Origin of the sequence: Schaalia naturae, assembly GCF_042665795.1 — a bacterium.
Classification (GTDB): domain Bacteria; phylum Actinomycetota; class Actinomycetes; order Actinomycetales; family Actinomycetaceae; genus Pauljensenia; species Pauljensenia naturae.
In genome coordinates this window covers 230,687-288,357 of record NZ_JBHTEF010000001.1, presented here as the reverse complement: position 1 = coordinate 288,357, position 57,671 = coordinate 230,687, and the positions used below count along the sequence as shown (strand labels likewise).

General features: G+C 70.4%; 41 protein-coding genes, 1 tRNA gene and 1 riboswitch (2 of these 43 running past the window's edge). Of the genes, 13 read left to right on the top strand and 29 right to left on the bottom strand.

What is annotated here, in order from left to right; all coding sequences use genetic code 11:
- The 9 genes from ACFQWG_RS01255 to ACFQWG_RS01215 all read right to left on the bottom strand — a co-directional run.
- Positions 1–1,908, bottom strand: the start of a protein-coding gene (locus tag ACFQWG_RS01255; protein WP_380971398.1) for a prevent-host-death family protein. Its footprint begins 2,283 nt before the window's first position; the window shows 1,908 of its 4,191 coding nt (coding positions 1–1,908); its start codon is at positions 1,906–1,908; its stop codon lies off the left edge, out of view.
- 89 nt (positions 1,909–1,997) lie between these two features.
- Complete coding sequence (locus ACFQWG_RS01250) at positions 1,998–3,815, bottom strand: ABC transporter ATP-binding protein (protein WP_380971396.1); 1,818 nt, start codon at positions 3,813–3,815, stop codon at positions 1,998–2,000.
- The gene (locus ACFQWG_RS01245) at positions 3,812–5,740 is read right to left on the bottom strand and encodes an ABC transporter ATP-binding protein (protein ID WP_380971395.1); all 1,929 of its coding nucleotides are present in this window, start codon (positions 5,738–5,740) and stop codon (positions 3,812–3,814) included. Before ACFQWG_RS01245 ends, ACFQWG_RS01250 begins: the two co-directional genes overlap by 4 nt.
- 2 nt (positions 5,741–5,742) lie before the next feature.
- Positions 5,743–7,353: an ABC transporter ATP-binding protein gene (locus ACFQWG_RS01240; protein WP_380971393.1), complete on the bottom strand. Its 1,611-nt coding sequence runs from the start codon at positions 7,351–7,353 to the stop codon at positions 5,743–5,745.
- The gene (locus tag ACFQWG_RS01235; protein WP_380971391.1) at positions 7,350–8,126 is read right to left on the bottom strand and encodes an energy-coupling factor transporter transmembrane component T; all 777 of its coding nucleotides are present in this window, start codon (positions 8,124–8,126) and stop codon (positions 7,350–7,352) included. Before ACFQWG_RS01235 ends, ACFQWG_RS01240 begins: the two co-directional genes overlap by 4 nt.
- Positions 8,123–8,743 carry an MptD family putative ECF transporter S component gene (locus tag ACFQWG_RS01230; RefSeq protein WP_380971390.1) on the bottom strand — a complete coding sequence of 207 codons (621 nt, stop codon included), beginning with the start codon at positions 8,741–8,743 and terminating at the stop codon, positions 8,123–8,125. Before ACFQWG_RS01230 ends, ACFQWG_RS01235 begins: the two co-directional genes overlap by 4 nt.
- A gap of 1,275 nt (positions 8,744–10,018) precedes the next feature.
- Positions 10,019–11,488, bottom strand: coding sequence for a helix-turn-helix transcriptional regulator (locus ACFQWG_RS01225; protein WP_380971388.1), 1,470 nt, complete (start codon positions 11,486–11,488; stop codon positions 10,019–10,021).
- Complete coding sequence (locus ACFQWG_RS01220; protein WP_380971386.1) at positions 11,488–12,837, bottom strand: helix-turn-helix transcriptional regulator; 1,350 nt, start codon at positions 12,835–12,837, stop codon at positions 11,488–11,490. The genes ACFQWG_RS01225 and ACFQWG_RS01220 overlap by 1 nt, the downstream gene beginning before the upstream one ends.
- Before the next feature lie 44 nt (positions 12,838–12,881).
- The gene (locus ACFQWG_RS01215; RefSeq protein WP_380971384.1) at positions 12,882–20,546 is read right to left on the bottom strand and encodes a DUF5979 domain-containing protein; all 7,665 of its coding nucleotides are present in this window, start codon (positions 20,544–20,546) and stop codon (positions 12,882–12,884) included.
- 1,341 nt (positions 20,547–21,887) lie between these two features.
- On the opposite strand from ACFQWG_RS01215, the gene ACFQWG_RS01210 reads away from it, so the two are divergent.
- The 3 genes from ACFQWG_RS01210 to ACFQWG_RS01200 are packed head-to-tail and all read left to right on the top strand — an operon-like array spanning position 21,888 to position 23,985.
- On the top strand, positions 21,888–22,148 hold the full coding sequence (locus ACFQWG_RS01210; RefSeq protein WP_380971382.1) for a hypothetical protein: 261 nt from the start codon (positions 21,888–21,890) through the stop codon (positions 22,146–22,148).
- Entirely contained in the window at positions 22,133–23,317 is a 1,185-nt protein-coding gene (locus tag ACFQWG_RS01205; protein WP_380971381.1) for a sensor histidine kinase, read from the top strand. Before ACFQWG_RS01210 ends, ACFQWG_RS01205 begins: the two co-directional genes overlap by 16 nt.
- Positions 23,317–23,985 carry a response regulator gene (locus ACFQWG_RS01200; RefSeq protein ID WP_380971379.1) on the top strand — a complete coding sequence of 223 codons (669 nt, stop codon included), beginning with the start codon at positions 23,317–23,319 and terminating at the stop codon, positions 23,983–23,985. Before ACFQWG_RS01205 ends, ACFQWG_RS01200 begins: the two co-directional genes overlap by 1 nt.
- A gap of 126 nt (positions 23,986–24,111) precedes the next feature.
- Here the strand turns inward: ACFQWG_RS01200 and ACFQWG_RS01195 are convergent, their stop codons facing one another.
- On the bottom strand, positions 24,112–24,318 hold the full coding sequence (locus tag ACFQWG_RS01195; RefSeq protein WP_380971377.1) for a PLDc N-terminal domain-containing protein: 207 nt from the start codon (positions 24,316–24,318) through the stop codon (positions 24,112–24,114).
- 51 nt (positions 24,319–24,369) lie between these two features.
- The gene (locus ACFQWG_RS01190; protein WP_380971375.1) at positions 24,370–25,080 is read right to left on the bottom strand and encodes a hypothetical protein; all 711 of its coding nucleotides are present in this window, start codon (positions 25,078–25,080) and stop codon (positions 24,370–24,372) included.
- 380 nt (positions 25,081–25,460) lie between these two features.
- On the opposite strand from ACFQWG_RS01190, the gene ACFQWG_RS01185 reads away from it, so the two are divergent.
- Both ACFQWG_RS01185 and ACFQWG_RS01180 read left to right on the top strand, forming a co-directional pair.
- Complete coding sequence (locus tag ACFQWG_RS01185) at positions 25,461–25,778, top strand: transposase (RefSeq protein WP_380971373.1); 318 nt, start codon at positions 25,461–25,463, stop codon at positions 25,776–25,778.
- An 87-nt stretch (positions 25,779–25,865) separates the two neighbouring features.
- A complete protein-coding gene (locus tag ACFQWG_RS01180; protein ID WP_380971371.1) occupies positions 25,866–27,062 on the top strand; it encodes an integrase core domain-containing protein in 1,197 nt (398 codons plus the stop codon).
- A 39-nt stretch (positions 27,063–27,101) separates the two neighbouring features.
- Here ACFQWG_RS01180 and ACFQWG_RS01175 read toward each other — a convergent pair.
- The 4 genes from ACFQWG_RS01175 to ACFQWG_RS01160 form a co-directional block, all read right to left on the bottom strand.
- A tRNA-Arg gene (locus ACFQWG_RS01175) sits at positions 27,102–27,174 on the bottom strand.
- A 103-nt stretch (positions 27,175–27,277) separates the two neighbouring features.
- A complete protein-coding gene (locus tag ACFQWG_RS01170; protein WP_291500613.1) occupies positions 27,278–28,207 on the bottom strand; it encodes a universal stress protein in 930 nt (309 codons plus the stop codon).
- Between the two features lie 159 nt (positions 28,208–28,366).
- On the bottom strand, positions 28,367–29,038 hold the full coding sequence (locus ACFQWG_RS01165) for a C40 family peptidase (protein ID WP_380971369.1): 672 nt from the start codon (positions 29,036–29,038) through the stop codon (positions 28,367–28,369).
- A gap of 94 nt (positions 29,039–29,132) precedes the next feature.
- Positions 29,133–29,276: riboswitch (cyclic di-AMP (ydaO/yuaA leader) on the bottom strand.
- A 125-nt stretch (positions 29,277–29,401) separates the two neighbouring features.
- Positions 29,402–30,088, bottom strand: coding sequence for a metal-dependent transcriptional regulator (locus ACFQWG_RS01160; protein WP_380971367.1), 687 nt, complete (start codon positions 30,086–30,088; stop codon positions 29,402–29,404).
- Positions 30,089–30,256: 168 nt separating this feature from the next.
- Between ACFQWG_RS01160 and serC the strand changes: the two genes are divergently transcribed.
- Positions 30,257–31,405: a phosphoserine transaminase gene (serC, locus tag ACFQWG_RS01155; protein WP_380971365.1), complete on the top strand. Its 1,149-nt coding sequence runs from the start codon at positions 30,257–30,259 to the stop codon at positions 31,403–31,405.
- 119 nt (positions 31,406–31,524) lie between these two features.
- On the opposite strand, the gene ACFQWG_RS01150 is transcribed toward serC, so the two are convergent.
- The 3 genes from ACFQWG_RS01150 to ACFQWG_RS01140 all read right to left on the bottom strand — a co-directional run bounded on the left by ACFQWG_RS01150 (position 31,525) and on the right by ACFQWG_RS01140 (position 34,349).
- The gene (locus ACFQWG_RS01150) at positions 31,525–32,976 is read right to left on the bottom strand and encodes an NCS2 family permease (RefSeq protein WP_291500609.1); all 1,452 of its coding nucleotides are present in this window, start codon (positions 32,974–32,976) and stop codon (positions 31,525–31,527) included.
- A 181-nt stretch (positions 32,977–33,157) separates the two neighbouring features.
- Positions 33,158–33,979, bottom strand: coding sequence for a DUF3027 domain-containing protein (locus ACFQWG_RS01145; protein ID WP_380971363.1), 822 nt, complete (start codon positions 33,977–33,979; stop codon positions 33,158–33,160).
- Positions 33,972–34,349: a cold-shock protein gene (locus tag ACFQWG_RS01140; RefSeq protein ID WP_380971361.1), complete on the bottom strand. Its 378-nt coding sequence runs from the start codon at positions 34,347–34,349 to the stop codon at positions 33,972–33,974. The genes ACFQWG_RS01145 and ACFQWG_RS01140 overlap by 8 nt, the downstream gene beginning before the upstream one ends.
- Before the next feature lie 133 nt (positions 34,350–34,482).
- On the opposite strand from ACFQWG_RS01140, the gene ACFQWG_RS01135 reads away from it, so the two are divergent.
- The gene (locus tag ACFQWG_RS01135) at positions 34,483–36,513 is read left to right on the top strand and encodes a TPM domain-containing protein (protein ID WP_380971359.1); all 2,031 of its coding nucleotides are present in this window, start codon (positions 34,483–34,485) and stop codon (positions 36,511–36,513) included.
- Between the two features lie 27 nt (positions 36,514–36,540).
- Here the strand turns inward: ACFQWG_RS01135 and ACFQWG_RS01130 are convergent, their stop codons facing one another.
- Positions 36,541–39,018, bottom strand: a complete 2,478-nt coding sequence (locus tag ACFQWG_RS01130; RefSeq protein ID WP_380971357.1) for a hypothetical protein — start codon at positions 39,016–39,018, stop codon at positions 36,541–36,543.
- 4 nt (positions 39,019–39,022) lie between these two features.
- Positions 39,023–41,803 (bottom strand): MMPL family transporter, encoded by a 2,781-nt coding sequence (locus ACFQWG_RS01125; protein ID WP_380971355.1) that lies wholly within the window; start codon positions 41,801–41,803, stop codon positions 39,023–39,025.
- Positions 41,804–41,953: 150 nt separating this feature from the next.
- Between ACFQWG_RS01125 and ACFQWG_RS01120 the strand changes: the two genes are divergently transcribed.
- From ACFQWG_RS01120 to ACFQWG_RS01110, 3 genes are all read left to right on the top strand, one after another.
- Positions 41,954–42,760, top strand: a complete 807-nt coding sequence (locus tag ACFQWG_RS01120) for a TetR/AcrR family transcriptional regulator (protein ID WP_380971353.1) — start codon at positions 41,954–41,956, stop codon at positions 42,758–42,760.
- Positions 42,753–43,469 (top strand): PspA/IM30 family protein, encoded by a 717-nt coding sequence (locus tag ACFQWG_RS01115; protein WP_380971351.1) that lies wholly within the window; start codon positions 42,753–42,755, stop codon positions 43,467–43,469. The genes ACFQWG_RS01120 and ACFQWG_RS01115 overlap by 8 nt, the downstream gene beginning before the upstream one ends.
- A gap of 71 nt (positions 43,470–43,540) precedes the next feature.
- Positions 43,541–44,101 (top strand): nuclease, encoded by a 561-nt coding sequence (locus ACFQWG_RS01110; RefSeq protein ID WP_380971349.1) that lies wholly within the window; start codon positions 43,541–43,543, stop codon positions 44,099–44,101.
- Between the two features lie 124 nt (positions 44,102–44,225).
- On the opposite strand, the gene glpK is transcribed toward ACFQWG_RS01110, so the two are convergent.
- The 3 genes from glpK to ACFQWG_RS01095 form a co-directional block, all read right to left on the bottom strand.
- A complete protein-coding gene (glpK, locus tag ACFQWG_RS01105) occupies positions 44,226–45,755 on the bottom strand; it encodes a glycerol kinase GlpK (protein WP_380971347.1) in 1,530 nt (509 codons plus the stop codon).
- 116 nt (positions 45,756–45,871) lie between these two features.
- Complete coding sequence (locus tag ACFQWG_RS01100; RefSeq protein WP_380971345.1) at positions 45,872–46,690, bottom strand: MIP/aquaporin family protein; 819 nt, start codon at positions 46,688–46,690, stop codon at positions 45,872–45,874.
- Between the two features lie 238 nt (positions 46,691–46,928).
- Positions 46,929–48,656, bottom strand: coding sequence for a glycerol-3-phosphate dehydrogenase/oxidase (locus ACFQWG_RS01095; RefSeq protein ID WP_380971343.1), 1,728 nt, complete (start codon positions 48,654–48,656; stop codon positions 46,929–46,931).
- A gap of 163 nt (positions 48,657–48,819) precedes the next feature.
- Here ACFQWG_RS01095 and ACFQWG_RS01090 point away from each other — a divergent pair, with 163 nt between their 5' ends.
- Genes ACFQWG_RS01090 through ACFQWG_RS01080 form a run of 3 tightly spaced genes read left to right on the top strand, consistent with a single transcriptional unit; the run spans position 48,820 to position 51,115 of the window.
- On the top strand, positions 48,820–49,803 hold the full coding sequence (locus tag ACFQWG_RS01090; RefSeq protein WP_291496304.1) for a sugar-binding transcriptional regulator: 984 nt from the start codon (positions 48,820–48,822) through the stop codon (positions 49,801–49,803).
- A complete protein-coding gene (locus ACFQWG_RS01085) occupies positions 49,800–50,306 on the top strand; it encodes an amino-acid N-acetyltransferase (RefSeq protein WP_380971341.1) in 507 nt (168 codons plus the stop codon). The genes ACFQWG_RS01090 and ACFQWG_RS01085 overlap by 4 nt, the downstream gene beginning before the upstream one ends.
- A 41-nt stretch (positions 50,307–50,347) precedes the next feature.
- Complete coding sequence (locus ACFQWG_RS01080; protein ID WP_380971339.1) at positions 50,348–51,115, top strand: ATP-binding protein; 768 nt, start codon at positions 50,348–50,350, stop codon at positions 51,113–51,115.
- A 116-nt stretch (positions 51,116–51,231) separates the two neighbouring features.
- Here the strand turns inward: ACFQWG_RS01080 and ACFQWG_RS01075 are convergent, their stop codons facing one another.
- The 6 genes from ACFQWG_RS01075 to ACFQWG_RS01050 all read right to left on the bottom strand — a co-directional run.
- Complete coding sequence (locus ACFQWG_RS01075; RefSeq protein ID WP_380971337.1) at positions 51,232–52,389, bottom strand: YibE/F family protein; 1,158 nt, start codon at positions 52,387–52,389, stop codon at positions 51,232–51,234.
- A 39-nt stretch (positions 52,390–52,428) separates the two neighbouring features.
- The gene (gene lysS / locus ACFQWG_RS01070; RefSeq protein ID WP_380971335.1) at positions 52,429–54,015 is read right to left on the bottom strand and encodes a lysine--tRNA ligase; all 1,587 of its coding nucleotides are present in this window, start codon (positions 54,013–54,015) and stop codon (positions 52,429–52,431) included.
- 98 nt (positions 54,016–54,113) lie between these two features.
- The gene (panD, locus tag ACFQWG_RS01065) at positions 54,114–54,533 is read right to left on the bottom strand and encodes an aspartate 1-decarboxylase (RefSeq protein ID WP_380976158.1); all 420 of its coding nucleotides are present in this window, start codon (positions 54,531–54,533) and stop codon (positions 54,114–54,116) included.
- Between the two features lie 8 nt (positions 54,534–54,541).
- Positions 54,542–55,429, bottom strand: a complete 888-nt coding sequence (gene panC / locus ACFQWG_RS01060) for a pantoate--beta-alanine ligase (RefSeq protein WP_380971333.1) — start codon at positions 55,427–55,429, stop codon at positions 54,542–54,544.
- Between the two features lie 126 nt (positions 55,430–55,555).
- Entirely contained in the window at positions 55,556–56,464 is a 909-nt protein-coding gene (locus ACFQWG_RS01055) for a Rossmann-like and DUF2520 domain-containing protein (protein WP_380971332.1), read from the bottom strand.
- Positions 56,464–57,671 carry the 3' portion of a PH domain-containing protein gene (locus ACFQWG_RS01050; protein WP_380971330.1) on the bottom strand. 433 nt of this gene lie beyond the right edge of the window, so the window shows 1,208 of its 1,641 coding nt (coding positions 434–1,641); the start codon falls outside the window, past its right edge; the stop codon is at positions 56,464–56,466. The genes ACFQWG_RS01055 and ACFQWG_RS01050 overlap by 1 nt, the downstream gene beginning before the upstream one ends.

The window sequence follows — 57,671 nt, the reverse complement described above, 5'->3', positions numbered from 1 at the left end:
GGCCGCCAGGGCCGTCGCCTCGTCGAGGTGCTCGGGGAGCGTCGGCCAGCCGTCGGAGTCGCAGTGGTGGCGCCAGACCTCGCGCCGCTCCTGGACCAGGAGGAGCTCCTGGTGGAGGTCCTCGACGTGCCGCCCGGGACGCACGAGGTCCCGCGCCTGGCGGACGAGGCGCATCCGCTGGGAATGGCTCATCGTGATGCCATGCTCGCGACGCCACTGGCGCGGCGCCGTCGCGATGACCATGTCGGCAGCGGAGCGCTCGAAGATCGAGGGATGGAAGACGTCCAGCACATCGCGGACGCCCTCGAGCATCTGGAGCTGTTCCTCCCACTGGGCGACCGTCGTGGCGGGGACGATGCCCGTCTCCCCGGCGACGGCGCTCATCTGGACGCGTATCCGCGGCAGGGACTCCTCCGCCAGCCGCATGATGCGCACCAGCACGTCGGTGACCTGCTCCGGGGCGTTGATCACGACGCCGTCCCAGGCGGCATGCGCGGAGGTGCGCGAGAAGACGCCGAGCGCGGAGGCGCGGTGGAGGAGGGTGCGGGTGCGCTCCCCCTGGTCGCGGGCCACCTCCACGAGGACGTCCTCGTGGAGGCGCACCCGCGTCCGGGGGCTCGGGTGGACGCTCGTGAGATCGGTGAGCACCTGGAGGGCGTCGAAGGCGGAGACGCCGAAGTGCTTGAACGGCCGATGCAGGTAGGTGGTGTAGGAGGACAGCGCCCCGCGCACCTCGCGCAGGCGCGTGCGCATGGCCTCGACCTCGGCGATGTCCATGACCGCGGACGTGTCGGACATGGCCTCGGTGAGCCGTTCGCGCAGCAGGTCGCCCGACTCCGGCGAGCCGTCCACGCGCAGGCACATCTCGTCCACTCCCAGCGCGCGCAGCCGGGTCTCCAGGCGCGCCGCCCGCGACGGTGCTCCCGCGATGTGCAGCGTCGAGCGCCCGCGCGCGCCGGAGTCGGCGACCAGGGAGGCGAGCACCGCCAGGTCGTCGGCGCCCTGCGGCGCGTCGATGACCAGCGACCGCCCCGCGGAGACGGCCTCGACGACGTCCTGCTGGCGGGGCGTGAGATCCCCAACGCCGATCTCCTCCCACGGATCTCGATCCGCGGGGTTCGGCGGGGGGAGGGCCTGGGTGGTCCGCTCGCGCGCGTCCGCGTCCCCACCCAGCGCGCGCACGAGGTCCGAGGCTAGCAACGGCCCGGTGCGGTCGTACTCGCGCAGCAGGATCGCCGCCGGGTGCTCGAAGACGCCCAGCGCCAGCTCGTCATGCAGCTCGAAACGGTCCAGGGAGGCTCCGGCGCCGCGCAGCGCCGCCAGCGCGCGCGAGGGCGAGAACCCGTGGACCGTGCGCGCGCCCGCCAGAACGGCCTCGACGTCGACGACGACCCGCTGGCGGGCCAGGGCCTGCGCGAGGCCCTCCCCGATCTGGGCCCCGGGCCTCAGCGTGATGAGGACGTCCCCCTCCGGGTCCTCCTGCAGCTCGGCGGGGCGCAGCATGGCCGGGGACGACACAGCCGAGACGCCGTCGACCCACTGCGCCCGCCCGATGGCGAGGTGGATGGGCCCCACGCCGTGCACGGCGGTGAGCTCCCGGGCACGCTGGAGGACCGCGCGGGCGCGTTCCAGGGCGCGCCCGTGCGCCGACGGCTCGCGCACGAGGCTGGACAGGCGCGTCGTGTGCTCGGCGTACAGCTGGGCGAGGCCCCCGGGGTGGGCCTGGGTGAGCACGAGCCGCGGCGGCGCCTGGTCCTCTCCGTCGAAGGAGGCCACGGCCGCCAGCTCGCGGCGCCACCGGCCGATGCGCTCCTCGACCGGCGCCGTCTCGGGCGCCGAGCGGCCGGCCGTCTGCTGCGGTCCGCGAGCCGACGCTGCAGACGAACGCGAGAAGAAACTGGCTGCCACGCTCCCACGCTAGTGGGAGACCGGCTCCGGCGCCGCGAACCCGGGCCGCCGTGGCGCGGATTCGCGGCGCCGGATGGGCGCGGGACGCGTCACGCGAGCTTCCATCCCGCCGCCGCCTCGCGTGCCCGACAGAAGTCCCGGTACCGGCCGGGCGCTCCGACGAGCTCCTCGTGCGTGCCGCGCTGCGCGATGTGACCGGTGTCGTCGAGGACGACGATCTGGTCCGCCGTGCGGATCGTCTCGAGCTTGTGGGCGATGACCAGCAGGGTCGAGGTCTCCCGCAGTCGCTCCATCGAGGCCAGGACGTTCGCCTCGTTCTCCGGGTCGAGGGCGCTGGTCGCCTCGTCGAGCAGGACGATCGGCGCGCGCTTGAGCAGGGCGCGGGCGATCGACACGCGCTGGCGCTCACCGCCTGAGAGCGCGTGCCCGCCCTCGCCCACGGGCGTCTCCCATCCCCGCGGCAGCCGCTCGACGATCTCGGTGACGCCGGCCAGGCGGGCGGCCTCGCGGACCTCGTCCCCGCTCGCGTTCGGATCGCCGACGCGGATGTTCGCCTCCAGTGTGTCGTCGAACAGGTAGACGTCCTGGAAGACCATGGAGAGCTGCGCCATGAGATCCTCCGTGCGCTGGTCGCGGACGTCGTCCCCGCCCACGCGCACGACCCCGCGGTCGACGTCGTAGAACCGCGCGACGAGCTTGGCGATCGTCGTTTTGCCGCATCCCGATGGCCCGACGAGGGCGCACATCGATCCGGAGGGGGCCTCGAGCGAGATGGAGTGGAGGACCTGGTGGCCGGGCTCGTAGGAGAAGTCGACGTCCTCAAGCTCGATGTGTCCGGGCCTGGCGACGGGGGAGGACTCCGACGGCTCGGGGAGGACCGGGCTGAGCAGGATCTCATCGACATGGTCGATCATCACCCGGCGTTCCTCGATCCCCATGACCTTCCCGCCGAGTTCCTCAAGTGTCTGCATGAACCGCAGGCTCAGCCCGATGAAGGCGATGGCCTCGACCGGGCCCAGGTCCCCGCCGAGGGCGAGCCGGGCGGCGACCGTGATCAGGGCGACGACGATCATCTGCCCGGCCATCCCGTGGAGGAGGTTCGCCAGCATGCCCCACCACAGGTCGCGGTGCTGGGTGGCGGAGGACTCCCGGCTGGCCTCGACGAGCGGGGTGAACTCTGTGGAGCGTCCGCACGAGCGCAGCGCGCCCTGGCAGCGGGCGAACTCGACGATCCGGTCGCTGAGCTCCTCCTCGGCGGGATCGCTGATCCGTTTGCCGCGGGTGATCGCCCGTTTCCCGGCCCACAGCGCGAGGGCGTAGACGGGGACGGAGATCGTCAGGACTACTCCCAGCCTCCAGTCCCAGATCCATGATCCGAGGATCATGACGGCGGCGGAGGCCGCGAGAGACGTCGCGGTCGCCACCATGTGGGCCAGCGCCTCCCCGAGGGAGAGCAGTTCCTTGGACACCAGCCGCGAGAGCCGGCCGGCCGCGGAGTCGCGGAACCACCCCAGCGGCAGGCGGGCGAGGCGGTCGCCGAGCCTGCGGTGGACGGTGCGGATGAGATCCAGGGCCACCGAGTATCCCACCATCGCCTGGACGTACTCGATGTTCGCCCCCGCCAGAGCCAGGACGAGGAGGACGCCCAGCCATCCCGGGAGTCGGAGTCCCCACGCCGCGCCGCCCGTGCTCAGGGCGACCGCGGCAGGCAGCAAGAGGACCAGGGAGATGCCGCGAACGGCGCCGGAGATCACGGACAGCGCCAGGGTCTTGTCCAGCGTGGGACGCGCGGAGGCTGAGATCAGCCGGGAGAAGGAAGCGATCAGGGAGCGCCCGGCCGGGAGCTCGACGTCCTCGGCGGGACCCGTTGTCCCGGCCTCGTCGCGGTACGGCTTCGTGGCGCTCATGCGTGGTCTCCTTCTCCGTCGCGTCCCTCTGCCCGGTCCGTCCCCTCATCCCCGGCCGGCCCCCGGGGCCGGGCGCCCGGCGAGGTCTGGTCCCACAGGGCCTCGTAGTGCGGTTCTCCCGCGAGCTCCGCGTGCGTCCCCGACGCCACGACGCGCCCGCGGTCGAGGACGACGATGCGGTCCGCGCCGATGACGGAGGCCGGCCGGTGGGCGATGACCAGCACGGTCCTCCCCTCGACGAGCCGGTCGAGCGCCCGCTGGATCTCGGCCTCGGACTCGGGGTCCGTGAAGGCCGTCGCCTCGTCGAGGAGCAGGATCGGGGCGTCGACCACCAGGGCGCGGGCGATCGCGATGCGCTGGGCCTGGCCGCCCGACAGGGACGTGTCGTCGCCCAGGACCGTGTCGTAGCCCTGCGGCAGCGTCATGATGAAGTCGTCGATCTGGGCCTCCCGGGCCGCCGCGCGGATGTCCTCCTCGCTCGCGTCGGGGCGTCCGAGGGCGATGTTGTCGCGCACGGAGATCCGCAGGAGCTGCGGGTCCTGCAGGACGAAGGCGACGGTCCGGTAGAGCTGGGCCGTGGGGAGGGATCTCAGATCGGCCCCTCCGATGCTCACGCTCCCCGCATCCGGGTCGTCGAAGCGGGCGACCAGGGTCGCCAGGGTCGACTTCCCCGACCCCGACGGCCCGATGAGGGCCGTGGTGGTCCCCTCCTTGAGGACCAGGGAGACGTCGTCGACGGCCAGCGTGTCCCCATAGGAGTAGCGGACGTGGTCGAAGCGGACGTCGTGGCGGGCGAGGTCGACCTCGCCGGCGGGAGCGGCCAGCACCGGGGTGCGCAGGATGTCCACGATGCGCAGGGCGGACGCGCCAGCCAGCTGGTAGGCCCAGCTGGAGGTGCCGATGACCTCGACGGAGGCGGGCAGGACGAGGGCGATGAGGGCCGTCGTCACGACGTCGGCCGGCCCCACCCAGCCTGCCCCGACCATCGCGGCGCCGCCGGCGAGGTTGACGAGCAGCAGCACCGAGGGCGCCACCACGGCCATCGACAGGGCCGAGCCGCGCATGAGGGGGCTCACCCAGGCGAGGTAGAAGTCGGCGAACTCGTCCGCGGCCCGCGAGTAGCTCCGATGGGCCTTCCCCACCTGTCCGAAGGCCTTGACCACGGTGATCCCGCTGACGAACTCGACCATCATGGCGGAGACCTTCGACAGGCGCGTGTCCATCTCCGCGGTCTTCGTGGCCATGTCCCTCATCGAGTACGCCTGGAGGATCGCGTACAGCGGGAAGGTCGCGACGGCCAGGAGCCCGAGCCTCCAGTCGACGTACATGGCGTAGGCGAAGAGGGCCAGCGGCATCACGGTGGCGGACGTCGTCTCCACCGGGGCGTGCGCGACGAGTGTGTGGAGGGTGCGCGTGTCGTCCTGGATGACCTTGCGCACCCGCCCGGAGTTCGTCGAGGAGAACCAAGACAGGGGGGCGTGGGCGAGCGTCGCGACGATGCGGTCCCTGAGGATCGTCCCGAGGCGCGCATCGGCGAAATGGGTGATGCCGAGGGCGAGGAAGTACAGGACGAGCCGCCCCAGGAAGGTGGCCAGCAGGATGTTGACGGTGAGCATGAGACGGGCCGAGTCGGGGGCCTCCCCCGCGTTCCACGCCGTCAGGAGCTGAGCCCCGAGGTCGACGAGGGCGACGTAGGGGGCGACCGCGAGGACCGCCGAGAGCCCGGAGAGGACGCGTCCGAGCATCAGGGTGCCCGAGACCGGCCGGAGGAGCTCGCGCATCGCGGCGCGTCCCGCGCGGTCCTTGGCGCGCGGATCGGCGTCGAGGGCGGCGAGATCGAACCTGTCCCCGTCCTCTGGCGCGTCTCCTCGTTCCCGGTCCTGCGGCACCGGCGCCCGCTCGGCGATGGCCTGTGGTGCTGACATGATCACGCGTCCTTTCGTCGGCCGGCCGCATCGGCGATGCGGCGGGTGGCAGTGGCGGCTGGGGGGCGGATGACCTCCGCCTGGGGGCTCGCCGCGCCGCCTGGGTCGAGGCGGCGCAGCTTGACGATGCGATCGGCGCAGGCCTCGATGAGCTCCGCGTCGTGGGTGATGACGATGACGATCGCCCCGCCACGGGCGAGGCTCCGCAGAGCGGCCGCGATCTCCTCGAGCCTGCGGTGGTCGACGCCGGACGTCGGCTCGTCGAGGATGTGGAGGCGGGCTCCCTTGGCGATCGCGGCGGCGATGGCGAGGCGCTGCTTCTGTCCTCCGGACAGCGAGAGCGGGTGGCGCTCGGACTCCGCCGCGAGATCGAAGCCCGCGAGGAGCGCGTCGACGTCGACCTCTCGGGCGCGTCCGGGATCCAGCCCGAGGACGACCTCGCTGCGCACCGAGGCGCTGAAGAGCTGCCGGTGGACGTCCTGCATGACGAGGGAGGAGGAGGCGAGCCTGGCCCGTGTGCCGGCCCGCCGACCGTCCAGGGCGATCCTTCCCCCGCGCTCCGGATCCGCGAGGCCGCACAGGATGCGCGCCAAGGTCGATTTTCCGGCGCCGTTGACGCCGACGAGGGCGGAGACGCACCCGGCGGGGAAACAGAGCCGATCGATGTCGAGGACGCGGCGGCGGCCGTAGGAGAACCTGACGTCCTCGAGGACGAGGCCTCGGGCGGAGGCTGGCGGTGTCTGAGCGTCGTCCCCGGCATGGGCGCGCAGGGGCACGGCATCGCAGGCCGGAGGCGTCTCGAGCGTTCTCAGCCCGAGGTCGCGCCGCTCCGCGTCTCCCAGCGCGAAGAACTCCTCCCCTGTCCAGCGTCTGGCGATGCGCCCCTCCCGGATGAGGACGACCTGGTCGGCGAGGCCCCGCAGGAAGTGGAGCCGGTGCTCGGCGACGACGATGGTGTGGCCGTCGGCCTTGAGGCGCGCGAGGATTCCCGTCATGTCCTGAACGGCCTGCGGTGAGAGGTTGGAGGTGGGCTCGTCGAGGAGGATGACGGGCGTCCCGGCGACCAGGGCCTGAGCGCACGCGACCCTTTGCAGTTCGCCTCCGGACAACTGGGACAGCCGGCGCCCCAGGAGGTGGGAGATCCCCAGCTGCCCGGCGGCGCGGCGGATGCGGCGCTCGATCTCCTCGGGGTCGACGCCGTAGTTCTCCCCTCGGAAGGCGAGTTCGCCGCGCACGTCGGAGGTGAAGAACTGGGTGCGCGGGTTCTGGAAGACGGTCGACGTCACTCGCCCGGAGTCCGCGAGGGCGGCGCGCGGCATGTCGACCCTGCCCACCTCGACGCGGCCGTGGAGGCTGCCCGAGTGGAAATGGGGGATGAGGCCGTTGATCAGGCGGAGGATGCTCGATTTCCCGGACCCTGAGGCGCCGCACAGCAGGGTGAGTGTTCCCGGAGCGATCTCGAGGTCGATCTGCCGCAGGACCGCCGTCGTCCCGGGAGCCGCCCGCCGGGCGGGGGCCGGACCGTAGGGGGAGGCTCCCGAGCCGTTGGTCGTGTAGGAGAAGGAGACGTCCTCCAGGGTCACGCTGCCGGCCTGGGATTCGGTCGCGTTCACAGGTGTGCTCCCCCTGCCCATGCCCTCAGGACGACGAGGCCGAGGATCGCCGCGAGCCCCGCCGCGTCCGTGGCCGTGAAGCCGAGCCGGACGGTGCTCGTGCGCGTCCCCTTCGAGTCGAGTCCCCGGATGAGCGCCGAGGCGCTGAGCTCGTCGGCCATGCGGGTCGTCGAGGCGAGGAGGGGCACCAGGACGTACTCGGCGGTGCGCACCGGATGGGACATGACGCCGCCCGCGGTGGGGAGGACCCCGCGCATCCTCATGGCGTCGGCGATCGCCCTGAACTCGGAGAGGACGAGCGGGATGAAACGCAGGACGACGGAGAATGGGACGACGACGAGTCGCGGGATCCCCAGGCGCGACATCCCCGCGGAGAGCTCGCCGGCTCCCGTCCCGGCGATGACGTATCCCGCCATGCCCAATGAGACGGAGAAGCGCACGAACCAGAAGGCGACGGCGACGACGAGGGCCGCCGCCGTTCCCCTCCAGAGCAGGGGCAGCAGGAGGAGGACGGCCAGCGAGCCCAGGAACACGCCCGTGTAGCACCACCAGGCTCGGCCCTGGACGACGTCGGCGAGCAGCACGGCGACGAGGACGCCCGCCGCCACCGTCAGCGGGGTCCCTCCCCCGCCGAGGACGAGGACGTTGACCGCGAGGAGGAGCGCGAGCTTGGTCCGCGGATCCAGGCAGATCCGGTGGGACCGCGCGGTGAGGGCGCCCAGGTCGACGGTCCCGGCCCTCGCCTCCGGGACGGCTGCGGGCGCAGCGCTCACAGGATGCCGGCCTTCGCGAAGTTCCTGTCGAGGATGCGCGTGCCGATCCACGCCGAGACCAGGGAGACGACGAAGACGACCGCCATGAAGACGACGATCAGCCACGGCGTGAAGAGCGCCTGCATCTCGTCGGCGTACTGCTGTCCCATGCTCGAGGCGACGTCGGCGAAGTAGGAGTCCGAGGCGTAGAAGATCGGCAGGAGCGGGCCCAGCATCCACAGTTCGAAGACCGCGTAGGCCAGGCAGTTGCGCGACCGCGACCGGTATCCGCCCGACCGGACGATGAGGTCGGCCGCCGCCCCGAGGACGGTGGTGAACAGGAGCGTCGCCCAGAAGTGCCCCGTGAGGAGCATGAGGAGTCCGACCACGGCTCCCAGGACGGTCATCGCCCCCATGACGGGCGTCTTCACCATGAACAGCATGAGGACGGTCCCGTTGATGAGCGCGCCCAGCAGGAATCCCACGAACTGCACCGCCGGGCCGATCAGTCCGAGCATCCCCGTCCCGAACATGACGACGAAGTAGATCGCGGTGAAGACCCCGATCGTGACGAGGGAGCGTGCTGACAGTCCCCTCGCCGCGGCCGGGGTTTCCTCCGAGCGGGTGGTCGAGCTCATGATGGCGTCCTCTCCGCGCATATGCGCGACTGATCACAGGTAGTTAGGTTAGCCTAAGCTCTATAACCCGGATGAGGACAGAGGCCATTGGTCCCCCTTCAAGCATTTCCCCTTGTCAGAGCCGGTCTCGCCCATCCGTAGTGAGAATCATTATCATTCAGCGTCTCACGATATGCAACTCCCCCACCCCGCGGGGCGGCTCGCCAGCGAGCCGAGACCCACCGTGAGGCGACGACGGACCCGCCGACAACGATCAGCGCCGACTCCGCGCGGCAGGTGCGCGCGGCCACGTGGCAGACCACCGACCGACGCGGCGCGAGGAGGCCCCGGATCCCCTCGAGCAACGGCGCCATCCACGGGTTCACGGCGATGACCGGAGCGACCAGCGTGAATCCCCCACTCACCTGCGCCGCCCTCGCGAACCCGGGGACCGGCGCAGCAGCTCGACCTCGGGAACACGGGCGAACCGGCCGCCTCCTCCCGTCCCGCCAGGCGCAGCACGGCGACCGCGAGCGCGCACGCCCCGCCTCACCTGAGGACGGCCTCGCCGTGACCCCCACGCCGGGTCCGCCTCCAGGCCGTACTTCGGGGAACGACCCCGCAGGAGGCGTCCGGCTTCTGGATCGAACCGCCTTTCGGCCGCTGCGACGGATCGAGGATCCGCATCGGCTGGGGAACCTCCATCAACATGAACGGCATGTTCGTCGACAACGCCCGCGTCACGCTCGGGGGCCGGGTGATGATGGGCCCGGCGGTCTGCCTGGCGACCACCAGCATCCCATCAATCCCGCAATGCGCGAGTACATGGACTGCGACCCGATCTCGATGGGCGAGACTGCCGGATCGGCATGGGGGCGACCATCTGCCCGGTCGGCCCTTCGATCCGGAGGACTTGGAGGAGGAACGCCGGCTCCGCGGACGCTGACCACCGGTCCGGAGGGGCCACGGCCTCTCCGCGGCGCCCGCGAGCAGGCCGGGTTCAGGCGTTCTTCTTGGCCGCGGCCTTGGCCTTCTTCTCGGCCCGCTTCTCCTTGAGCGTCTTCGCCGCCGGCGTCTTCCCGCCGGACTTCTTCGGAGATTTGTCCCCCATCGGATCCTTCCCCCTTCGGACTCGTGCTTCGGACTGAGACAGTCCCTCTCGCTTTTCGACCCTACGCTCCTCCGCCGCATCGGGCCGGGTGAAACGGCACGGCCCGCCGGATGCTCCGGCGCCGCCCCTCATCGGCAGGGGCCGTCTGCCACAGGACACGGCGAGGCCGGCCCCGGGCATGCCGGTCACGAGCCGGAACGCGGCAGGCCGAGGACGTCCAGACGAGCGACCGCCTCGCGGCGCGAGTTCACGCCGAGCTTGGAGTAGATCGAGCGGAGCTGCGTCTTGACGGTGTTGACGGAGACATACAGGTCGCCGGCGATCTGCGGGATCGTGAGATCCGAGGCCAGGCGCAGCGCGACCTCCCATTCCCGGTCGCTCAGATGGACGCCTGCGGGCGCCCAGGAACGTGGGTCGGGGATCTCGCTCCACGTGGGCTGCGCGTCCAGCAGCCGCTTGTACAAGGCGGGTTCGTTGGCGCGGAACCGCTCCTCGAGCGCGTCGAGGTCCTCCCGGGGAGTCGCCCGCAGGGGCACGAACGGGCCCAGGCCCATGACGAGGCGCGCCGCCTGGGAGAGCTCCCGGTCGGCGAGCTCGGTGCGCCCCAGCATGTCGTTTGCCACGACTCTGCGTCCCAGCATGGCGCAGCGTGCCAGCGGGGCATGCCGGACGCCGAGACGCGCGCAGCCCTCGGTCGCCGCCAGCGCCAGCTCGGGGCGCCCCATCTGCAGGTGCGCGCTGGCCCGGACGGTCTCGAAGCAGACCGCGTGGTCGGACGAGGACTCCCGTCCGTCCAACAGGTCCAGCGCGGCGCCTGGGTCTCCCGTCTGGACCAGTGCCAGCGCTTCGTAGCGCACGAAGCTCTTGCGCAGAAGCGGCGGGCAGGGAGGCAGATCGACGCTGCGTCGCGCCTGATCGGCGAGGGCGGTCACCGCATCGAAGTCGGCGGCCAGGATGGCGCGGAGCGTCCGGCAGAACCGGATCAGCCAGCGGAAGGCACCCCGGTTGCGCATCTCCGCGGCCGTGAGCTCGTCCTCAAGGGCCTTGAGCGCGGTGCCGTCCTGCCTCCGGAACACGCACAGCGTTTCCGCGAGCGCGAGGCTCCACCCGCGGCCCGGGCGGTCGTGAACCGCAGTCCGGACCTCGCCGTCGAGCCCGCCGAGCAGCCCGCGGGCGGTCCGGATCTGCTCCTCGGCCTCCCATCCCCTGCCCTCGACCGCCAGACTCGCCGCGTGGAGGCTGACGGCGTGCAGCACCACGAGCGGATCGGCCGCCTCCTCGCCCCACTGCTGGGCACGGGACGCGAACCGCCCGCTCTCCAGGCACCTGCTCGAGGACAGACACACCTCGGAGAGGATCAGCGCGCAGATCGCTCGCGTGCGGAGGGGCACCTCTTCTGACAGGCCATCGAGCGATCGCGCGTCCAGGGCCCGTGCCTCGTCGTGCGCGCGATCGAACTGACCGAGTGAGATCAGCGCCCAGATCCTGGCGAACGGCCGGCGCAGTCCCGCCCCCGCCGACATCGGATGCCGGTCGCCGGGCGAGGAGGTGGCGGCGATCAACGAGCTCCGCGGAACGGAGCGCGCACCCGGGAGCACCGACTCCAGCACCTGGGACACCGCGTCGTCCGCGTCCGGATCGTCGTTCCTCCCCATCAGCGCCTCCCCTCCCCGCTGCTCTCCCTCGCCCCAAGCCCGAGACGCCTGAGCTCGTCGACCGCCGTGGTGCGCGTGTGCACTCCGAGCTTCGCGTAGATCGCTCTCGTATGCGTCTTGACGGTGTTGACCGAGATTCCGAGCGTCGCGGCGATCTGCGCGGACGTCCCGCCGCCCACGAGCAGGCCACCGACCTCCCTCTCGCGCTGTCCGAGCATGCCGAGATCGCCGACGCCCTCGACCGGATGGACGGCCTCCGCGAAGACCGCGTAGTCGGCCAGCGTGTCGACGACGTCCGGATGCCTCTCTCGGAAGCGCGCTTCCAGCGCCCGGTACTCCTTCTCCGGGACGCCGACGACCGGCCTCACCGAACCGGTGACGATCGCCGAGTACCACGATCGCGCGAACTCCCGATCGGCTGCGGCGGGGCGCCCCTGCATCTCCAGGGCGATGGCGCGCCGGACGTGCAGGGCCCTCAGCGGGCGCTGCACGTGCTCGGGAGACCGCACGCAGGACTCGGTGCACGCGAGCGCTTCGGCGGGGCGCCCGGCGGCCAGGTACGCGCTGGCACGGTCCACCGACAGGCACACGGGATGGTCTCCCGGGCTCGCGGCCTCCGCCAGCAGGTCGAGCGCCCTGCCCGGATCACCCAGCACGACGTACGAGCGGGCCGTGTGGGAGAGGATCACGTCACGCAAATAGCGCGGGCATCCCGGAGAGCCGGACCCGCGGCACCCCTCGGAGGCGTCGACCACCTGCCGGCGTTCCCCATGGAGCATGTGCTGCATGGTCTCCAGGAGCCGCACGAGGCCTGGAGCGATCCAGTCAAGGGCGGGGTCCAGGTCCCGCGCCTCGTCGATCAGCGAGCGCACGTCCCGGCCCGTTCGCCGGTTCATGACCGTCGTGGCCTCCGCGAGGATCAGGGGCCAGGAGACGACGCCCGAGGCCGCCGGCTCCAGATCACGCAGGACGCGGCGCGTCTCCGCGATGATGCCCTCGGCCTCCATGGACTCGCCGCTGACCGCCAGGATCGCCGCCCGGAGGCCCTGCGCCTCCACGAGGAGCTCCGGCGCGCCCGTCTCCGACGCCGACCACTCGGCTACGGCGCACCACGTGCTGGCGTCGCGGGTGCACCCGCCGACGAAGAGCGTCTCCGCCACCGCCAGCGCCTCACGCACCCGGGCCTGCGCCGATGGGAGTCCGGCCACCGCACCGAGGGCGTCCGGGCCGAGGCCCCGAGCGATCCGGAGCGCGCGATCGTCGTGGCCGGACGTCAGCGCCTCCGCGATCACGCCGATCGAGTGAGGGACGTCCCGCGGTGTCGGCGCGTCCGCCCACCTCGCGCTCACAGCCCCGCCCTGCTCTCCCGACGCACCGACCGCCCGGCCATCAGTCAGCGCGGGACATGCCGGGCCCGGCCCTTCCGCCTGCGGGTTCTCGACCCGGCCGCCAAGGCGCCGCCGACGGCCAGCGCGATCGCCGCCGCCATCAGGTACCCGACGTCCGCGCCGGTGACGCTCAACCCGGTGCCCCCGCCCGAGGGCGCGGTGGCGAACTCGTTGGTGATCGTCACCGTTTGCCCGTCGGCGTCGATGGTCACCACACCGCCCGCAGGGTCGATGGTCGTGGCGTCGGCGCCTCCGGCGTCCGTCTCCGTCACCGTGCATTGCGCGCCGACCAGGATCCCCCCGATGGTCGCACGATAGCGGTTGTCCTTCGACAGGACCACCGTACCGCCGCCGGGCAGGACAACGGCCGTCATCTGCCCGTCGCTGGAGTAGGTGCACGCCACCTGCGCGGTGAACGGACCGCCGCCCAACGCGTCCGCCCCAGCACCGGTGCGCTTCTTGATGATGGTGAGCGCGGCGGTGTCAAACGTGTTCGTCGCCGTCACGGTCGCCTCCGACGCCGTGTCCGCCTCTCCCGACGACTCGACGGCGACGACGCCGCCCTCGGGCGACATCGCGGTGGAAGTGGCGCCCGACGTGGCCGTCTCCGTGACCCGGCACTGCGCGCCCACGGGATAGGGACCCAGGCGCCGGGACCCGCCCGCAGCGAGAGCGAACTCCGTCGTCTCAGAGCCGCCCGAGCCGGCCGCACCCGTGCCCGACGGCCAGTCGCACACCGCCTCGAACCCGAATTCTCCGGTGCCGTAGGCCGATGCCCCATCCCCGTCCACCGCCTTGAGGACCGTGACGTAGCCGGCCTCGAACGTGTTCGTGATCGTCACCTCGGCCGCGGCGTCCTGCGATCCGCCCACCGTGACGGCGCCGTCCTCCGGCGACACGACCGAGGCGTCGGCCCCGCCGCTGTCGGTCTCGGTCACCGTGCACTCGGCGCCGGCGATGATGTTCCCCACTGTCGCCTCATACCCGTTCTCCTGGTCCAGGACGACCGTGCCGTCGTTCGCCAAAGGCACCCCGACGGTCTCCCCGTCCTTCTGGTAGGCGCAGGCGACCTGAGCGGCGAACGGGCCCGATCCGAACGCCTCGGCGCCCGAGCCCGCCACCTGCTTGACGATCTTCAGTCCGCCCACGTCATAGGTGTTGGTGGCCCTCACCTCCACAGACGAGGGCGACGCTCCGGTCTGAGCGGCGATGGTGACGACACCGCCCTCGGGCGACATCGCGGTGGAAGTGGCGCCCGACGTGGCCGTCTCCGCCGTCTGGCACTGCGTGCCCGCGGGGAAGGTCCCGAAGGTCTTCGTCGCCCCGGGCTCCAGCGTGTAGTCCTCGTCCAACAGGGTCTGGTCCCCGTAGGTGCAGGTGGAGTGGAACCCGAAGGGTCCGGAGCCGTACGTGGTGGCGCCCGGCCCGTCGACCGTCTTGGAGACGGTGAGCGTGCCGGCGTCGTAGTGGTTCGTCACCAGCGCGCTCACCACGGCCGTGTCGTCGGAGCCGATCACGATGGTGGCCGTTCCGTCCCCGTTGTCGGTGACGTTGTCGCCGGTGAGCACCGTGGCGTCCGCCGAGGACGAGTCGGTCTCCGTCAACACGCACGTGCTGCGCGCCGGAATCGTCGAGCCCGGAGCGGTCCAGGTCCCGCCTGCCGGCAACGTGAAGGACGTCCCGGTGCGCCCCTCGCCGAAGTCCACCGGCTGGCCGTCGGCGGTCGTGCAGGCCAGGGTGAAGCCGAAGGGGCCGAACCGGCCCGCGTCCGCCTCGGTGTCGACTCGCTTCGTCACCGACAGGGCGCCCCACTGATAGTCGTTCGTGATCGTCGCGACCTGGGCCGCGGGCGTCTCGTCGACCGGATCGGCCGCGGTGACCTGGAGGGCCTGGTTCTCGATCGAGCGCGCGGTCTCGCCGAACGCGCCCGGATCGCCGTCCTCGGCCACGTCGCAGGTCGCCCCCACGGGGATGCCGTCGATCGTCGCGGGCGCGTAGGCGCCGTCCTCGTCCCGGGTCAACGTCACCGTCTTCGAGGAGGCCCCGCCGTCGAATGTCAGCGGGACGCCGCCGGCTTCGCACGTCACCGTGGCGGTGATGGAGTCGGGGGCGTAGGCCCGGGCGTCACCGGTCGCGGTATTCGCGACCTTGATCGAGCCGGTGCGCAGGTGCACGCCGACCTGGCTCGGGGTGATCTTCTTCGCCTGCGGCGTCTGGCCCGCGCCGAAGTACTGGACGCCGAACTGGTTCCACGCGTACTGGTCGGCTGCGGGGACGTCCCGCAGAGCCAGGGACGAGTCCGCCTCCGTCTGGGGCGCGTTGACGCTCGAGTACATCACGTTGATGTTGACGCCAGGTTTGAGAGCCCCGATGTCGGATGCCGTGAAGTCCAGGGTGACGCGCAGCCCCGTGACCTTCGACCAGTCGGTGTCCTCGCCGGCTGGCGACCATTCCTCGCCGTTCTGCGCGCACGGCTCCTGAGCCGTGCCGACTGCGCCTCCGCCCAGCCCGGCCCATGTGCCCACGCACACGCCGGTGGAGGTCGTCACCTCGACGGTCGTCGTCGTCCCGTCGGGCGCGCCCACGACCACAGGGGCGCCCGTGAGCTCGGGCCGGTACTGGGAGCCCCGTCCTGTCCCCGAGAGCAGTAGCTGGTCCCCGGCGACCGGGAGCTGGTCGAAGATGATCATGCGCGTGAGGTCGGTCGTCCCGCCGTTGACCGCGCGCAGCATCCACTTGTCGGTGCCCCCGAGCGTGCTGTTGGCGACGCAGGGATTGCGGTAATAGCGGTCGTTCGGGTCCAACGGGCTGGGCATCGACGCCACGCACTCGAGGTCTGGATTCACCGAGTTGACGGCACCCGCGATCGAACCCTGCACGCCCTTGACCACGTACACATTCTCGCCCTCGGTGGGCTGGACGAAGTCCGATGTGGTCCCGGATGTGCCGTCGGAGTCAAGCCGGGGCGTCTGGTTCGTCGTCCCCTCCAGCGCCCGGGTCACGGCGTCGAGGCGCTGCCCCGTGTTCACCGTGAGCGCGTTCCTGACTTTCTCCCCGGAACTCGCGCCCGGCAGGAACTCGAGCCAGACCCGGATTTTGATCGTCTCGCCCGGCAGCAACCGCGCGCCGCCCGGCCACGTGAACGTGATCGTGCCGTTGGTCTCACCGGTCGCCTCCACCTCGGGCGCCGTGGTGACCGTCCCTGGGGTCCCGTCGGGCAGCGTGCCCGGCGTGAACTGGATGGGCTGATCCGGGGCCGCGCTTCCGCCCTCGCCCGTGTAGATGAGGTACTCGTCCATGTCGTCGACCACCGACGTGAGGTCCAGGAAGCCCGTTCCCGCGTTCGAGATCGTGAGGTCCCACGGGATCGTCGCTCCCGATTTCACGGTGCGGGTGCCCTCGTTCGCCCACTTGTCGATCGCCAGGACGGCGCTGCCTGCGTTCCAGGAGACATCGTCGGCCGCGGTCGCCGAGGCCGGCTCGAACCCGGTGCTCACACTGCTCACCGACGCCTCATCGGTCGCCGTGCCGGGCCATGCCACGTCCTCGCCGCTCGTGCGCTGGGTGTCGCGCAGCGCCACCGTGTAGACGGCTTGGACGCTCCAGGCCGGTGAGGACTGCGAGAACAGTGCGCCGTCGTCCCGTGTGAACACGATCCGCAGGCCCTGGATGTCGCCGTACCGCTCCTCGGCGACGGGCAGGGTGTAGCTCCCGTCCTCGGACGTGGGCTGGACCTCGCCGTCCAACCACGCCGGGGCACCGCCCTCGTCGAAGGTCCCGAAGACCCCGATCCTCACCCGGTCGGCTCCGGCGGGCACGGTGAGGGAGGACAGGCCGGTGAAGCTGAAGTTCTCCCAGAAGCCGGTCGACCCCCCGTCCCCGCCGTCGGGCAGGTCGGTGATCGTCACGGATGTCGGCGACACGGTGGATGCGCCCTGGTCGCCCGCCAACGTCACCGTCTGGCTCTCGTCCGGGTCCGGCTCCACGATGGTGCCGTCCGAGATGGTCTTGGACGCCTTGGCCTCCAGGACTCCCTTCGTGTAGGACACGGATGCGTCGCTGAAGTCGCCGGTCGTCACGCCCGGGCTCACGACCAGGTCGTAGGACTGGGCGAAGACGCCGTTGTCGGAGGCGTGGCCCTCGTCGGTGCTCTCCCAGAACGCTTGGCCCGTGCTGCGCAGCGTCGGACGCACGCGGGTGTCCAGCGTGATCGTCAGGTCGTTGTCCTGGGTGATCGAGCCCTCCTCCTCCGACGCCCCGACGCCCGCGAAGGTGACGGAGATGCCGACGACGTCGGCCAGGTCGCCGGCGGCGAGGCCGTTCGCGGCCGCGATGGTCGTGGACGTGGTCGTGTAGGCCCCGGTCTCCGCGTCGTAGCGCAGCAGCCAGACGATGGAGCCGTCCCAGTCGACCTGGCCCTCCTGCTCGGCCGCGATGGCGATCTTCGTGAGATCCTGCCGCTCAAAGGCGTTCGGGACGGCGTCGTCGAGTACTCCCGTCGCCGCGCCCGTGCCGGTGAACGGATCCGCCAGCGCCTCCCCGCCGGTCGCCCCGGTGCCGCATCCCATGAGCTTTTCGTCCGTGCAGGGCGCGGGATCGCTGACCCGCACGTAGTTCGCGCCCGCTGTGGATCCGTTGCGGGCCGTCAGCGTGTACCGATTTGTCGGGTAGCCCTGCGAGGCCGATGCGCCGTCGGCGGGGACCTGGACCTTGGGGGTGGCCACCGTCTTGTTCACGACGACCTTCGGGATCCCACCCGTGATGACGATCGTGTCGGAGTCCGTGTCCGAGCCCTCGCCGGCCCTGATCTCGGCGGTGTTCCGGTCGACGCCGCCGTCGGCCGTGTTCAGGGCCGTGGTCGACGTGATCCAGGCGTTCGACGACCTTGTCCTGTCGCGCAGCTTCCAGTCCAGCGTGAACGTGCGCCCGTTGCCGCTGGCCACGCCCGAGCCGGGTTCGGGGGCGATGGCGCCGGCCGCGAGCGCGTCCGCCCGCGCCGCGTCGTCCGGCTTCAGTGTCACCCGCACGCCGGTGGCGTGCGTCTGCTCGTCCGCGGACAGCGTGTAGCCCTTGAACGAGCCGTCCGCTTCCTGCCAGGATCCGTCGGGGGCGGTGACGGGCACCCACGCGGAGCCGTCGTAGAGTTCCACGGCGGTGACGGTGTCGTAGGCCAGGTACCACCCGTTCGTGTAGGGGACGGTCGACGAGCCGACCGGTTTGACGGCCGTCAGATTGAACGCGTCGAAGACCGATTCCCGAACGCTGCTGGAGGGATCATCCGTGAGGGTGACCGAGTCGTGTCCCGGCTGGATGCCCCAGGTCAGGGTCGTCGAGGCCTGGGCGTCGGTGAGCGCGGTCACGACGTCCGCGTTCCACGCCTTGTCGATGCGCACGCCCGTGCCCTCTCCCGGGTACGTGACGACCTGACCGATCCCGGTGCCGGTGTCGCCGTCGCTGAGTGGCGCCCCACCCCCGGTCGTCCCGCTGCCCGTGGTGGTGGCCGTGTTCGTGTACGAGGTCGGCACCTGCGTCGCGCCCTCGCCCTCCTGGGCCGTGTCCACGGGACCGCCGGTGCGCAACGTGGCGCGCGCCGTGAACACCAGGTTGGGTGCGAACGTCGTCGTGAGGCCGAATCCGTCCTCAGCGGTGGATGTGAAGGTGAAGCGGATGCCGGTCGCAGCGTCCGTGGACAGGCCCTGCGCCCCGAGCATCGCTGCGAGTTCGCCCGAGTCCAGCGAGTACCAGTGCGCGTCGCTCTGCGCGCCGGCTGTGTCCAGCGTGACCCAGGCACCGGGTTCCGTCTGCACCTGGACCGTCAGGTCCGTGCCGGCCAGCACCTGGGTGGGAGCGATCGACGTGAGGCCGAAGGCGTTCCAGAAGTTCGTCGCGTCGGCTCCGTCCCACGCGTCCTCGACGAGGATCGTCCGCACCTTCGTGGAGGCGCTGTTGGTGCTCGTCGTCGACGTCAGCGTGGTGAGGACGCTCTGCCCCGCCTCCACGGCGCCGCGGGGCCTCACGGTCTTCGCCAGCTCCGTGTCGATGCTGGGGACCGGCACGGAGAGCGTCGCGGAGGCCGAGTCGTCCCCCTCCTGCCCGTTGGCCGCCGTCACGGTCGATGTCGCCGTGTTGGTGTAGGTGGCGTCGCGGTCCGTGGTCTCGACGGCGTCGACCGTGAACGAGGCCGAGACGCTGGCATCCGCCGCGATGCCGTTCGTCCCCTCCGCGGAGGCGAAGACGAGGTCGAAGCCGGCGATGCGTCCGGACGGGGCGTCCGGGACGGTGCCCGAGTCGAACGGCACGGACTCGTCGGGCAGTGAGCCGTCCAGCATGTGGTAGACGACGGTGCCGCCCACGGCGTCCGCCGGATAGGCGATCCCGCCGGTGAACCCGCCGAAGGAGATGGAATCGGTGAAGAAACCGCTGACGTCACGGATCGTCCACGTGTTCACGGCCGTCCCGGTGTTCTTGGCCGTGATGGTGGCGGTCGTCGATCCGCCTGCGACGACCTCAGCGTCCGCGAAGGACTTCGCGATGTCCGTGCTCACGATCGCGGGAGTGACGGTGCGTGCGGCCGTGTCGGTGACGACGTCGCTGGAGGCGCCATCCCGCGACGTCCACGCCCGAGCGACGTTGTCGATGGTGACGCTCTGGGTCGACAGGTCGGCCGCGTCGTTGCGGTCGGTCGCGCGTTGGGTGAGGGCGATCGGGACCGTCGCACCAGCCTGCGGGGAGATCTCGCCCGTGTAGGTGAGGCGCAGGCCGCCCACGTCCCCGGGGGCGACGCCGGCCGGCAGCGCGTAGGAGTCGCCAGGGACTCCCTCCGTCCACGTCCACACGCCGCCGGCCAGGACCAGCGCGTCCACCCGGACCGAGGTGGCGCCGTTGGACAGGGTCGCGCCATCCGCGAACCGCGCGAAGTCGTTCGTCCGGAATGGGTTGTCGGCGTTGAGCGCCGTCGCGCCGTCGGCCAGGCCGTCCGGCTCCTCGACCGTCATCGAGTCCACCGATACGTTCGATGTGTTCGTCGCGGCGAGCGTGATCGTCGACTCCGCACCGGGCGCGAACGCCGAACTCGCCGGGCTCCACGTCTTGTCGATCGCTGCGGCCAGCTCCTGCGTGGCCGATACCGTGACCGTCGCTGCATCCGAGTCGCCCGCGGAATTGTCCGCCGAGGTCACAGCCGTGTTGACGATTGCCTCGCCGTTGCGCCCGTCATCGGGCGAGAAGCCGATCGGAACCTGCAGCGTGATGTTGACCGTGGCCGTGGAGCCGATGGCCAGGCCGGTGCCTCCCGATGCCAGCGACTGGCTGAACGCGACGGTGAGGGCGGTCGCGGCACCGACCGTGGAAGGCTGGGAGACCGGCGTCCCGCCCTCGGTCCACGTCGCCTCCCCGGCGACTGGCGAGTTCGAGGAGGTCACTTCCACGCCGGTGATCTGGAAACCCTCGAGTTCCTCAGGCAGCGCGTCCTCCACCACCGCATCGACGCAGTCGGCCTCCGAGCAGTTCATCTCGATCTGATAGGTGAAGGGCTCGCCAGGCTCCAGTGTCCTCGACTCGTCGCCGTTCACCGTCTTCGCGACGGTCAGATACTGCGGATCTCCCTCGGCGGCTTGGACCGGCACCGCCACGGCGCCGATCCCCAGTGCGGTGGCCAACAGGACGCTCATCGCACCGGCTCCGCGTCGGGCGAGTCGCGTGCTGTGGTCGAAGCGCGTGCGCCGGCGCGCAGCAGCATGTCGAGGCACGGTCGGGTCTCCTTGTTCAGGTTCACAGAGCGCGCGGATGCCGGCGGCTCGCACCGATCACTCGCTGGGATTCCGAGCCAGGACACCACACGGTCACCGGCCGAACCCCCTCTGACCCCGGCTGATTCGGTGAATTCACCCCGAAGATCACCCTCGGGATCGATGCGCCCTCCCCCTCCGACATCAGCGGTGAGGCGCGCGGTGCGTTGTCATGAATGACTTCTCGAGGAACGTGCGACTCCGCGCGCAGACAGCGTCCCGCGACCTCGCGGGTCGGTGCCCATATGCCGGCCATCAGGAGAAGGCCGCGTTTCGACGCGGCGGCGCTCCGCGCCTCCTCTTCGGCGTCGCCGTCTCTGCCGTCGCAGTCGCGGCAGTCATCCAGCTCGCACGGACGGCCGAGGGATCCTGGCCTTCCCGCGGGCCGGAACGCCGCTCCCGCGATGGCCCTCGTCATCGCCGCGCTGGGCCGCTGTCTTGACGGCGAACCCATGCATCCTCACCGTCGCCGACGGCACCTGGCTCGTGGTGCGCCGCGATGACTTCTCCCAAGGGTCATTGGAGGAGGCGCGGGCTTACGTCGAGGGGACGCCGACAGGCTCTGGGTTTGCTGGACCGACAGTCGACCGGTGGCAGTCATGCCGCTCACGTCGCGGACACCGTCGGAAGGCATCGGGAGACTCAGCACCGACGCGGACAGGCACAGCCGACATAGAGAGTGAAAACGGAGCGTCGGCACGCTTGATCGGACGGATACCGTCAGGCGGATCGTCCGCTGTCTCAAGGACTCCCGCCGCGCAGACGGTCGCCGAGATGCAGGCGCTGCTCGCAGGCGATGGAACGCGGCGGATCTCCATCGACTACGACGAGGCGGGCGAGCCCATCGCTCAAGGCCGGCGGCAAGGCGGAACGCGCGAGCGGGGCTCAGCCCGAGCGTCCCTTATCATCGACTCGCCGCGTGTGACTCGCGAAGTTGTGAAAGGGGGATCGGACCACGGTCTCCCTCCCTGACATGACGACGAACTTGAGTCCCGATTGAGGATGGCAAGATCTCTCTCACGCTGATCGAGCGATCCTGAATATGCAAAGAAGATCCCTTCGGGCACAGCTGAGAAGGCCCGGTGCAGACCGGATACCGCTCGGCGTTCCGTCGACGGCGCAGCAGATTCGACTCTCCAGTGATCGGTGCGCAGATCGCGCCTAAGTTTATGCAGAGTTATGCAGAGCGCCCATGAACCAGAGTTAGGATTGTACTGTCATCCAATGACACTGCTGACCGTATTGCCGCTGTCAGCGACCGTTTTTGAACCGAACGCATCCATCACGTATGTGGACTGTTCAGAAGGGAAAATCCCAATGCGTGTTGCACTCGCCGCTGTCTGCTCGGCCCTCATCGCCATGGCGCCCTTGGCCACCCAGCCCATCCAGCAGGCCTCTGCATCCTCGGCAGCCACGCCCGTGTCCGGGGGGCCGAACTGGCTGTGCATCGTCGTGCACATCCCCAAGCTATGCGACGTGAAGTGAAGGAAGGCCTACTCAGCGCGACTCGGGCGATCATCATTCGCCAGCCGATCGCTGGTCACCTTCAGCGAGATCTCTTCGCGGGAACCGCGATGCTCCTGTTCCTGGGTGACGTTGTGGTGCTGGTGTCCGCGCGTCCCGGCGACCGCGTCAGCCTCGAATGGTCGTTCGGCTGCTGCGTCATGCTCGCACTGGCGGGATGGCTGCCGGCCACGGGTGGCGTCCTGTATGTGCTGGCGGCCACGGCCGCCGCTGCGATGCCCAACGACATGGTCTCGATCTCGCTGGCCTACCTCGGGATCTTCGCCGTCGCGGCCGACTGGATCGCAAGAAAGTGGATCATGCCGGGCGTGAGCATCGCCCTTGCCGTCGAGTGCGTCAGGCTCCTGCGCTCGCCGACCCCGTTGGTCGAAATCGTCGGTGGGATTGTAGGGTTGGTTTTCTCGGTCACGCTCGGAGCAGTCATCCACTGGAACGCGCAGAGACTGGCCCGGGCCCGGAGCGAAACGGAGGAGGCGCGTCGAAACGCGGAGGCCGCGGAGTCGAAGATCCGTTTGGACCTGAAGGTACATCTCCACGATTCGGTTGCGGCCCAGCTTGGTCGTTCGATCCAGCTCGCCGATGCGGTTACTCGTGCGGCCACGGATCCTGACCTCGCCTCGAAAGGGCGAGCTCTGGGCGAATCGACCCGCATGGCGATGCAGAACCTGCGTGCGCTCATGGCTGACGGCAGGTGCTCGCAGGACCACAACACCGTAGCAGCGACGGTGTGGACCTGCCGCACAATGCTCGCCGGCAGAGACATCATCCTCGATGCCAGCGTCCCCGACGCACCGGACGACGCGGTCGATCCGACTGCCTCAGAGCTACTCCAGGCGGTGGTGCGTGAGGGGTCGGCGAATGCCCTGAAGTACGCGACAGAGCACTCGACGGTGCACCTGACCATAGAGGATCCCGCCAACGGCAGCGTGTCCTTAGCCATGACCAGCAGGATCGACACCGATAGCGGCCGGCAGGCTGATCCTCTCTTGTCGGGAGGAGTCGGGCTAGCGATGCTGTCCCGGCAAGCCCGAGAGCTCGGTGGTCGCGTGATGGCTGGGAAGTCCGGTCCTTATTGGCTTCTCACCGCCTCTGTACCCGTGCGGCCCAGATCGCAAGAGGAGCATGCGTGATGGATGACGTGCGCGTTCTTCTGGCTGACGATGATCGGCTCCTCTGTGCGACGATGGCCGCTGGTCTCTCAGAGTGCCGAGGCATCCGGGTCGTCGACGTTGCATACACCGGGGACCAAGCGCTTCGATCTATTGCGCGCCGAGACATCGATGTTGCCCTGCTCGACGTCGAGATGCCGGGCATGGACGGGATCGAGGTAACCGCCTGCATTGGCAAGGAACACCCGGAGATCGCAGTGGTGATCCTCACGGCGTTCGCACGCGACGACTTTCTTCCCCGAGCGCTATATGCCGGGGCACGGGGATTCATCACAAAGGACACCCCCGTTGACCAGATCGCTGCCATCCTACAGGGGGTGATGCAAGGCAACATGACGATCAGTCCGCGCCCAGCGGACCTGCTCAGAGCCGAGTATGGGACGATCGCGCTGCGCCATCATCGGGATCGCGATCTGGAGAGGGCAGTGTCCACGATGCCGGATCACCTCAGAAGCGTCTTCGAACTCCTTGCCGCAGCCGCCACCAATCGGGAGATCGCCCGACGACTCCACCTGAGCGAGGCAACGGTCAAAGTCTACGTGTCGGAGATCCTCGCGAGAACCGCCTGCGAGTCGAGGACACAGCTTGCGGTCAGAACTGCACGATCCGGTATAGTGCCTGGAACCTGATCGAGGTCCCGTCAACCCAGCCGATACCGGAACTTCAATTATGAGGTTTGAAAAGCGCGTGGAGGGCCTCGGCAGCACCGTAGCCCTCCACGACATGTGCGAACGAAGCGCTTGCCCTCGCCCAAGTCAGCGGGCCGAAGTCAACTCAGACTGACGCCTCCCCCAGACAAACCAGCAGACAGCTCCGATCAACGGACTACCCGCGCACGCGGCGACCCACAGCGCCTTCATTCTGGTATCGACCGCCGGAGTACGGACGATGTTGATCATGGTCCCGATCCAGAGAATAATTAGCAGCACGGATGAGAATCCGGCTACGGCAGCAGCAGTCATGTGATGCTCCAAATGTATGCTCGGTGTGGATTGAGTCTTCAGGAACTCGGCTCAGTTGTGGGTCGTCCAGGCGTGTGTTCCATCGACGTTCGCCTGCATCCAGCAAGTCCACCCCACGGGGAAGCCCTTGAAGGCCACGCTGGCGTCGGCAGAGTACCGCACGGCACTCTGCGATATGCGCTCCAAGCGGTGATTGTCGAACGCGCCACCGATCAGAGTATAGAAGCTGCTCCGATAACCTGTGATCTTGCCGCCTCCTCCATTGTACGAGGTGTAGTCGAAATAGAACCCCATGCGGATGAGCCCAAGATTCACGTCTGCACGGCAGTTCGTATAGTTCTTCTGGTAATTGTTTCCGCTTTTCAGAGTGCAGGCGGAGACGCTGCGCGGTGCCGGGGACCCCTCGGGAATCCCCGTTGGAACGGACGTCTCGGAGACAGCGATGGACCCATCAGCGTACGTCTCGATGGTACGGTTGATGTTCCCCAGTTGTTCGGTGACTGTGGAGACAGGCTTGACCCCGTCATCCATAGAGTCCCAGAGAGTGCCCTCGTCGAACTGAGCGATGAGGTCGCTCGCAACGTCCTCGGCGACACCGTACTCAATGAGGAAGGCGCTCAGCTCCTCGATCTGCTGATCGGTCAGATCAGGTGCGATATCACTGGCGGGCGCTGGTGCGGCCAGTGCGCTGCCGCATACGGTAAACGTCAGCAGCATTCCAAGAGTCGCTGCAATGCCTCTTCGCAATGCGTTTTTGAACATGTGTTTCTCCTTTCGTTCGATCCACCTGCCCCGCGTCATGTCGGCACGATCGATGGTCCCGTCTGAGCCTGAGTACACCCATCACGACCGATGCCCTCAGACTCAATCAGTGGACTCCTCCACGCTATAGGCGCGGAATCGGCCACGTGATACACCAAAGAGGAGTTCACAAGACCTCTTGAACGTGGTAGGGGGTGGAGAATTGGCTCAATGGGATCATTGCTGATGTCTACCGACCTGCGAACCGACGAGGAGCGACGCTGGCGAGCGAGGCCTGATTTCGGACAGGGTGGGTGGGTTTGTTGTTGGATCTGTGCTCTTTGTCGCGCGTCAGACTTTGTGGCAGGGCTGTTAGTTGAGTCTTGAACGGAGAGTCCGACATGGGAAGACCACCTGTGATCCCGGTGGAGAAGAAGACGCGGATCGTGTTGAGCATCCTCGCTGGCGAGGTCTCGATCGCGGAGGCCGCTCGTCGCGAGAAGGTGAGCGAGCAGTCGATCGGCCGGTGGAAGGCGGACTTTCTCGAGGCCGGGAAGACGGGGCTCGCGGCGGGGAAGTCTGGCCCGTCGCCCCGTGAGCAGCAGCTCGAGGCGGAGGTCGCGGATCTGACCCAGGCGCTCGGTGAGGCGGCGGTTGAGATCCGGGTGTGGAAGAAGAGCGCGGAGGGCCGGCTGGGCCCTTCGAGGACCTCGAGGTGATCCGCGCCGAGGCGGTTCCCCCGCGCGCTTCGCTCCAAGCGGGTGCTGCCCCCAGTGCCGACCGCGAGGCTCTGCAAGCTGATCGGTGTGCCCGAACGCTCGTATCGGCGCTGGCAGGCCAAAGCGAAGCTGGACTGCCCGCCGAAGGGGCCGTGGCCGCAGCCGGCGCGTGTGGCGGTCCGCGACGTCGTCGTCAAGCACGTGTCGGCGCATCCGGCGTGGGGGCACAGGAAGGTGTGGGCGATGACCCGCCACGACGGTCATCGTGTCTCGCAGGCGACCGTGCTGCGGATCCTCCGCGACGAGGGGCTGATCCTGCCCGCCGAGTATCAGCGGGAGCGGCGCAAGCTCGCCGAGCGGCGCAAGGCCGCGTTCGCGAAGGACCCGACCGGGCCGAACCAGGTGTGGCAGCTCGACTTCTCCGAGTACGAGACCACGACCGGCGGCACGTGGCGGATCGCCGGATGCCGGGACTACTGGTCGAAGTACGAGTTCGACGCGCACGTGTCTCCGACGGCGAACAAGCACGACGCCGTCGAGGCCGTGCAGAAGGCCCTCGACGAGACCGAGCAGCTGCTCGGTCACCCGCTGATCGATGACGCGCCCGTGGACACGGACACGGGTGAGATCGAGCCCGTCGTGACCATCGTCACTGACAACGGTGGCCCGTTCCAGTCGTTCACGTTCGAGGCGTTCATCACCGCGCACCCGGAACTCAAGCACGTGCGCACCCGGGTACGCACTCCCGGGCAGAACGGGTCACGCGAACGCGGGTTCGGGTCGATGAAGTACGAGTGGCTGTTCCGTGAAGAGATCGGCGACGCCCTGCAGCTCGTCGAGCATTTGAATGCATACCGGGCCGACTACAACCACGTCCGCCCACACGAGGCGATCGCCTGGAACCGGCCCGCCGACGTCCACCTCGGGCTCGCAAGCCCGACCATCCCCAACTTCGAAATCGAAGAAACCCTGCCAACTACTTCACGCAGGACACACAAGTCGAACTTCCGTCGCTCGACGCACTGGGATGAGCTGGCTGGCAGCCATCGCCTCCACGACCTTCGACACACGGCAGCGACGAACTGGCTTCAGGCAGACGTACCGATACGCACCGTCCAGACTTGGCTTGGCCACGAGAGTGTGCGCACGACACAGGTCTACACGCACTACCTCGACTCTCCTGACGATGCCCGCGGGATCGCCGCCTACAACCGTTCGGTGTCCACCCAGGGTCCACAGCGGGCCGACCGAACCACAGATCAGGAAACACACACTCATGATTGACTTCGACCTACCTGCGGAATCCCGCCACTTCCCCCTCTGTGCCCCCGAGCCGATTCGAACGGCCGACACCCGCTTTAGGAGAGCGGTGCTCTATCCCCTGAGCTACGAGGGCGAGACCGCGGCCGGCAGAGCCGTCGCCACAGAACGCAAAGAACAGCCTAGCACCCGGCCCGAAACGAACCGCGCCTGCCCCGGACGCCGCTGAGGGTCTGCCCTCAGCGGCGTTCCCATCGCGCCCCGGGATCGGGCGCCCGGTCCTTGTGGGCGGAGGGCACCACCATGACGGGGCACGTCGAGTGGCTCAGCACCATCTGCGAGGTCGACCCCAGGAGCACGCCGGCGAATCCCCCGCGCCCGCGCGTGCCGACGACCACCAGGTCGACGGCGGTGGAGAACTCGATGAGCAGGGAAGAGGGATTGCCGTCCAGCACATGACGCGCCACCTCGACGTCACGGCCGTCCAAGGCCTTGTCGACCGCGGCGTTCAGGCCCTGACGGACCTCCTTGAACAGCGCGTCGCGATCCACGGAGGTCGGCAGCCACGACATCATGCCGCCACCCGAGGCGATCGGGATCGCCGAGACGGCGGTGAGGTCGGCCTTCCAGAGAATGGCCTCGTCGATGGCCCGGTGCAGGGCCGAGGACGCCACATCGGAGCCGTCTGTGCCCACGACGATCCGTTCGACCGGTGTGAACGCCTTGCCGGAGGTCCGTCGCGGTACGACGACCACCGGGCACTTCGAATGCGCGGGAAGGGCGGAGGACACGGTGCCCAGCAAGCGGTCCGCGAATCCGCCGCCTCCCCGGGAGCCGACGACGATCATGCCGACCTCGCGGGACATCTCGACCAGCACCGCAGCGGGGTCGCCCGGCTCGATCGATCCACCGACGCGGACGTCACCGCGGGCGCGTGCGTGGGCGATGGCCTCATCGACGACCTGCTGGGCGCCCTGGCGGAGGGCCTCGTCATCGAGGACCGCATACCCGCCGTCCAGCGCCGCCGCGGAATAGGACGCCAGCGCGTACGTGCAGATGATGTGCAGGCGCGCCCCTGTGCGCACCGCTCTGTCGGCCGCCCAGGCGACCGCTGCGAGGCTCTCCGTCGAGCCGTCCGCTCCGACCAGGATCACATCGGTGGAAGCCATGATCTCCTCCTTCAGACGAGGTCTCGGCTCCATTGTGCCCTGACCGCGCACTGTTGCGCAGGTCATAGAGCAATTCGGCGTGTGGGGTGGGGCCGGATCCCCCGGCTCCACCCCACACGCCAACTCCGGACGGCCGTCCGGCCGCCGGGAAAACGACGGTCAGTACCTCACGTAGACCGGTGAGCCCCAGATGGCGCGCACCGACGTGACAGTGCCCGGCGTCGAGGAATCGATCATCATCCCGTCGCCGATGTAGATGGCGACGTGGTAGCCCCATGACAGGAGATCGCCGGGAACCGCCTCGGAGGCGGGGATGATCGTGCCGCCCGCCTCCTGGGCGTAGGAGGTGCGCGGAATCGAGATGCCGGCCTGCGCGTACACGTACTGGGTGAAGCCCGAGCAGTCCATGCCCGCCAGTGACGAGCCACCGTAGGCGTAGGGGATGCCGAGCAGCGAGTAGGCGATGCCCACGATCGACGAGGAGGAGACATTCGCCGGGATCGCCGCAGAGGCGGTGGCGGCAGTGGCGGCGACGGCCGCCGTCGCTGTGGCCGTTCCCGCTTGGGTGGTCGTCTCCTCCGCGGCCACCGGCTCCGGGGCCGGAGCCTCGGCCGTGGCGGCGATGTCCTCGACGTCCTCGATGTCGGCGGACCAGGAGATGTCAGGCACCGACACCGTGGTCGGCAGATTCGTGACATTCGCGGCGGGCGAGAGGAGCGCCGGATCCGTCGATGCCGTCGGGGCGGCCTGGGCGACGCCCGCGACGGCGGCGGTGATTGCGAGTCCCGTGACGGAGACGACCGCCGTTCCCCGCGTCGATGTGAGATTCAAAGAGGTCAGTGTGCTGGTGAGATCGTTCAGAGGCGCCATGGGACGGCGGGCCTTGCGGTGCCGCGGCGCAGTTTTCGCTGTTGTCACCTGTTTTGCGAGCTCCCTGTTAACCTGCGAGGTCAGCTGTCGGGTTCGGGCAGGAGCGCCCGGTCCGGTCTCCCGGACTTCACCCCGAGACCAAAGAATTGGTCGCCTTATTGGTTCCCCCGCGCCGGACCGCTCTGAGCCGGGTCCACCGTGGTCCGGCTTCGGTGGCCGGTGGTCGGCTGGCTGCGTTGCAACCGAGATCCACACTAGCGTCAACGTCCCCCGAATGTCACGTCTCGATAACGGAACGGTGGACGGGAGGTGTCACCCTCGTCGTCAGCCGATCGCCTCGACGAACAGGTGGGGGCGCAGCGCGCCCGGCAATTCCACCGGCGCCACGTCGAGCGGCCCCCCCTCCCCATCCAAAGGTGTGAGCCACATCTCACCCTGGGCGTTCACCATCCGCACCGGCGTCCCCGGTCGAATATCGGCACGCTCGAATTCCCGAATGAGAGCGAGGTCCGCCTGGATGGGCTCGCCGATGCGCACGACCCTCACGTCGACCTCGTCCCCCGCGCGGCTCGCCACCTCCGCCGACTGCCCGGTGAACTCCGCGCCGGTGCCGGGGATCGGGTTGCCGAACGGATCCACCTTCGGCCCATGGAGCAGCGTCGTCAGACTGGCCTCCACCTGGTCGGACATGACATGCTCCCACCGGCAGGCCTCGTCGTGGATCTCGCCCCATCCCAGCCCGATGACATCCAGCAGGAGCCGCTCAGCCAGCCGATGCTTGCGCATGACCTCGACGGCGCGGGCACGGCCCTCCGGCGTCAGCTCCAGACGCCGATCGCCGAGCACGTGCAGCAGCCCGTCGCGCTCCATGCGCGCCACCGTCTGGGACACCGTGGGACCCGAGTGCCCCAGCCGATCCACGATCCGGGCGCGCAGGGGCGTCACCCCGTCCTCTTCCAACTCGTAGACCGTCTTGAGGTACATCTCAGTGGTGTCGATGAGGTCGCCCACGACATCGCCCCTCTCCGCCGCGCACGCGCGCTGCTGTTGCCTGCCCCAAGGATATGACCACGTGTCTGGCCGGGCGGGGCGTGCGGGCCGGGCTGTCCTCCGCTGGCCGCGAACCCGCCGTCCGGACGCCGGCGGCCTCCCCCGCAGCCATCGCGCTACATTGCCCCCATGACCTCCGATCTGCCCGTGGTCCCCGCCCATCTGCGTCCTCGCGACGGCCGCTTCGGATGCGGCCCTTCCCGGATCCGCGAGAGGCAGATCGAGGCGCTGTCGTCCCCGCTCCTCATGGGGACCTCGCACCGTCAGGCCCCCGTGCGCGGTGTCGTCAGCGGCATCCGACGCGGCCTGGCCGAGCTCTTCTCCCTCCCCGAGGGCTGGACCGTTGTTCTGGGCAATGGCGGCACCACCGCGTTCTGGGCCGTCGCGACCGCGTCTCTGGTGCGCCGCCGCGCCGCCCACGCCGTCTTCGGCGAGTTCGGCCAGAAGTTCGCCGACGAGACCTGCGCCGCGCCTTTCCTCTCTCCCTCCGTACAGGTCAGCGCCCCCGCAGGGTCCGTCGCGGTCCTCAGCGGGGACGAGGGCGCAGCCTCCGCCGACGGACCGGCCCCCGACGTCTTCGCATACCCGCACCACGAGACCTCGACCGGCGCGCTGTCACCGGTGTACCGCCCGGCTGCTCCCGCTCCCGGCGACGCCCTGACACTCGTCGACGCCACCTCGATCGCGGCGGGAGCGGACGTCGACGTGTCGGTGACCGACGCCTACTACTTCGCGCCCCAGAAGTGCCTCGCCTCCGACGGCGGGCTCTGGATCGCGTTGCTCTCCCCCGCGGCCCGGGAACGCGCCCGGGAGCTGCACGGTGCGCCCGACCGCTGGGTCCCGCAGTTCCTGGATCTCCAGCTGGCCATCCAGAACTCCGAGAAGGACCAGACTCTCAACACACCAGCGATCGCGACGCTCGTGATGCTGCGCGAGCAGATCCGCTGGATGCTGGATCTGGGCGGCCTGCCCGCGATGGCGGCCCGATCCAGAGCCTGCTCGGACCTCCTCTACCGGTGGGCGGAGCGGTCCGAGGTGGCGACGCCCTTCGTGGCCGAGCCCCGGTGGCGTTCGCCGGTGGTCGTCACCCTTGATTTCGCGCCGCAGGTCGACGCCGCCCGCCTGGCCCGGGCGCTGCGCGCCAGCGGCATCGTCGACGTCGAGCCCTACCGCAAGCTCCGCCGCAACCAGCTGCGCATCGCGACGTTCCCGGCCACCGACATCGCGGATGTGGAGGCGCTGCTGGCCTCCATCGACTGGCTGCTCCCGCGGCTCTAAGACCCCGGGACGCCCTCGTCTCCCTCGTCGGCGGGCGACGTCCGCGCCCCGACCCGCCGGAGAACGGCTCGGCGCGCCCGCCCCTGGAGGGGCGGGCGCGCCGAGCGACAACACGCCGGTCAGCCCACCAGCGCGTTCTGGATCGGTCCCAGCGCGAAGTAGAGGACGAACAGCACGGAGATCAACCACATCAGCGGATGAACCTTCCGCGCCTTGCCCAGAGCGATCTGGATCACCGTGTAGGCGATGAAGCCGACGCCGATGCCCACCGAGATCGAGTAGGCGAAGGGCATGAAGGCGATCGTGAGGAAGGCCGGGATGGCGATCTCCGGGCTCTTCCAGTCGAGGTCCAGCACCTGCGTCATCATGAGGAACCCGACGAACACCAGGGCCGTGGAGGCGGCCTCGGTGGGAACCAGCTCCACGACGGGCGCGAGGAAGGTCGACAACAGGAACAGCACGCCCGTGATGACCGAGGCGAACCCGGTGCGCGCGCCCTCGCCGACGCCCGCGGAGGACTCGACGAAGGACGTGTTCGAGGAGACGCCGCCGAGGCCGCCGGCCATGGCCGACAGGGAGTCGACGAGGAGGATCTGCTTCGACTTCGGGGGGTTGCCGTGCTCGTCGAGTAGGTCGGCCTCGGCGCCGATGGCCACCATCGTGCCCATCGTGTCGAAGAAGTCCGCCAGCATCAGCGAGAAGATCAGCAGGATCACCGCGAGGGGGCCGAGCTTGGAGAAGGCGCCGAAGAAGTCCACCTGCAGCAGCGATCCGAAGGAGGGCAGCGCGACGGGCGCTCCGGTGATCTCCGGAACGGTCTGGCCCCACCCGGTGGGCAGGTCGTCGGACTGGACGCCGAGATGCGTGATCGCCTGGATGACGACGGCCAGCACGGTGGAGGCCAGGATCGAGATGAGGATCGCGCCCTTGACCTTGCGCACGTACAGGATGATCGTCAGGAAGAGGCCCACGACGAACACGAGTGCCGGCCAGCCGTCGAGCGACCCGTTGATGCCCAGCTGGACGGGGGTGCCGCCCGGGCGGATGATGCCGGCGTTGATCAGGCCGACGAAGGCGATGAACAAGCCGATGCCCACCGAGATCGCGGTCTTGAGCTGGCGCGGGACGGCCTTGAAGACGGCCTCGCGGAAGCCGGTGAGCACCAGCACCGTGATGAGGACGCCCTCCCAGAAGATCAGGCCCATGGCCTCCTGGTAGGTCAGGCCCGACCCCAGGACCAGGGTGAAGGAGACGACGGCGTTGAGGCCCATGCCCGCGGCCAGGGCCAGCGGGTAGTTCGCGACGACACCCATGAGGATCGTCATGACGCCAGCGACCAGGGCCGTGCCCGCGGCGATGTCGGTCGTGGTGAAGGTCGCGTCCTCCGGCAGGGCGGAGGACAGGATGATCGGGTTGATCACCAGGATGTAGGCCATCGCGAAGAACGTGACGAACCCGCCGCGGACCTCGCGTCCGACGGTGGAGCCGCGCTCCGTGATGTGGAAGAACTTGTCGACGGGATTCAGTGGGACTGTGCTGGAGGAGCGGGGACGCTCGGTCGTTGTTCTCACGGACGAATCGTGCCCGCACGGGTCCCGCCTCCACAAGCCCGTTCCACGGGATGGGGATGCCGCCCGGGGGACGAGCGGGCTTGTGTAGACTTGTCCGAACGCTGGAATTCCCTTTACCGGGTTCCGCGGCTCGAGGGAGGCGCCGCGCGACGAGGACGGCGCGGCAGATCGGGGCGGACAGTCAGTCGGCGCGTTCGGCGTCGACGAGGAACTCGTTGAGGTGGGAGGGCCTCACCGGCCATTCGGGCCCACCGGGCGCCACATCGGTCTCCGAGTGTGATCCGCAGGTGTGGTCCAGGCTGACCACCGAGCCGTCATCGGGCGACCACTCGTTGGCGCACACGCCGAAGACCGTGCGCATCGACCCGGACATCTTGACCAGGAACCCGCAGGTCGAGCAGGTCGCCCGCGGGCGACGACCCTCGGAGGGGCCCCGCTCCGAGCGGTACCAGCGCTCGACGGCCTCGTCGCGTCCCGCGCGGGAGAGCACCCGGGGGCGGCCCAGGCCCAGCTCGCGCACGATCGGCAGGTCCGGGTCGTCACCGTCGCGGATGCCGGTGCCCTCGAACCCCTGCTCCAGCCTCTCGTCGTCGGCCTGGTAGGGGAGCACGTCGGAACGGGAGACGTCTCCCGGCCGCAGCCTCTCCTCCCACGGCACCCACGAGGGCGCCAGCAGCGCGCCCTCGCCGGGGACCAGGTCGACCTCATCGACGGTGGCCGTCTTCGAGCGCGGCACCCGCGCGAGCGTCACCGCCCACATCCAGCCGGTGTAGCCGGGGTCCCGGGAGGCGAAGAAATGGGTGAGCACCCGTTCCTGCTCCATGCGCGAGCCGATGTGGTCGCCCACGGATCCGGGGCGGGCGGCGTCCTCGGCGGCGCGGCGGGCGATGCCGACGGCCTGGTCCAGCACCGCGTCGATTCGGGGCTTCCGTGCCCGCTGGGCGCGCCGGGCGGAGGCGTCGTCAGCGGAACGGGTCTCGGTGTCCACTGGCCGCTCAGGCATCGAAGTCCTCCGCGACCGCCCGCAGGACCTTCGCGACCTGGTGCGAGTTCTCGGGGTACTTGCCTCGCCGGAGGGCGTTGGACGAGTGGTCGAGCATCTTGATGAGGTCCTCGACGACCGGCACCATGGCCTGCGGCTTGCGGCGCTGGGCGCGCGAGACGGAGGGCGCGTCCCTGAGGACGCGCACGGACAGCGCCTGGGGCCCCTTGCGCCCGTCCGCAACCCCGTACTCCACCCGTGTCCCGGGGCGGGGCGCGGGGACGTCCTCTGGCAGCGCCGACGCATGCAGGAACACTTCGACGCCATCATCGCCGCCGATGAATCCGAAGCCTCGCTCGGCATCGAAGAACTTCACCTTGCCGGTGGGCACAGTGCACTCCTTGCGTTCAGGGACCCTCGTGGGCCTCCGATCCATGATAGTTCCCGTGCCCGTCGAGGGCGATCCCTGCCGCTCGTCTAGGCTGTCAGTGCCCACCTCAAGGGCGCCTGCGAAGGGGGACGACGTGAGAACCATCCACCGGCTGGCGGCGGCTCTGGCCGCTGCGACAGGAGCGCTGGCGCTGGCCGCGGGCACCGCCCTGGCCACAGCGCCCGTGAGCATCGGGGACGCCGTGACGGACCCGGAGGGCTATCTCTCCGATGCCAACGTCCAGGAGATCCGCGACGCGGCCCAGCAGGCAGGCCGGGCGGGCATCGACTTCTACGCCGTGACGGTCCCCGATCTGTCGGGCGAGGACGTCGTGGACTGGTGCCAGGCGGCTGGCGAGGCGTCGGGCCTGTCGCCCACGTCCGTCGTCTATGTCATCGCCTACGAGGAGCGCGCCGAGGGATGGTGCGGCAACGACGGGCAGGCCACGGTCTCGGACTCCACGCTCACCCAGGCCAGGTCCGCGGCGCGCGACCACCTCTCGCAGTCCGATCCCCTCCAGCCCGACGACGCCGCGCAGGCGATCGTCGCCTTCGCGAACACCATGGTCGAGGGCGCCGGTGGCTCAGGCGGAGGGGGCTCCGACGCAGGAGCCTCCAGCGGGCCGCCCTCAGGCTCCGGGATCTCCGCGGGCTCCGTGGTCCTCCTCCTCATCGTCCTGGCGGCGGTGGTCATCGGCGTCGTCATCTGGCGGGGCCAGCGCCGGACCCGCCAGGGCATCGCCCGTTCGGACCGGGCCCAGGCCCAGTCGGTGGCCCAGAAAGCGGATCTCGCCAACCGGCGATTGCTCGAGGCGGATGAGATGGTCCGCAGCGCCTCCGACGAGCTCGAATTCGCGCGCGCTCAGTTCGGCGCCACGCGCACCGACGCCTATGCGACCGCCGTCGCCGCCGCCCGCGAGGGGGTCGATCAGTCGTTCGCCGACCAGCGGGCCATGAACGAGGCCGACGACGACGCCTCCCGAGGGGCGGCCGCCGACCGGATCCTCTCCCGCCTGGACTCCGTCATGAACCCGCTGGCCGCCCAACAGAAGGAATTCCACGACCTGCGCGACTCCGAGGCCGGAGCCGACGAGCAGTTGGCGGGTCTGCGCGAGCGGATCGCGGAGGCGTCCGCATCCATTGACGGCGCCCAGACGGAGCTGCAGGCTCTGTCCGCCGCCTACCCCCAGACCGTGATCGCCTCCCTCATGGACAACCCGGACCAGGCCCGCGCCCTGCTTTCGTCGGCGACGACGGCCGCAGACCAGGCCCAGGCGGCGCTCGACGGCGGGGATCGCGCCCGCGCCGTCGAGGCCATCGACACCGGGCTGCGGGCGGTCGCGATGGCCCGACTTCAGATCAGCGCGATCATGGACGCCCAGAAGAACCTCGCTGACGCCTCCGGCAGGCTGACCCAGGCCATCGCGTCCCTGACCTCCGATCTCAGCGATGTCACCCGCCTGGGCGCCGATCCCACGGCCTTCGCGCCGCTGGTCGAGGACGCGCAGAAGGCCGTCGCCGAGGCCCGCCGGGCCCGCGACGGCGACGGCGATCCGCTGCAGGCCCTCGAGGACCTCACCAACGCGGAGGCCGCCCTCGACGCGGCTCTGGCGAACCTGCGCTCCGCCGAAGACCAGCGGGCGAAGGCCTCGAAGAACGCCGCCGAGAGGATCCGCTCGGCCGAGCAGTGGGTGGCCAGCGCCCAGACCTTCATCCAGTCGCGCCGCGGGCTGATGCCCCTGGAATCTCGCTCACAGATCTCCCGGGCCGAACAGGCCCTGGGACAGGCCCGCCGGTCGCTCGACTCCGACCCGGCGGCGTCGATGGGCAGCGCGGAGGAGGCCGAGTCCATCGCGCGGAGCATCCTCAGCTCCGGCACGCCAGAGCCTCCCCGTTCCGGATCGCAGGGGCCGTCCGTCGGCGACGCCCTGTTGTGGTCGATCCTGCTCGGCAACCTCGGAGGAGGGCACCACGGCGGCTGGGGCGACGACGGGCCCCGACGTGGGGGGTTCGGCGGCGGATTCTTCGGCGGGGGCGGCGGCTTCGGCGGAGGCGGCTTCGGCGGAGGCGGCGGGGGCTCCTTCGGCGGGGGCTCCTTCGGCGGGGGCGGCGGAGGCCGGTTCTGACGTGCCCCGACCGGACGCCGGAGCCGGCTACGCGTGGGCGATGGCTGAGCGGATCTCGGCGACGGTCGTGCTGCGTCGGCGCATCACGCCCATGACGGCCACGACCGCGCTCACCGCCAGCCACGCCACCAGGATCGCGACGCTGCCGCCCGCGCCCGAGCCGATGGGGCCGACGAGGCGGTTCTGCAGGACGGCCTCCAGGGCGGGCAACGGCAGGACCGCACGGACAACGCCGAAGAACCCGTTCTGCCCCGCTCCGGGGAAGAGGGCGCCGAGACTGGCGACCTGAACCACCAGAAGGAGCACCGAAGCGGCCGCCCCCATTTTCGTCCCCAGGGCCGCCACCAGCGCCGAGTGGACGACCGTCATCGTCACAGCCCCCAGGACCAGCAGCCCGACCGTGCCGGCCGGGCTGCCCAGTCCGCCGCCCCAGATCGCCAGGACGACGGCGACGAGCAGCGCCTGGACGAGCGCCAGCACGAGCGCGGGACGCAGAGACGCCCCCAGCACGCGCACCGGAGACATCGCGGCCTCCACCGTCCGGGCGCTCATCACCCCGAGGAGCAGCACGACGGCCAGGCCCGCGATCCACAGCGCGACGGATGCGGCCGCGGGCGCGATCGAGGCCCGGACGGAGACATCGTCCAGCGTCTGGGCGTCGACGCCGACCGGCTGGGCCAGGGCGTCCGCGAGCGCGCCCGCCCGGGCGTCGGTGTAGGAAGGCACCTGGTCGGCGCCCGACTGCAGCTGGTCGGCCAGATCGCCTGAGCCGCTGGCCAGGGACGGAATCCCGCTCGCCAGCTCATGTGCCCCGTCCTCCAGCCGGGCGATCCCGGTGGACAGGGCCGAGGCTCCCTGGGCCGCGGTCTGCGCGTTCGCGCTGAGGACGCCCGCGCCATCCGCCAGATCGGACGCCCCGCCGACGGCCTGCGCGGCGCCCGAGGCGAGCGATGTGGCGCCGTTCGACACCTGTGAGGCACCCGCCGCCAGTTGCGCGGCCGAGACCGCTCCCTCGGACAGGTTCCGCGCGAGGGCGGTGGCGCCCGACGTCAGCGCGTCCGCGTTCTCTCCGAGGAGGTTCGCGTCGATGCCGTCGGCGACCGCGGCGACGCCCCCGGCCACGGTCCGCGAGCCGTCGGCGAGCTTCGCGGCGCCCCCGGCCAGGGTCAAGCCCGTCGCGGGATCGGGGGCGGTGACCCCGGCGTGGAGGGTGTCGACGCCGCCGGTGTAGGTGGAGACACCGGTCCGGAGCTCGCCGGACGTCGAGGACAACTGCGCGAGGGCACTGCACACCGTGTTGCCACCGCCCAGCGCCACGCAGTTCGCGGCGAGCGCGTCCACCGCGCCGGTGTAGCCGTTGACGCCGCTCAGTTTGTCGAGCTGGCCGTTGAGAAGATACTGCGTCACCTGGTCCGCAGTCACTTCCTCACCGCGCAAATCCTCCGAGTTCGCACTCAATGTGCTAAGAGTACCGACCACAGTTCCGTCGGCGAGCGTGTCGTTGTCTGTCCCAATCGCCGCAGACAGCGCAGTTGCACCGGCAGCAGCGGTTCCCGCCCCGTCCACCAGGCTCTGGGACGCGCCGGCCTGCGGCGTCGTCATGCTGTCGTAGGCCTGGCGGACGCCGCCGGTGTAGTCGGACACGCCCGTGCTGAGAGTGGCCGTGCCCTGGGCCGCGAGCGAGGTGCCGTCCGCCAGCTGCCGCGTTCCGGAGGCGACGGTGGAGGCTCCCGAGGACAGAGTGTTCGCCCCGGAGGACAGCAGCGAGACGCCACCGGACAGGGACTGTGCCCCGCCGGACAGCCGCGCCGCGCCCGAGGCCAGCGCGCCCAGCCCGTCGGAAAGCTCGTCCGCCCCCGTGGAGGCGGTGGTGGCGCCGTCGGCGAGCGCGGACGCGCCGCTCTGGGCCGCTCCGGCGCCGTCGGCGATGGCCGACGCGCCGTCCGCGGCCTCACTCAGCGACGAGCCGAGCGTCGTCATCGACGCCAATGAGCTGTCGAGGTACCCGACGGTGATCGTCGTCCCGAGGCTCTGCGCGGCGGCGCCGACGACCTGCTGGGTGAGCGTGCCGACCGTCCGGGAGGACGCGCCGTTGGTCCGCACCTGCACGGTGGCGTCGGCCGGCGTGCCGGCAAGAGTCGACGCGACGGCGTCGGAGAATCCCTGCGGGATCACCACCACGGCGTCATAGGCGCCCTCCGCGAAACCCGCGTCGGCGTCCGACTGCCCGACGACGGTGAAGTCGAGGGTGTCCTCGGTCGCCCCCGTCGAGCTGGCGGCCGTCAGAGCGGTGTCCGGCTCCAGGAGCCGTCCAGCCAGCAGGCGTCCCGCCGGCATCGTCGAGCCGTCGGGCAGCGTCGCTGGCTCGTCCAGATTGACCAGCGCCGCCGACACCAACTCGGCCTGGGCGCGCATGGGCGACACCGCGCCGAAGACGGCCAGTCCGACGAGGACCGGGAGGACCAGCACGGTGAGGATCTGGGTGATCGAGAGCTTCTTCTTCATGGCTTCACTCGGCTTCTTCTTCGGGTCGTGCGGATCCGGGCAGAGGACGGGCCGGCTCGGGGACGGGCGCGGGAACCGCCGCCTCACCCGCCTGGCCGCCGCGGAGGTCATGCGTCGAGGACGCGCCGCCAGGACCGATGTCCACCACGGCGGCGACCTCCCGCTCAGCCGAGGCGGGCGGGATGGCGCCGCCCGGCGCGGTCACGACGACGGCGGCGTTCCCGGCGGCCAACTCCGCGGCGCGGTTCCAGCGCCGTTCCCCGGGGTCGTCGACGACGACCAGCCGCGCGTGCCCAGGCACCGGGTCGTCGAAGGCGCGGATGACGGCCGTCTGGGCCTGCACCGCGGCGGTGCCGTCGGGCAGCACGTGGTCGGTGACGACGAGCCGGCCGCCCGAGGGCCGCAACCGAGCCCCCAGCGTCGCAGCCAGGGCGCGGCGCGCCAGCAGCGAGTCCGAGCGCACGAGCGCGATCTGCCCGGCGCGCAGCACCAGGTCGAGACCGGTGACCACCAGGTCGTCGCCCTCGCCGAGCGTGACGCCTTCGGCGCGCACCACGGCAGGCCCCCGCCGGCGCGTCCAGTCCTCGTGCTCCAGGGCCCGCGCAAGCCCCCGGCCCTCGACGTCCAGGACGGGCAGGTTGCGATCGAGCCACCGCGGCAGCCACCATCCGCGTTCTCCCATGAGCCGCATGAGGGCCGGGATCAGCGTCATGCGCACGATGAACGCGTCGACGAACACGCCGACGGCCAGCCCCGTCGCGATGGGCTTGACGTAGACGTTCCCCTCGGGGATGAACGCCGCGAAGACCCCCAGCATGATGGTCGCGGCCGCGGCGACGACGCGCGAGGAGCCCGCAAAGCCGTGCCGCATGGCGGCGACGGCGTTCTCTCCGTCCGCGTGCGCCTCCAGCATCCGCGAGACCAGGAACATCTGGTAGTCCATGGCCAGCCCGAACAGCACGCCGATGACGATCATCGGCATGAAGGAGAGGAAGGGCCCGACCTTGGACACCCCGATGGCGTCGGCCAGATGCCCCTCGACGAACACCCACGTCGTCACGCCTAGCGCGGACCCCAGCGACAGCGCATACCCGAGCGCGGCGGTCAGCGGCACGAGCAGCGACCGGAAGACGACCATGAGCAGCACGAAGCAGACGCCGACGACGAGGAGCAGGAACGGCATCAGCGCCGCGTCGAGCGTGCTCTCGACGTCGATGATGACGGCCGTGATGCCGGTGACCATGAGGTCGTTCACGCCGGTGTCGGCCTCCAGCTGGAGGCGGTCGGAGCGGATCGCGGAGACGAGATCGGTTGTCGCCCTGTCCGTCTGCCCCGCCGAGGGAACCACCTCGACGACGGCGATCGTGCCCTTGGGATCGGGGGTGGCCAGGGCGATGTCCGCCACGCCGTCGTAGCCGCCCAGCGCGTCTCCCAGCGCCGTGGCTGTTCCCTTCGGATCCGTGGAGTTGACGAGCGTGCCGATGACGATGATCGGCGAGTTGTACCCCTCGCCGTAGATCTCGGAGATCGTGTCGTACGTCGTGCGCGTCTGGGTGCCCGGCTCGTCGTAACCGCGATCGGGGATGCCGAGCTCCATGCCTCGGGCGGGCAGCGTGAGGACCACGCCGATCGCCACGCAGGCGACCACGGCGGGCACGGGGAACCGGGTGAGCAGCCCGGACCAGGCGTTCGCGATCCTGTGGCGGCCGGGACGCGCCGGGGACGGGCCCGATCCGTGATCGTCCCGTCCGGCTCCGTCGACGAGGGCGGCGCGCGGCCGGTGGGCCTTCGGTCGGATCCGGGCTCCGAAGAGGCCGGCGAGCGCCGGAACGCAGGTGAGCGCGACCAGGACGGCGACGGCGACGGCAGCGGCGGAGACAAGCCCCATGATGGTGAGAAAGCGGATTCCCGCCACGAACATCCCGCACAGGGCGACGATGACCGTCGCCCCCGCGAAGACGACGGCCGAGCCGGCCGTGCCCACGGCCCGGCCGGCGGCCTCGGCGGGCGGCAGGTTCCGCGCGAGGTTGTCGCGATGGCGCGAGAGGACGAACAGCGAGTAGTCGATGCCGACGGCCAGCGAGATCATGACGGCGAGCGTGGGCGCCGTCGACGAGACATCGGTCATCGCGGCGGTGAGCAGGACCACGCACGCGCCGATGCCGACCCCCAGGATGGCCGTGACGATCGGGATGACCGCGGCGCGGAACGACCCGAACACCACGAGAAGGACGATGAGAGCGATGACCACACCGAGCAGTTCCGTCGCGGAGAGGAAGACCCCCTCGGCGCCCGCCGCGAGATCGCCCCCGATGCCGACCTCGATTCCCGAGTCCGAGGGCACGGAGGCGCGGATGGCCTCCAAAGCGTCCCGGGAGGCGTCGCGGTCGATCTCCGCGTCGGCCTGGACCTGGGTCAGGGCGTACGTGTCCTCCCTCACCGTGTTCGTCGAGTCGTCGAACGGATCGGTGACCGCGGTGACGCCCGGGATGGCGCTCACCTGGTCGAGGACGTCCTCGATCTGGTCCCGGTGGGCGCCGATGTCCCCGTCAGCGGCCGTGAACAGGATCTGGCCGCTGGTCCCCGCGATCTGGGGCACCTGTTCGCGCAGGATCGACAAGCCGTCCGCGGCCTCGGAGCCCGGCGCCTCGAAAGTGTCGTCCAGGTCGATGCCGGTGATCGCCACCCCGCCGACGAGCGCGGCCAGGACCACCGTCCAGATGGCGATGACTTGCCAGCCATGCGCGGCGCACCAGCGCCCGACCCGGTGAAGCAACGAGGACATGGGCTCTCCTGCGGTGGACGTCGACAGAACTCGATACAATCTTGAATCGAATCCAAGACTATACTCGATCCACCTGGACACGCCAGCGGCAGGCGCGGACGCGATCCGCGGGTCGCATGGCGCGTCCGCACTCATCCGGGAGGTCGGGCGATGGCGACGCGGACAGCGGCGGAAGACCGGGCCGGCGACGCCGGCCGCCCGGTGCGGCGGCGCGAGAACACCCGAGCGCGCCTGCTGGAGGCCGCGACGGCGGTCTTCACCGAGAAGGGATTCGCCAGCTCCCGCATCGACGACATCGTGGCGCAGGCCGGGTTCACGCGCGGCGCCTTCTACTCGAACTTCTCGACCATGGACGAGCTGTTTCTGGCCACGGTGACGGACAACCTCCGCCGGATCCTCGACGATGTCGAGCTTGCGTGCAATGCGCGTCTCCGCGCCGGGGCGGGCCCCGAGGAGGTTCTCGTCATCCTCGACGACCTTCGCCCGCGGGGCCGCGTGCTCTACGCGCTGACCACCGAGCTCGCCCTCTACGTCATGCGGAATCCCGATTCGGAGAGGGCACGATCGGTGTCGCGCACGGACTTCACGAGGTCGTTGGCCCGCATCGTCGAGCAGGGGCTGGAGCGGGTGGGGCGCCGGCCCCTCCTCGCCGTCCGCGACATCGCCGACTTCCTCATCGTCATGTTCATGGACTCCATCTCCGCGGAGGAGATGGGCGTGACCGACCCCGATCCGCGTGAGCGGCTCCACGGGATCGCCACCTTGCTCATGTGGACGCTCAGCGAGCCCGCCGACCCGGCGGACCCGCATCCGCGCGGGGCCCCGGAGCCGTCACCGGCTCACGCTCCCCGCCCTCTGCGAGTCCTCGACTGCGCGCGCCTCAGCCCCACCGGATATTCTTCCTCCAACGGCGTGAAAACGGTCACGTCGGTGAATGGAGGAACCCCCCATGACTGAGAAGCAGTCGATCCTGGGCCGCGTCGCCCAGTTGGCCAAGGCCAACATCAACGCCCTCATCGATCGTGCCGAGGATCCGCAGAAGATGCTGGATCAGCTGATCCGCGACTACACGAATTCCATCGCCGAGGCCGAGACCGCCGTCGCCCAGACGGTCGGCAACCTCCGTCTGGCGGAGAGGGACCACGACGACGACGTGTCTGTCGCCGCCGACTGGGGCCGCAAGGCCCAGGCCGCTTCCGACAAGGCCGAGCAGCTGCGGGCGGCGGGCGATGCCGCCGGCGCCGACAAGTGGGACGGCCTGGCCAAGGTGGCCCTCGGCAAGCAGATCCAGTTCGAGAAGGAGGCGAAGGACGCTGAGCCGCTCATCGCCTCACAGACCGAGACCGTCGACAAGCTGAAAACCGGCCTCACCGGCATGAAGGACAAGCTCTCCGATCTCAAGTCGAGGCGCGACCAGCTCGTGGCCCGCCAGAAGACCGCCGAGGCGCAGGCGAAGGTCACCGACGCGATCTCGTCGATCAACGTGCTGGACCCCAGCTCGGAGCTGTCGCGCTACGAGGACAAGGTCCGCCGCGCCGAGGCGCAGGCGCAGGGCAAGGCCGAGGTGGCCTCCTCCTCGCTGGAGTCGCAGTTCGCCGAGCTGCAGACCGACTCCGACGATCTCGAGGTCGAGGCCCGCTTGGCGGCGCTCAAGCACAAGGCCTGACCCGCCAGGTGCCGTCCGGCGGGCGGGTGCCCTCCCCGCGGAGGCGCCCGCCCGCCGGATACTCTGTGTCCATGGAAGAAACCACGTACCTCGTCGTCGACGGCGAGAACATCGACGCCACTCTGGGCATGTCAGTCCTGGACCACCGCCCCACCCCCGAGGAGCGTCCTCGATGGGATCGCGTCCTGGCAGCGGCGGGAGAGGCGTGGGGCCAGCCCGCCAAGGGCCTGTTCTTCCTCAACGGTTCCAACGGCTACCTGCCGATGTCCTTCGTCCAGGCGCTCTCGGCGATGGACTACCAGCCGATCCCGTTGTCGGCCCCGTCCACCGTCAAGGTCGTCGATGTCGGCATCCAGCGCACCCTCGAGGCGATCGCCCACAAGGACAGCGGATCGGTCATCCTGGGCAGCCACGACGCGGACTTCGTCCCGCAGATGCGCGCGCTCCTCGAGCTGGGCCGCAAGGTGGGCGTCATCTGCTTCAAGGAGTTCATGTCCTCCCAGCTCCACGAGCTGGAGGCCCTGGGACTGGAGGTCTTCGATCTCGAATACGACGTCCACGCCTTCCAGGTGAGGCTGCCCCGTATCCACATCATCGACCTGGACGACTTCGACCCGCTCGACTTCCTCTGATCGGCCGGCCCCGGCCGAGGCGCCGGCGCGCGCTGGGGCCCTCCACCCGCGCGGGTGGAGGGCCCCAGCCGTCCTCATCGATCCCGGACCCGCCCGGACAGAGCGGGAGGGGACGGAAAGGACCTCACTTCACGTCGTCGTCCACCCAGTCGAAGGTCCGCGTGACGGCCTTCTTCCACAGGCGGTAGGTGCGCTCGACCTCGGTCTTGTCGAGCGCCGGCGACCAGCGCTTGCCCTCCTGCCAGTTCGCGATGACGTCATCGGTGCCCGACCAGTAGCCGACGGCGATTCCGGCGGCGTAGGCAGCGCCCAGGGCCGTGGTCTCCACGACGACCGGGCGGACGACGTCGACTCCCAGGATGTCGGCCTGGAACTGCATGAGCAGCTCGTCGTTGGTCATCCCGCCGTCGACCTTGAGCTCGGCCAGCGGAATGCCGGAGTCGGCGTTCATGGCCTCGACGACCTCACGGGTCTGGAAGGCGGTCGACTCCTCCACCGCGCGGGCGATGTGGCCCTTGGTGGCGTAACGGGTCAGGCCCACGATGGCGCCGCGGGCCTCGTCACGCCAGTACGGCGCGAACAGGCCGGAGAACGCCGGGACGAAGTAGACCCCGCCGTTGTCGTCGACGGATTTCGCCAAGTCCTCGATCTCCGAGGACTTCGTGATGAGACCGAGGTTGTCGCGGATCCACTGGACGAGGGACCCGGCGACCGCGATCGAGCCCTCGAGCGCGTAGACCGGCTTGTTGTCGCCCAGCTTGTACAGGACGGTGGTGAGCAGGCCGTTCTTCGAGAACACCGGCTCCGCGCCCGTGTTCATCAGCGTGAAGCAGCCCGTGCCGTAGGTGTTCTTCACCATGCCGGGCTCGAAGCACGCCTGGCCGAAGGTCGCCGCCTGCTGGTCGCCCAGGATGCCCGCGACCGGGGTGTCAATGAGCAGCCCGGTGGGGCGGCCATAGCCGTAGATCTCCGAGGAGGACTTGATCTCGGGGAGCATCGACATCGGGATGCCGAAGTCCTTGCAGATGTCCTCGCGCCACTGGAGCGTGCGCACGTCCATCAGCAGGGTGCGCGAGGCGTTCGTGACGTCGGTGACGTGCACGCCGCCCTCCGTGCCGCCCGTGAGGTTCCACAGGACCCAGGTGTCGGGGGTGCCGAAGTACAGGTCCCCGGCCTCGGCCTTCTCGCGCGCCCCGGGGACGTTGTCCAGGATCCACTTGATCTTGGTGGCCGAGGGGTATGTCGAGATGTTCTCACCGGTGATCTGGCGGTAGCGCTCGGTGCCCAGCGGGTCGCCGGCGGCGATCTCGCGGACGATGGAGCCGGTGCGCGCGTCCTGCCACACGATGGCGTTGTAGACGGGCTCGCCCGTGTTCTTGTCCCACACGATGGTGGTCTCGCGCTGGTTCGTGATGCCCACCGCCGCCAGCTGGTGGCGGTTGATCTGGGCGTTCGCCAGAGCCTGCGCGACGACGTTGCGCACGGACGTCCAGATGTCGACGGGGTTGTGCTCAACCCATCCGGGCTGCGGGAAGATCTGGGGGAACTCCTCCTGACCAACCGCCACGATCTCCCCGGCGTGGTTGAAGATGATCGCCCGGGACGACGTCGTGCCCTGGTCGATCGCCATGATGAACTTGGCGTCCTCTGCCATGTGAATCGATCTCCTCTTCGAGGTAGTTCAGAACTGAGGGTGGAAGCGGACGGGGCGGACCGCCCTCGGTCCGGACAGACCGGGGCGTCGCCGCCCCGTCCGCTCTCCGGGATGCGTCAGGCAGCCATGCCCAGGCCGTAGACGACGACGGTCGCGAGGATCGCGCCGATGATGGGGCCGACGATCGGCACCCAGGCGTAGGCCCAGTCCGAGGAGCCCTTGCCCTTGATCGGCAGGATGGCGTGCGCGATACGGGGGGCGAGGTCACGGGCGGGGTTGATCGCGTATCCGGTCGGCCCGCCGAGGGACGTGCCGATGACGACGATGATCAGCGCGACGGCGAGCGGACCGACCTGCGTCGGGGTGCCGCCGGCGACCAGCACGAAGACGATCAGCACGAAGGTGCCCAAGGCCTCGGTGACGACGTTCCAGCCGTAGGAGCGGGACTCAGGGGCCGTCGCGAAGACGCCCAGCTTCGCTCCGGGATCCACCTCGCCGGACGCGTCGAACTGCTTCTTGAAGGCCAGGTAGGCCAGGACGGCGCCCACGAAGGCGCCGAGCATCTGCGCGAGGATGTAGATCATCACGTTGGCGAAGGTCACCGCGACACCGCCAGCGCCGATCGCGGCCCCGTTCAGCGTGACATCGGGGTTGTAGCCGTGGGCGACGACCTTCGCGATGGTGACCGCGGGGTTGAGGTGGCCGCCGGTCTTCCACGCGGCGTAGACGCCCATGTAGACGGCGAGACCCCATCCGAAGTTGATCATCAGCCAGCCACCGCCGTGGCCCTTCGACTTCAACAGGTTGTTCGTCGCGCACACGCCGGCACCCAAGAGGATCAGGATCATCGTCCCCAGGAACTCTGAGGAGAAGATGTCCCACGTCGTGGGATTGGCCGGAATGGCCGACTCCAAGGGGAGGAGTGTTGTGAACACGTTCATTCACCTTTCTTCGACGCGTCCTCGCATCGATCTGAGAGCGGGTTCTCCGCCTTTCCTCAGCCGCCCCCGCGTTCCCCGATGGCGAGGTCAACCAGAGCGACGTCGGTCGTGACTGAGTCACGAGTCCATGGTGCCAGCCCGGAGTCCGTCCGACCCCCTCTTCACCCTGGAGATCCAGGAAGAAGGGGACCGGGGCGGCTCCTGCTGACGGTGCCGCTGGGCGAGGGGGTGTTCAGCCCTGCACGCCGGGTGCCACGTCGAGGAACGGCGTGACCTCGCCGACCTCGCCGCGCACGCGCTGCGCCTCCTTCTCGTCCTGGATGTCCTGGGCCCTGGTCTCCGCCTCGCAGCGGGCCCGGTAAGCGGCCAGTTCGGCATCCTTCCGCTTCGTGTCCCATCCAAGCAGTTCCCCGGCCAGTTCGGCGGCTTCTTCAGCCACGGCGAGTCCGCGGTCGCGGTGCTCGTAGGTGAGCCGGGTCCTGCGGGCCAGAAGGTCCTCCAAGTGGAGGGCCCCTTCGTGGGTGACGCCGAAGGCGATCTCCGCACGCAGGTACTCCGGGGCGCCGGCGAGCTCGCCCGCCAGATCGGGACGCTCCCCGATGGAATCCAGGATGACGGAGACGTCGGAGCCGTAGCGGTCCAGGAGGTCCTCGACATGGTCGACGCTGAGGCCCGACTGGGCGGCGATGGCGCGGCGCCTGCTCCACAGTGCGTGGTAGCCGTCGGCCCCCTCCAGCGGAGTCTCCGCGGTGACCGACGGGGTGGCGTGGGCGCGCCGCTCCCCCAGCGTGAAGTCCACGGCGTCCTCGGCCATCTGGCGGTACGAGGTCAGCTTGCCCCCCGCGATGACGGTGAGGCCCGGGGCCGCCTCCGTGACGGTGTGCTCACGGGAGACCTTCGTCGACTTCGACTCGTCACCGTCCAGCGTGCCGGGCTGCAGCAGCGGACGCAGGCCGGCGAAGGTCCCGACGACGTCGTCACGGGTCAACGGGCGCGCCAGAACGGAGTTCGCATGGTCGAGGACGTAGTCGATGTCGGCCGCGTCGGCCACCGGATCGCGCCTGTCCTCGTGGTAGGCCGTGTCGGTCGTCCCGATGACCCAGTAGCGCTTCCACGGGATGATGAAGAGGACGGACTTCTCGGTGCGCAGGAAGATCCCGACCTTGGAGTCGATGCGGTCCTTGGGAACGACGATGTGGATGCCCTTGGAGGCCAGCACCTTCAGGCCGCCGCCCGTCCCGGCCAGCGCCTGGGACTTCTCCGTCCACACGCCCGTGGCGTTGATGACGCTGTGCGCCGCGACGTGGATGTCCGCGCCGGACTCCAGGTCACGCAGGTCCGCGCCGTTGACACGGCCCGAGGCGTCCTTGGACAGGCCGACCACCTGGGTGCGGTTGGCCGCCAGCGCCCCGTAGCGCACCGCGGTGCGCACCAGGGTGACCACCAGACGGGCGTCGTCGACGCGGGCGTCGTAGTATAGTAGACGATGGAGCCAGTCAGGGCGTCGGGGCGGATGGCGGTGGTGGCGCTGGACGGGGACAGAGCCCCGGTGCGCCCACTGCGCCATCGCGTCGTACATGCCCACGCCGACCGCCGAGTAGGCGCGCTCGACGACAGGGGTCTTGAGCGGCCAGAGGAACGGCTGGGCCTTGACCAGGTGCGGGGCCGTCGTGGTGAGCAGCAGCCCCCGTTCCCGTAGCGACTCGGCGACCAGCGGGAAGTCCAGCTGATAGAGGTACCGCAGGCCGCCGTGGACCAGTTTCGAGGAGCGGGAGGACGTGCCGGAGGCCCAGTCCTGCGCCTCGACGATCCCCACGCTCAGCCCCCGGGTGGCCGCGTCCAGGGCGATGCCGGCACCGGTCACGCCACCGCCGATCACCAGGACGTCCAGAGGTTCCCCGCTGCCCATCCGCGCGAGATGCTCCTCGCGCGTCTTGGCCGACAGGACGGGTGCTGCCATGCTCATTTCACTCCCCCTCGAGGTCTGCTGACCATGCTGTGCCATCGATCACACGGGCGACATCTGAGCCCTTGGTCCCGATTCATCGTGCAGCACACAGTATGGCAGGGTCTGCACGTTGATTCCGCCCACGTGCACGTCTGTGCATGCCACACTAGGGGCCGTGAGCATCCGTGATGAGCAGGCCCATGAGGCCGCGTCGATGTACTACCTCCAGGGGCACACGATGGAGGAGGTCGCCCGCCACCTGGGCGTCTCCCGCTCCTCCGTCTCCCGCCTGCTCGCCTACGCCCGGGAGTCGGGACTCGTGCGGATCTCGGTCGCGGCCTCGCCGGGCGCGCGGGGCACGCTGGCGGGACGCATCCACGAGCTCTTCGGGGTCACCACCTCCGTGGTCCCCGTGCGCGACGTCGACACCGACGTCAACCGCCTCACCAACGTGGCCCGCGTGGCCGCCGAGCGACTGCTCGACCTCATGGAGCCCCAGGCGGTCCTGGGCATCGCCTGGGGCAACACGACGGCCGAGGTCACCCGCTTCCTCCCTCATGTCGCCTTCCCGGGCTCCACCGTGGTCCAGCTCAACGGCGCCGCCAACGCCTCCCAGTCCGGCTTGCCCTACGCCGACGCCATCATCTCCCAGGCGGCCGAGGCCTTCGGCTCGCGCATGGTCCACTTCCCGGTCCCCGCCTTCTTCGACTACGCCGACACGAAGCAGGCGCTGTGGCGGGAACGCTCGATCCGCAAGGTCCTGCGCATCATCGACTCCGCCACCGTCGCCCTATTCGGCGTAGGATCGCTGTCCTCCAACCTTCCATCCCACGTCTACTCCGGAGGCTTCCTGGACCCAGAGGAGCTCGCTCGGGCCCGCGCCGACGGAGTCGTCGGCGACGTGTGCACGGTCCTCATCCGCGAGGACGGCTCCACCGACATGGAGCTCAACCGCCGCGCGTCGGGACCGACGCCAGCCGTCCTCCAGCGCATCCCGCGGCGGCTGTGCGTCGTCGCCGGATCCTCGAAGGCCCTTCCCCTGCTGGGCGCTCTGCGCGCCGGCGTGGCCACGGACCTCGTCCTCGACGACGGCGCCGCCCGCACGCTCCTCGACCTGGCCCACGCCTCGCCTCTGCGCCCGAGCACAATGGGACGATGACATTCCGCCTGAGAGACGCCCGACCCTTCGATGCCCGACCGATCGCCGACCTGGTCAGTCCCTACGCGGAGCGGCGGATCCTCGTCTCCAAGGAGCTCATCAACTACTTCGAGGACATCCAGGAGTTCATCGTCTGCGAGCATCCGAACGACGGCCGGCAGGTGGTCGGATGCGGCGCGCTGCATGTCATGTGGGACGACATCGCCGAGGTCCGCACCCTGGCCGTCCGCCAGGACCTCCTCCACCGGGGACTCGGGTCCGCGCTGTTGGAGGCCTTGATCGCCCGGGCCCGCGACCTCGGTCTGCGCCGCGTGTTCTGCCTGACCTTCGAGGTCGATTTCTTCACCCGGCACGGCTTCCACGTCATCGAGGGGACTCCCGTCGGACAGGACGTGTACGCGCAGATGCTGCGCAGCCACGACGACGGGGTCCGCGAGTTCCTGGACCTGGCCTCCGTGAAACCCAACACCCTGGGCAACACCCGGATGCTGCTGGACTTGTGAGGCCGACCCGGGGCCCGGACGCGGGCGACTAAAATCGCCCCATGCACATCGAGCCCGCGGAGTCCCCTGCGCCCGGCGACGACCCGGCCGGACGGGGCGGCGGGGCCGATCCCTCCTCCGCGGCCGTGCCCGACACCGCGGCCGACCAGGCCGGGCTCTTCGAGGTCCCTCCGGGTGCGCGCCGGCTGAGGGCCCGCGTCATCATCCTGTCCGGGCCCTCCGGGTCGGGCAAGACCTCGCTGTCGACGCGCACCGGGCTCTCCTCGCTCGCCCTCGACCACTTCTACCGGGACGGGGACGAACCCGGTATGCCGATGCTCCGCGAGGGGCTGGTGGACTGGGACCACGTCGGTTCGTGGAATGCGGACGACGCCGCGGCCGCGGTCATGGAGCTGTGCCGCACAGGTGCCACCGAAGTCCCGATCTACGACATCCCGACGAACCGCCGGACCGGCACACGGCGCATGGTGCTGGACGACGACGACGCCCTGTTCATCGCCGAGGGCATCTTCTCCGCCGAGCTCGTCCACCGGCTCGAGGACGAGGGGGTCCTGGCGGACGCCCTGTGCATCGCCCGCTCGCCGCTGCGCAACATGTGGTTCCGCCTGCTGCGCGACCTCGGCGAGGCGCGCAAGCCCCCCACCGTGCTGCTCATGCGCGGCGTCAAACTCGCGCGCGAGGAGCCGGCGAAGATCCGCCACTGGGTCGCGTGCGGATGCCGGCCGATCGGCTCCCTGGAGGAGGCCGCCGCGGCGCTGGAGGCCCTGGCCCACGCCGAGCAACGCGCGCGGGCCGCCGCCCGGCCCTGACCGTCGGTCGGGGCGACGCTGTCCCGCGACCTCGGCTGGCCGCATGGGGTCTCGGCAAGCCTCCGGCACCACGGACATCCCGAAACTGCGCCGAGACCACACTCCGTTGCGGGCCGTCAGTGTCGCGGGCGCCCCACCAACGCCGCAGCGATCGCCGTCGTCAGCGGGATCGCCAGCACCAGGCCGATGGAGGCGACCGCGATGCCTACCAGCTCATGGGCGATGTCGTCGAAGGTGACGAGCTCCGCCAGGCCGCGATCGAGCGTCGAGGCGAGCATCAGCAGGCCCAGGGCCCCGCCGACGTAGGCGAACGCGATCGTGTAGACCGTCGAGGCGATGTGGTCGCGCCCGATCCTCATCGCCCGCGCGAAGATGCTCCACCGCGTGTCCTCCGGCGCCGCGGCCCGCAGCTCCCACACGGACGACGCCTGCGTGATCGTCACGTCGTTGAGCACTCCGACGCCGCCGAGCACCATCCCGCACAGCAGCACGCCGCGCAGATCGACGTTGCGGGCGTAGAAGGCGAGCTGCGTCATCTCCTCGTTGCCCGCCGCCAGCAGGTGCGAGGCCGGGATCGCCCAGGCCGCCAGGGCCGTCACCACGGCGATGCCCGCGAAGGTCCCCAGCAAGGCGGTCGACGACTTCACCGAGATCCCGTGGGCGAGGTAGACGACGATGAACAGCACGGCTCCGGCCGTCGTCAGCGCCACGGCCACGGACGGGCGGCCGGCCAGGAGCGCCGGCAGCGTGAAGAACCAGAGGAGCGCCAGGGCGCCGGCGAGTCCGACCAGCGCCGCCAGGCCTTTGAGGCGCGCCACCGCGATGACGACGACGGCCAGCGCCACCCCCAGGACGATCAGGGGCACGCCCCGATGGAAGTCCATGAACATGTAGGCCGCCCCCTGGGGGGAGCTCCCCTCCGCCGCCGGAACCTCGACCAGGCGCATCCGGGCGCCCACGATGTCGTCGGTGACCAGCGCGGCGCCCAGCTGGACGTCTGCCTGCTCGTCCGTCCCGTCCAGGCTCACCCTCACCGTCGCGTTCTCCCCGCCCTGGACGTCACCACGGTCCTCGATGCTCAGGACCGTTCCACCGACCTCCCGGGTCCCCTCCGCGAAGAAGCTGCGGCGCTCAGGCAGGTCCGCCGCCCGCGGCCAGAGCAGCGCCAGCGCGACGAGGGTGGCCGCGAACAGGGCGACCATGACGATGGAGAGGCCGACGACCACCGTGCGGCTCGCGGGCGCCGGCCCGCGGTGTCCATGGGAGTGCGACATGATGCCCACCCTAGCGTCGGCGCACGCCGGGCTTCGGGCTCAGATCTTCTTGACCAGCGGGAAGGTGATCGTCTCGCGGATGCCCTGACCGGTGAGCGCCATGAGCAGGCGGTCAAGGCCCATCCCCATGCCTCCGGAGGGGGGCATGCCGTACTCCATGGCCTGGAGGAAGTCCTCATCCAGCACCATCGCCTCGGGATCCCCCTCGGTTGCGGCCAGCGCCTGGGCCTCGAGGCGCTGGCGCTGGATGACGGGGTCGACCAGCTCCGAGTAGGCGGTCGCCAGCTCGAATCCCCGGACGTAGAGGTCCCACTTCTCCACCACCCCGGGCTTCGAGCGGTGGCCGCGGGTCAGGGGGCTGGAGTCCTCGGGGAAGTCGCGGACGAAGGTCGGGGCCCACAGCCGGTCGCCGACCGTCTTCTCGAAGAGCACCTCGACGATCTTGCCCGGCACGTAGTGGTCGGGGATCTCCTCTCCGAGCCCGGCCGCCAGCGACACCAGCTCCGCGCGCGGCGTCCGGGGCGTGACCTCGCGCCCCACCGCCTCCGACACGGCGTCGTAGAGGCTGATCTGGGCCCACTCGCCGGACAGGTCGTAGACCGTCCCGTCGGGCAGCGTGACCTGCTCGGTGCCCAGGGCGTCGCGCGCGGACCTCTGGATGAACTCCCGTGTCCGCGTCGCCATCGTGTCGTAGGAGCCGTAGGCCTCGTAGGCCTCGAGCATCGTGAACTCCGGGGAGTGGGAGGAGTCGGCGCCCTCGTTGCGGAAGTTCCGGTTGATCTCGAAGACCTTCTCGACGCCCCCCACGACCGCGCGCTTGAGGTAGAGCTCCGGGGCGATGCGCAGGTAGAGGTCCGCGTCGTAGGCGTTCATGTGGGTCTTGAAGGGCCGCGCCGCCGCGCCCCCGTGGAGGACCTGGAGCATCGGGGTCTCGATCTCGACGAACCCGGCGTCGTCGAAGTACTGGCGCAGAGACTTCACGACCCGCGCTCGCAGACGCACCATCTCGCGCGCCGCCGGGCGCACGATGAGGTCGAGGTAGCGCCGACGCACCCGCATGTCCTCCGACAGGGCCATCTCGGTGCCGTCCTCGGCCGTGTAGGCCTTGGGGAGAGGGCGTAGGGCCTTCGAGGCGATCGCCCAGGCGGGGGCCGCGCCGCCCGGCGCGCCCTCGCCGCCGGGCTCCGCCATGATCGACAGCTCTCCGCGACGCGAGGAGATCACGCGCCCGTGCACGAACACGTGGTCGCCCAGGTCGACGTCCGCCTTGTACCCCGCCAGCGACTCCGCGCCGACCTCCCGGGCTGAGAGCATGACCTGGAGGCGGTTGCCCTCCCCGTCCTGCAGCGTCGCAAAGCACAGCTTCCCGCCGTTGCGCATCAGCATGACGCGTCCGGCCAAGCCGACCACGACGTCGGTCTCCTCGCCGGTCCCCAGATCCGCGAAATCAGCTCTGACCTGCTTGATCGTCGAGGTGATCGGCAGCACCACCGGGTAGGGGGGGATCCCCTCCTCCAGCATCCTCCGACGCTTGTCCGCGCGGACGCGCACCTGTTCGGGGAGATCGTCGGACGAGGGCGTCGCTGCGGAAGCTGCGTCGGAGTTCTGCTCAGTCACACCCACCATGGTAACCGGTGGCGCGGAGAGCCCCGGCTGGCCGCCGCCAGCGCCCCTCGCCACCGGCCCGCCCCGCTGCCCCGGCCGGGGCGGCGCCGGAGGCGGCGTCACTCGGAGGATCTGAGGCCGAGCTCCCGGGCGCGGGCGGAGTCCTCCGGCACATGGCCGATGGCCTCGCCGACCTCCACGATCCGGTTGGCGGCGTCGACGAACACCACTTTCGGACGCCAGGAGGGGAGCCTCGACTCGGGGACCTGGGCATAGGCCATGACGATGACGAGGTCGCCGACCGAGACCAGGCGGGCGGCGGCGCCGTTGAGGCGCAGGACGCCTGAGCCCCGTTCGCCGGCGATCGTGTACGTGGTGAGCCGCTGCCCGTTGGCGATGTCGGAGATGTCGACCTGCTGCCCCTCGAGGATTCCGGCGGCGTCCAGGAGGTCCGCGTCGATGGTCACCGAGCCCACATAGTTCAAATCCGCCGAGGTGACCGTCGCCCGGTGGATCTTGCCCTGGATCATGGGGCGCATGACTTCGCTCACCGTGGATCCCCTCCCGGAGTCACGATCGTGTTGTCGATGAGGCGGGTCGCCCCGACCCTGGCGGCCACGAGCAGATAGGCGGGACGCCCCGCGGCGGCCGCGTCGTCCCCCTCGCCCCGGACCTCGAAGGTGTCGGCGTCCGCCAATGCGACGTAGTCGACGCCGACATCCGGCTCGGCCGCGAGGACCCTCCGCGCCGTCGCCGCGACGGCGGAGGCGGCGCCGCCCTCGTCCGCGACGCGCGTCCCCTCCCGCAGGGCGCGCGACAGCGCGCGGGCGCGCACCCGCTCATCGGCGGAGAGGTACTGGTTGCGGCTGGAGCGGGCGACGCCGTCGGTGTCGCGGGCGATGGGGACGCCCTCGATGCGCACGGGGAGGTCGAGGTCGCGCACCAGCAGGCGCACCATCGCCAGCTGCTGGGCGTCTTTCTGGCCGAACAGGGCCACGTCGGGCCGTACCAGGTTGATGACCTTCGTCACGATCAGCGCGACGCCCGCCAGATGCGTGGGCCGTGTCGCGCCCTCGAGGACGCGGGCGATGGGGCCCGGGTCCAGCGTGAAGGAGGCGGGGACCGGGTAGACCTCACCGGGCTGGGGGGCGAAGACGACCTCCGCGCCGACGGTCCTGAGCGCCGCCAGGTCCGCGTCCAGCGTGCGGGGGTAGGCGTCGTAGTCCTCTCCGGGCGCGAACTGGGCGGGGTTGACGAAGATCGAGACGACCACGTGATCGGCCAGCTCCCGGGCGCGGCGCACCAGGGAGAGGTGCCCCTCGTGGAGGGCGCCCATCGTCATCACCAGCGCGCGGCTGCCGGCCTGGGCCGACAGGGCGCGGGCGAGCTCCGCGCGCGTGCGCGCCACGATGGGAGTGGCGGGTGTGTCTGTCACGGTGTGTCTCCTCCTGACAGCGTCCCTGGACGGGCCGTTCGTCCCCATTGTGCCGCGCGCCGGCCCGCACCCCCACATCGGGCGGCGTCCCGGCCCTGTCTCCGGCCGGCCGCCCTCGGGCCCAGGTCACTCGTCCTCGAGGTCTCCCAGCGCCAGGGCGGCCCGAAGCTGCGTAGCCGCGCGTTCCGAGAGCCGCCCGGAGCGCTCCAGCATCCTCACCGTCGCCTCCGCCATGTGGGCGTAGGTGTCCGCCACGTCGTCGAGATCGCCCGCGTCCAACAGCGCGCGCATGTGACGGGTGACGGTCCCCGCGTCCCCGCGTTCGACGGGCCCGGACAGGCCGCCCTCCCCATCGCGCAGGGCGCGGTCCAGCGCCGCCTCGAGCAGAGGCCGCATATAGGCGCCGGGGTCCTCCACTCCGGCGTCTGCGAGGGCCCGCCCGGCCTCGACGACGAGCGTCACCAGGTGATTCGCGCCGTGGGCGAGGGCCGCGTGGTACAGGGCGCGCTGGGCCTCGCCGACCACCACGGGCTCTCCGCCCATCTCGACGACGAGAGCCTGCCCGATGGGCAGCACCGGCGTGGGGGCCGTCACGGCGAAGGGGGTGCCCTCCAGCCGCGCGACGTCCAGAGAGGTGCCGGTGAACGTCATCGCCGGGTGGATCGCCAGCGGGATCGCGCCGCGCCGGCGTGCGGGGTCCAGCACGGAGAACCCGTGGGCCCCGGACGTGTGGACGACCAGCTGGCCGGGTTGCCACGCCCCGAGTCCGGCCAGCCCCGCGACCAGCGGGGCGATCTGGTCGTCGGGGATGGCGATCAGCACCATCTCGGCGCGGCGCACGATGTCGGGCACCTCCAGGACGGGGACGCCGGGGAGCATCGCGTCGGCGCGTTCCCTCGACTCCTCAGAGGATGCGGACACGCCGACCAGCGCGTGTCCGGCAGCGCGCAGCGCGGAACCGAGCACCGGCCCGACATGGCCCATGCCGATGACCCCGACGCCCAGGCGACCAGGGCGCCCCGCCTGCGGGGCCATCAGGCCTGCTCCCCCATGTCCTCGACCGCCCGGTGGACGCGGAGCATCCATTTCTCGGGCGGCTCGGCGGCGCGCCTCTCCCGAGCCAGGACCAGCAGCCGTCCGGCCAGGTCGCGCGCGCGGTCCGCGTCGACATGGTGGGCGTGCGCATGGACGCCGCCCGGCACAATATGCATCTCCAGGTCGGCCAGGCCCAGGCGACGCTCGAGCGGCCCCTGTGTGACGCCCACGGACTGGAGGCGTTCGACGGGCGTGACGCTCAGACGGCGGTTGATGCGCCCGTCCCTCACGGCCAGCACCGACGCGGTCAGCGCGACCGCGCGGCGGCGCCACACCCACGGGTCCAGGGAACGCGACGACCGGCTGTTGGGGACGAACGGCGAGGCCTGCTCCCCGGCGCCCTCCAGCCCGTCGGCCAGGAAGGCCTGGGGGTCCTCGACGCCCAGGTCGCGCACGACCAGCCACAGCGCCAACTCCGCCTGCTCGCGGCTGCCCACGGGCAGCAGGACGTCCCCGCGGGCGCCGGACCCCGACTGCGAGTCGTCCCCGCCGGCGTAGCCGGCCTGCGAGATCGTCACGCGGTACCACCCGCGCCGCCGCCACAGCAGGGGCTGTTCGATGCGCACGGCGTGGACGCGGCGCGGCGGGATGGTCTGCGCGCTGGTCTCGGTGAGCCCGCGGCGGATCCGAATGCCGTCCGGAGACACCGCCGCCTGGAAGTTGAACTCGCCGGCGAAGCGCCCCCACACCATCGAGGCCGCGACGAGCACCGCCGGCACGGCCCCCGCCATGCCGCTGAGGGCCCGCGGACCGGAGACCACGGTGAGCACCACGGCCAGCGCCAGGAAGCCGAGAGCGGCCAGCAGGGCGGCGATGACGCCGGGTGACAGCAGCAGCGACGCCACGAGTCGGCCCGGCGCCACGGTGTAGAGGACCCGTTCCTGCGCGACGGGGACCCGCGCCTGCGCCTGGGCGCCCGCCGCCGGCGAAGACGCGGCGGCCGTGGGCGAGGGCGCCGCCCCGCGCGCGGGCGAGGAGCCCTGGAGGGCGGAGGGCTCGGCGGCGCGCCCGGGGGGCTCCGATCCTTGCGAGGCGACCCGCAGCCCGGCGGCCAGCGCGAGGATCTCCGCGCGCAGCTCCTCCAGGACGGACGTGGACAGGTAGCCGAAGGAGAGGTTCGACCCGGCTCCGCCGGCCACCTCCACGG

Bases quoted from the DNA above. Each gene is read 5' to 3' on its own strand.
- ACFQWG_RS01250 (WP_380971396.1), bottom strand. From the start codon at position 3,815: ATGAGCGCCACGAAGCCGTACCGCGACGAGGCCGGGACAACGGGTCCC.
- ACFQWG_RS01245 (WP_380971395.1), bottom strand. From the start codon at position 5,740: ATGTCAGCACCACAGGCCATCGCCGAGCGGGCGCCGGTGCCGCAGGAC.
- ACFQWG_RS01230 (WP_380971390.1), bottom strand. From the start codon at position 8,743: ATGAGCTCGACCACCCGCTCGGAGGAAACCCCGGCCGCGGCGAGGGGA.
- ACFQWG_RS01225 (WP_380971388.1), bottom strand. From the start codon at position 11,488: ATGGGGAGGAACGACGATCCGGACGCGGACGACGCGGTGTCCCAGGTG.
- ACFQWG_RS01215 (WP_380971384.1), bottom strand. From the start codon at position 20,546: ATGAGCGTCCTGTTGGCCACCGCACTGGGGATCGGCGCCGTGGCGGTG.
- ACFQWG_RS01210 (WP_380971382.1), top strand. From the start codon at position 21,888: ATGACACTGCTGACCGTATTGCCGCTGTCAGCGACCGTTTTTGAACCG.
- ACFQWG_RS01205 (WP_380971381.1), top strand. From the start codon at position 22,133: ATGCGACGTGAAGTGAAGGAAGGCCTACTCAGCGCGACTCGGGCGATC.
- ACFQWG_RS01200 (WP_380971379.1), top strand. From the start codon at position 23,317: ATGGATGACGTGCGCGTTCTTCTGGCTGACGATGATCGGCTCCTCTGT.
- ACFQWG_RS01195 (WP_380971377.1), bottom strand. From the start codon at position 24,318: ATGACTGCTGCTGCCGTAGCCGGATTCTCATCCGTGCTGCTAATTATT.
- ACFQWG_RS01190 (WP_380971375.1), bottom strand. From the start codon at position 25,080: ATGTTCAAAAACGCATTGCGAAGAGGCATTGCAGCGACTCTTGGAATG.
- ACFQWG_RS01185 (WP_380971373.1), top strand. From the start codon at position 25,461: ATGGGAAGACCACCTGTGATCCCGGTGGAGAAGAAGACGCGGATCGTG.
- ACFQWG_RS01170 (WP_291500613.1), bottom strand. From the start codon at position 28,207: ATGGCTTCCACCGATGTGATCCTGGTCGGAGCGGACGGCTCGACGGAG.
- serC (WP_380971365.1), top strand. From the start codon at position 30,257: ATGACCTCCGATCTGCCCGTGGTCCCCGCCCATCTGCGTCCTCGCGAC.
- ACFQWG_RS01145 (WP_380971363.1), bottom strand. From the start codon at position 33,979: ATGCCTGAGCGGCCAGTGGACACCGAGACCCGTTCCGCTGACGACGCC.
- ACFQWG_RS01130 (WP_380971357.1), bottom strand. From the start codon at position 39,018: ATGAAGAAGAAGCTCTCGATCACCCAGATCCTCACCGTGCTGGTCCTC.
- ACFQWG_RS01125 (WP_380971355.1), bottom strand. From the start codon at position 41,803: ATGTCCTCGTTGCTTCACCGGGTCGGGCGCTGGTGCGCCGCGCATGGC.
- ACFQWG_RS01120 (WP_380971353.1), top strand. From the start codon at position 41,954: ATGGCGACGCGGACAGCGGCGGAAGACCGGGCCGGCGACGCCGGCCGC.
- ACFQWG_RS01115 (WP_380971351.1), top strand. From the start codon at position 42,753: ATGACTGAGAAGCAGTCGATCCTGGGCCGCGTCGCCCAGTTGGCCAAG.
- ACFQWG_RS01110 (WP_380971349.1), top strand. From the start codon at position 43,541: ATGGAAGAAACCACGTACCTCGTCGTCGACGGCGAGAACATCGACGCC.
- glpK (WP_380971347.1), bottom strand. From the start codon at position 45,755: ATGGCAGAGGACGCCAAGTTCATCATGGCGATCGACCAGGGCACGACG.
- ACFQWG_RS01095 (WP_380971343.1), bottom strand. From the start codon at position 48,656: ATGGCAGCACCCGTCCTGTCGGCCAAGACGCGCGAGGAGCATCTCGCG.
- ACFQWG_RS01085 (WP_380971341.1), top strand. From the start codon at position 49,800: ATGACATTCCGCCTGAGAGACGCCCGACCCTTCGATGCCCGACCGATC.
- ACFQWG_RS01080 (WP_380971339.1), top strand. From the start codon at position 50,348: ATGCACATCGAGCCCGCGGAGTCCCCTGCGCCCGGCGACGACCCGGCC.
- ACFQWG_RS01075 (WP_380971337.1), bottom strand. From the start codon at position 52,389: ATGTCGCACTCCCATGGACACCGCGGGCCGGCGCCCGCGAGCCGCACG.
- lysS (WP_380971335.1), bottom strand. From the start codon at position 54,015: ATGGTGGGTGTGACTGAGCAGAACTCCGACGCAGCTTCCGCAGCGACG.
- panD (WP_380976158.1), bottom strand. From the start codon at position 54,533: ATGCGCCCCATGATCCAGGGCAAGATCCACCGGGCGACGGTCACCTCG.
- ACFQWG_RS01055 (WP_380971332.1), bottom strand. From the start codon at position 56,464: ATGGCCCCGCAGGCGGGGCGCCCTGGTCGCCTGGGCGTCGGGGTCATC.